Annotated in this window: 58 protein-coding genes and 2 tRNA genes (1 of these 60 only partly in view); 45 read left to right on the forward strand and 15 right to left on the reverse strand. The window is 67.9% G+C overall.

Annotated features, from left to right (window positions below; translation table 11 throughout):
• Both ACIQ1T_RS03325 and flgF read right to left on the reverse strand, forming a co-directional pair.
• A partial coding sequence (locus ACIQ1T_RS03325) for a flagellar basal body protein (RefSeq protein ID WP_395943454.1) occupies positions 1-131 on the reverse strand: 131 nt, incomplete at its 3' end.
• A 14-nt stretch (positions 132-145) separates the two neighbouring features.
• Positions 146-886 carry a flagellar basal-body rod protein FlgF gene (gene flgF / locus ACIQ1T_RS03330; protein ID WP_395943114.1) on the reverse strand — a complete coding sequence of 247 codons (741 nt, stop codon included), beginning with the start codon at positions 884-886 and terminating at the stop codon, positions 146-148.
• Positions 887-1063: 177 nt separating this feature from the next.
• Here flgF and ACIQ1T_RS03335 point away from each other — a divergent pair, with 177 nt between their 5' ends.
• From ACIQ1T_RS03335 to ACIQ1T_RS03370, 8 genes are all read left to right on the forward strand, one after another.
• Positions 1064-1738 (forward strand): flagellar basal body-associated FliL family protein, encoded by a 675-nt coding sequence (locus tag ACIQ1T_RS03335; protein ID WP_395943115.1) that lies wholly within the window; start codon positions 1064-1066, stop codon positions 1736-1738.
• 2 nt (positions 1739-1740) lie between these two features.
• Positions 1741-2781, forward strand: a complete 1041-nt coding sequence (fliM, locus tag ACIQ1T_RS03340) for a flagellar motor switch protein FliM (protein WP_395943116.1) — start codon at positions 1741-1743, stop codon at positions 2779-2781.
• Entirely contained in the window at positions 2781-3356 is a 576-nt protein-coding gene (locus ACIQ1T_RS03345; RefSeq protein ID WP_395943117.1) for a DUF6468 domain-containing protein, read from the forward strand. Before fliM ends, ACIQ1T_RS03345 begins: the two co-directional genes overlap by 1 nt.
• 17 nt (positions 3357-3373) lie before the next feature.
• Positions 3374-4255: a MotE family protein gene (locus ACIQ1T_RS03350; protein WP_395943118.1), complete on the forward strand. Its 882-nt coding sequence runs from the start codon at positions 3374-3376 to the stop codon at positions 4253-4255.
• Positions 4256-4556: 301 nt separating this feature from the next.
• On the forward strand, positions 4557-4796 hold the full coding sequence (locus ACIQ1T_RS03355) for a DUF3297 family protein (protein ID WP_304936870.1): 240 nt from the start codon (positions 4557-4559) through the stop codon (positions 4794-4796).
• 43 nt (positions 4797-4839) lie between these two features.
• Positions 4840-6288, forward strand: a complete 1449-nt coding sequence (locus tag ACIQ1T_RS03360; protein WP_395943119.1) for a M20/M25/M40 family metallo-hydrolase — start codon at positions 4840-4842, stop codon at positions 6286-6288.
• A gap of 48 nt (positions 6289-6336) precedes the next feature.
• Positions 6337-6423, forward strand: a tRNA-Leu gene (locus ACIQ1T_RS03365).
• 61 nt (positions 6424-6484) lie between these two features.
• Positions 6485-6700: a hypothetical protein gene (locus tag ACIQ1T_RS03370; RefSeq protein WP_395943120.1), complete on the forward strand. Its 216-nt coding sequence runs from the start codon at positions 6485-6487 to the stop codon at positions 6698-6700.
• A gap of 55 nt (positions 6701-6755) precedes the next feature.
• Here ACIQ1T_RS03370 and ACIQ1T_RS03375 read toward each other — a convergent pair whose 3' ends face one another.
• From ACIQ1T_RS03375 to ACIQ1T_RS03395, 5 genes are all read right to left on the reverse strand, one after another.
• Positions 6756-8462 (reverse strand): M56 family metallopeptidase, encoded by a 1707-nt coding sequence (locus ACIQ1T_RS03375; RefSeq protein WP_395943121.1) that lies wholly within the window; start codon positions 8460-8462, stop codon positions 6756-6758.
• Positions 8459-8833: a BlaI/MecI/CopY family transcriptional regulator gene (locus tag ACIQ1T_RS03380; RefSeq protein WP_395943122.1), complete on the reverse strand. Its 375-nt coding sequence runs from the start codon at positions 8831-8833 to the stop codon at positions 8459-8461. Before ACIQ1T_RS03380 ends, ACIQ1T_RS03375 begins: the two co-directional genes overlap by 4 nt.
• A 133-nt stretch (positions 8834-8966) precedes the next feature.
• Positions 8967-9788, reverse strand: a complete 822-nt coding sequence (locus tag ACIQ1T_RS03385) for a hypothetical protein (RefSeq protein WP_395943123.1) — start codon at positions 9786-9788, stop codon at positions 8967-8969.
• A 122-nt stretch (positions 9789-9910) separates the two neighbouring features.
• On the reverse strand, positions 9911-10948 hold the full coding sequence (locus ACIQ1T_RS03390) for an oxidoreductase (RefSeq protein ID WP_395943124.1): 1038 nt from the start codon (positions 10946-10948) through the stop codon (positions 9911-9913).
• Between the two features lie 7 nt (positions 10949-10955).
• Positions 10956-12380 (reverse strand): short-chain fatty acyl-CoA regulator family protein, encoded by a 1425-nt coding sequence (locus tag ACIQ1T_RS03395; protein ID WP_395943125.1) that lies wholly within the window; start codon positions 12378-12380, stop codon positions 10956-10958.
• Between the two features lie 128 nt (positions 12381-12508).
• On the opposite strand from ACIQ1T_RS03395, the gene ACIQ1T_RS03400 reads away from it, so the two are divergent.
• The 10 genes from ACIQ1T_RS03400 (at position 12509) to tdh (ending at position 24815) form a co-directional block, all read left to right on the forward strand.
• Complete coding sequence (locus tag ACIQ1T_RS03400; RefSeq protein ID WP_395943126.1) at positions 12509-14044, forward strand: acyl-CoA carboxylase subunit beta; 1536 nt, start codon at positions 12509-12511, stop codon at positions 14042-14044.
• A complete protein-coding gene (locus ACIQ1T_RS03405) occupies positions 14044-14442 on the forward strand; it encodes a hypothetical protein (RefSeq protein ID WP_395943127.1) in 399 nt (132 codons plus the stop codon). Before ACIQ1T_RS03400 ends, ACIQ1T_RS03405 begins: the two co-directional genes overlap by 1 nt.
• Position 14443: 1 nt before the next feature.
• Entirely contained in the window at positions 14444-15223 is a 780-nt protein-coding gene (locus ACIQ1T_RS03410; RefSeq protein WP_395943128.1) for a hypothetical protein, read from the forward strand.
• Positions 15224-15230: 7 nt separating this feature from the next.
• Positions 15231-17225 (forward strand): acetyl-CoA carboxylase biotin carboxylase subunit, encoded by a 1995-nt coding sequence (locus ACIQ1T_RS03415; protein ID WP_395943129.1) that lies wholly within the window; start codon positions 15231-15233, stop codon positions 17223-17225.
• A 166-nt stretch (positions 17226-17391) separates the two neighbouring features.
• Positions 17392-18771 (forward strand): methylmalonyl-CoA mutase family protein, encoded by a 1380-nt coding sequence (locus ACIQ1T_RS03420; protein ID WP_395943130.1) that lies wholly within the window; start codon positions 17392-17394, stop codon positions 18769-18771.
• Positions 18768-20927 (forward strand): methylmalonyl-CoA mutase, encoded by a 2160-nt coding sequence (scpA, locus tag ACIQ1T_RS03425; RefSeq protein ID WP_395943131.1) that lies wholly within the window; start codon positions 18768-18770, stop codon positions 20925-20927. The genes ACIQ1T_RS03420 and scpA overlap by 4 nt, the downstream gene beginning before the upstream one ends.
• Positions 20924-21346: a methylmalonyl-CoA epimerase gene (gene mce / locus ACIQ1T_RS03430; protein ID WP_395943132.1), complete on the forward strand. Its 423-nt coding sequence runs from the start codon at positions 20924-20926 to the stop codon at positions 21344-21346. The genes scpA and mce overlap by 4 nt, the downstream gene beginning before the upstream one ends.
• A gap of 76 nt (positions 21347-21422) precedes the next feature.
• Positions 21423-22340 carry a DUF4232 domain-containing protein gene (locus ACIQ1T_RS03435; RefSeq protein ID WP_395943133.1) on the forward strand — a complete coding sequence of 306 codons (918 nt, stop codon included), beginning with the start codon at positions 21423-21425 and terminating at the stop codon, positions 22338-22340.
• Between the two features lie 69 nt (positions 22341-22409).
• Complete coding sequence (locus ACIQ1T_RS03440; RefSeq protein WP_395943134.1) at positions 22410-23600, forward strand: glycine C-acetyltransferase; 1191 nt, start codon at positions 22410-22412, stop codon at positions 23598-23600.
• Between the two features lie 174 nt (positions 23601-23774).
• Entirely contained in the window at positions 23775-24815 is a 1041-nt protein-coding gene (gene tdh / locus ACIQ1T_RS03445; protein ID WP_395943455.1) for an L-threonine 3-dehydrogenase, read from the forward strand.
• Between the two features lie 178 nt (positions 24816-24993).
• Here tdh and ACIQ1T_RS03450 read toward each other — a convergent pair whose 3' ends face one another.
• Positions 24994-26274: a lytic murein transglycosylase gene (locus ACIQ1T_RS03450; RefSeq protein WP_395943135.1), complete on the reverse strand. Its 1281-nt coding sequence runs from the start codon at positions 26272-26274 to the stop codon at positions 24994-24996.
• 182 nt (positions 26275-26456) lie between these two features.
• On the opposite strand from ACIQ1T_RS03450, the gene ACIQ1T_RS03455 reads away from it, so the two are divergent.
• The 4 genes from ACIQ1T_RS03455 (at position 26457) to ACIQ1T_RS03470 (ending at position 27771) form a co-directional block, all read left to right on the forward strand.
• Positions 26457-26533: transfer RNA gene (locus tag ACIQ1T_RS03455), tRNA-Ala, on the forward strand.
• Positions 26534-26737: 204 nt separating this feature from the next.
• Complete coding sequence (ykgO, locus tag ACIQ1T_RS03460) at positions 26738-26863, forward strand: type B 50S ribosomal protein L36 (RefSeq protein ID WP_008263184.1); 126 nt, start codon at positions 26738-26740, stop codon at positions 26861-26863.
• 197 nt (positions 26864-27060) lie between these two features.
• Positions 27061-27336: a DUF2312 domain-containing protein gene (locus tag ACIQ1T_RS03465; RefSeq protein ID WP_248118868.1), complete on the forward strand. Its 276-nt coding sequence runs from the start codon at positions 27061-27063 to the stop codon at positions 27334-27336.
• 90 nt (positions 27337-27426) lie between these two features.
• A complete protein-coding gene (locus ACIQ1T_RS03470; protein ID WP_395943136.1) occupies positions 27427-27771 on the forward strand; it encodes a hypothetical protein in 345 nt (114 codons plus the stop codon).
• Positions 27772-27930: 159 nt separating this feature from the next.
• Here ACIQ1T_RS03470 and ACIQ1T_RS03475 read toward each other — a convergent pair whose 3' ends face one another.
• A complete protein-coding gene (locus tag ACIQ1T_RS03475) occupies positions 27931-29391 on the reverse strand; it encodes a sigma-54-dependent transcriptional regulator (protein WP_395943137.1) in 1461 nt (486 codons plus the stop codon).
• Positions 29392-29553: 162 nt separating this feature from the next.
• Between ACIQ1T_RS03475 and ACIQ1T_RS03480 the strand changes: the two genes are divergently transcribed.
• The 12 genes from ACIQ1T_RS03480 to ACIQ1T_RS03535 all read left to right on the forward strand — a co-directional run bounded on the left by ACIQ1T_RS03480 (position 29554) and on the right by ACIQ1T_RS03535 (position 38454).
• Positions 29554-31350, forward strand: a complete 1797-nt coding sequence (locus ACIQ1T_RS03480) for a M3 family oligoendopeptidase (protein WP_395943138.1) — start codon at positions 29554-29556, stop codon at positions 31348-31350.
• Between the two features lie 135 nt (positions 31351-31485).
• A complete protein-coding gene (locus ACIQ1T_RS03485) occupies positions 31486-31752 on the forward strand; it encodes an aa3-type cytochrome c oxidase subunit IV (RefSeq protein WP_395943139.1) in 267 nt (88 codons plus the stop codon).
• 88 nt (positions 31753-31840) lie between these two features.
• Positions 31841-32974 (forward strand): Re/Si-specific NAD(P)(+) transhydrogenase subunit alpha, encoded by a 1134-nt coding sequence (locus ACIQ1T_RS03490; RefSeq protein WP_395943140.1) that lies wholly within the window; start codon positions 31841-31843, stop codon positions 32972-32974.
• Entirely contained in the window at positions 32971-33396 is a 426-nt protein-coding gene (locus tag ACIQ1T_RS03495; RefSeq protein ID WP_395943141.1) for a hypothetical protein, read from the forward strand. The genes ACIQ1T_RS03490 and ACIQ1T_RS03495 overlap by 4 nt, the downstream gene beginning before the upstream one ends.
• 2 nt (positions 33397-33398) lie before the next feature.
• Positions 33399-33722, forward strand: coding sequence for an NAD(P) transhydrogenase subunit alpha (locus ACIQ1T_RS03500; RefSeq protein ID WP_395943142.1), 324 nt, complete (start codon positions 33399-33401; stop codon positions 33720-33722).
• A 23-nt stretch (positions 33723-33745) separates the two neighbouring features.
• Positions 33746-34024 carry a hypothetical protein gene (locus tag ACIQ1T_RS03505; RefSeq protein ID WP_395943143.1) on the forward strand — a complete coding sequence of 93 codons (279 nt, stop codon included), beginning with the start codon at positions 33746-33748 and terminating at the stop codon, positions 34022-34024.
• Complete coding sequence (locus ACIQ1T_RS03510; protein ID WP_205681400.1) at positions 34021-34287, forward strand: hypothetical protein; 267 nt, start codon at positions 34021-34023, stop codon at positions 34285-34287. Before ACIQ1T_RS03505 ends, ACIQ1T_RS03510 begins: the two co-directional genes overlap by 4 nt.
• A 13-nt stretch (positions 34288-34300) precedes the next feature.
• The gene (locus ACIQ1T_RS03515; protein WP_395943144.1) at positions 34301-35719 is read left to right on the forward strand and encodes an NAD(P)(+) transhydrogenase (Re/Si-specific) subunit beta; all 1419 of its coding nucleotides are present in this window, start codon (positions 34301-34303) and stop codon (positions 35717-35719) included.
• A complete protein-coding gene (locus ACIQ1T_RS03520; protein ID WP_395943145.1) occupies positions 35716-36453 on the forward strand; it encodes a hypothetical protein in 738 nt (245 codons plus the stop codon). Before ACIQ1T_RS03515 ends, ACIQ1T_RS03520 begins: the two co-directional genes overlap by 4 nt.
• Positions 36450-36881 carry a cupin domain-containing protein gene (locus ACIQ1T_RS03525; RefSeq protein ID WP_395943146.1) on the forward strand — a complete coding sequence of 144 codons (432 nt, stop codon included), beginning with the start codon at positions 36450-36452 and terminating at the stop codon, positions 36879-36881. Before ACIQ1T_RS03520 ends, ACIQ1T_RS03525 begins: the two co-directional genes overlap by 4 nt.
• 2 nt (positions 36882-36883) lie before the next feature.
• Entirely contained in the window at positions 36884-37306 is a 423-nt protein-coding gene (locus ACIQ1T_RS03530; RefSeq protein WP_395943147.1) for a DUF1801 domain-containing protein, read from the forward strand.
• Between the two features lie 20 nt (positions 37307-37326).
• Positions 37327-38454 (forward strand): acyltransferase family protein, encoded by a 1128-nt coding sequence (locus tag ACIQ1T_RS03535; protein WP_395943148.1) that lies wholly within the window; start codon positions 37327-37329, stop codon positions 38452-38454.
• Between the two features lie 89 nt (positions 38455-38543).
• Here ACIQ1T_RS03535 and ACIQ1T_RS03540 read toward each other — a convergent pair whose 3' ends face one another.
• Positions 38544-38771: a hypothetical protein gene (locus ACIQ1T_RS03540; protein WP_395943149.1), complete on the reverse strand. Its 228-nt coding sequence runs from the start codon at positions 38769-38771 to the stop codon at positions 38544-38546.
• Between the two features lie 91 nt (positions 38772-38862).
• On the opposite strand from ACIQ1T_RS03540, the gene ACIQ1T_RS03545 reads away from it, so the two are divergent.
• The 3 genes from ACIQ1T_RS03545 (at position 38863) to ACIQ1T_RS03555 (ending at position 42296) form a co-directional block, all read left to right on the forward strand.
• A complete protein-coding gene (locus tag ACIQ1T_RS03545) occupies positions 38863-39852 on the forward strand; it encodes a helix-turn-helix transcriptional regulator (RefSeq protein WP_395943150.1) in 990 nt (329 codons plus the stop codon).
• Positions 39853-39932: 80 nt separating this feature from the next.
• A complete protein-coding gene (locus ACIQ1T_RS03550; RefSeq protein ID WP_395943151.1) occupies positions 39933-41390 on the forward strand; it encodes a hypothetical protein in 1458 nt (485 codons plus the stop codon).
• A 75-nt stretch (positions 41391-41465) separates the two neighbouring features.
• Complete coding sequence (locus ACIQ1T_RS03555) at positions 41466-42296, forward strand: hypothetical protein (protein ID WP_395943152.1); 831 nt, start codon at positions 41466-41468, stop codon at positions 42294-42296.
• An 11-nt stretch (positions 42297-42307) separates the two neighbouring features.
• Here the strand turns inward: ACIQ1T_RS03555 and ACIQ1T_RS03560 are convergent, their stop codons facing one another.
• From ACIQ1T_RS03560 to ACIQ1T_RS03570, 3 genes are read right to left on the reverse strand one after another with little or no spacing between them, the layout of a single operon-like run.
• The gene (locus tag ACIQ1T_RS03560) at positions 42308-42580 is read right to left on the reverse strand and encodes a type II toxin-antitoxin system RelE/ParE family toxin (RefSeq protein ID WP_395943153.1); all 273 of its coding nucleotides are present in this window, start codon (positions 42578-42580) and stop codon (positions 42308-42310) included.
• Complete coding sequence (locus ACIQ1T_RS03565; protein WP_395943154.1) at positions 42577-42930, reverse strand: hypothetical protein; 354 nt, start codon at positions 42928-42930, stop codon at positions 42577-42579. The genes ACIQ1T_RS03560 and ACIQ1T_RS03565 overlap by 4 nt, the downstream gene beginning before the upstream one ends.
• 36 nt (positions 42931-42966) lie before the next feature.
• Positions 42967-44397 carry a short-chain fatty acyl-CoA regulator family protein gene (locus tag ACIQ1T_RS03570; protein WP_395943155.1) on the reverse strand — a complete coding sequence of 477 codons (1431 nt, stop codon included), beginning with the start codon at positions 44395-44397 and terminating at the stop codon, positions 42967-42969.
• Between the two features lie 155 nt (positions 44398-44552).
• Between ACIQ1T_RS03570 and aceA the strand changes: the two genes are divergently transcribed.
• Together aceA and ACIQ1T_RS03580 are read left to right on the forward strand one after the other, a co-directional pair.
• The gene (aceA, locus tag ACIQ1T_RS03575; protein WP_395943156.1) at positions 44553-45833 is read left to right on the forward strand and encodes an isocitrate lyase; all 1281 of its coding nucleotides are present in this window, start codon (positions 44553-44555) and stop codon (positions 45831-45833) included.
• A gap of 20 nt (positions 45834-45853) precedes the next feature.
• Entirely contained in the window at positions 45854-46063 is a 210-nt protein-coding gene (locus ACIQ1T_RS03580) for a hypothetical protein (protein ID WP_291536419.1), read from the forward strand.
• A 67-nt stretch (positions 46064-46130) separates the two neighbouring features.
• Here the strand turns inward: ACIQ1T_RS03580 and ACIQ1T_RS03585 are convergent, their stop codons facing one another.
• Both ACIQ1T_RS03585 and ACIQ1T_RS03590 read right to left on the reverse strand, forming a co-directional pair.
• Positions 46131-47288 (reverse strand): hypothetical protein, encoded by a 1158-nt coding sequence (locus ACIQ1T_RS03585; RefSeq protein WP_395943157.1) that lies wholly within the window; start codon positions 47286-47288, stop codon positions 46131-46133.
• An 82-nt stretch (positions 47289-47370) separates the two neighbouring features.
• Positions 47371-48306: a ribose-phosphate pyrophosphokinase gene (locus ACIQ1T_RS03590; RefSeq protein WP_395943158.1), complete on the reverse strand. Its 936-nt coding sequence runs from the start codon at positions 48304-48306 to the stop codon at positions 47371-47373.
• A 193-nt stretch (positions 48307-48499) separates the two neighbouring features.
• Here ACIQ1T_RS03590 and ACIQ1T_RS03595 point away from each other — a divergent pair, with 193 nt between their 5' ends.
• The 6 genes from ACIQ1T_RS03595 to ACIQ1T_RS03620 form a co-directional block, all read left to right on the forward strand.
• Entirely contained in the window at positions 48500-49354 is an 855-nt protein-coding gene (locus ACIQ1T_RS03595) for an outer membrane protein assembly factor BamD (RefSeq protein ID WP_395943159.1), read from the forward strand.
• Between the two features lie 99 nt (positions 49355-49453).
• Positions 49454-51151: a DNA repair protein RecN gene (recN, locus tag ACIQ1T_RS03600; protein ID WP_395943160.1), complete on the forward strand. Its 1698-nt coding sequence runs from the start codon at positions 49454-49456 to the stop codon at positions 51149-51151.
• A gap of 100 nt (positions 51152-51251) precedes the next feature.
• Positions 51252-51590 (forward strand): hypothetical protein, encoded by a 339-nt coding sequence (locus ACIQ1T_RS03605; protein ID WP_395943161.1) that lies wholly within the window; start codon positions 51252-51254, stop codon positions 51588-51590.
• 641 nt (positions 51591-52231) lie between these two features.
• Entirely contained in the window at positions 52232-53437 is a 1206-nt protein-coding gene (locus ACIQ1T_RS03610; protein WP_395943162.1) for a saccharopine dehydrogenase C-terminal domain-containing protein, read from the forward strand.
• Positions 53438-53465: 28 nt separating this feature from the next.
• The gene (locus ACIQ1T_RS03615) at positions 53466-54638 is read left to right on the forward strand and encodes a carboxynorspermidine decarboxylase (protein ID WP_395943163.1); all 1173 of its coding nucleotides are present in this window, start codon (positions 53466-53468) and stop codon (positions 54636-54638) included.
• Positions 54639-54732: 94 nt separating this feature from the next.
• Positions 54733-54837, forward strand: partial view of an ATP-binding protein gene (locus ACIQ1T_RS03620; protein WP_395943164.1) — the 5' end (the start) only. 2301 nt of this gene lie beyond the right edge of the window; the window shows 105 of its 2406 coding nt (coding positions 1-105); it begins with the start codon at positions 54733-54735; the stop codon falls past the right edge of the window.

The raw sequence follows: 54837 nt of genomic DNA on the forward strand, positions 1-54837 counted from the left end.
AGCAGGTCCTGGAACTCGGCGCGCTGCTTCTTGAAGCCCACCGTGTTCATGTTGGCGATGTTGTTGGAGATGACCTCCACGTTCAGCTGTTGGGCGGCCATGCCCGAGGCTGCGGTTCTGAGCGCGCGCATTGTCCGGCTCTCCCTTAAGCGGCCTTGCCGAGGCGCTCGACGGCGCGACGGCTGAGGTCGGTAGTGTTCTCGATCATCCGCGTGACGCTTTCGTAGGCGCGGTTGATCTCGACGAGGTTGGTGATCTCGACCAGCGAGTTGACGTTGGAGGCTTCCAGCGAACCCTGATGGATCTGGGCGTCCGTCGCCTGGATCGGCTGGGCGTTCGAGGTGTTGCGATAAAGGCCGTCGCCGCCTTTCTCGAGCACGCCCAGGGCGTCGAAGCGCACGACCGACATCTGGCCGACGATCTGGCCGTCCTGGGTGATGGTGCCGTCCGCGCCCACGGTCGGAGGGCCCAGTTCGGGGTTCAGCACGATCTCGGCGCCGCCGCCGAGCACGGCCTGGCCCTGTTTGGTCGTCAGCCGGCCTTCGGGATCCATGGTGAAGGCGCCGTCGCGGGTATAGGCCTCGCCGTTGGCGCCGTCGCGAACGGTGAAGAAGGCGCCCTCGCCGGCGATGGCGAAGTCCAGGGTGCGGCCCGTCTGCGACATGGAGCCCTGGCCGAAATCGCGACCGACGCCGTTGTCCAGCACGAAGCTGGCCGAGGGGCGAATGGCGTCGTTGCGCGCACGCTCGCCGATCTCCGTGCCGACCATCAGCTGTTCGACCTTGAAGCCGGTCGTGTTGGCGTTGGCGATGTTGTTGGCCACGATGTCGAGCTCGCGGCGCAGCGTCATCTGACGGGACAATCCGATATAGGCGGCGTTTTCCACGAGGGCATGCTCCTTCGCTTCGACCCTCGCAACGGTCGTGCCAACAGGGTTAACCCAGGCGGAATGCGGGTTTGAGCCGGTTCAAGCTTGGCGGCGCCCGGCAAAAACTGCCGTTTGTAAACGTCGCGTTAACCAAACCCGGCCGATCTTCCCCATGAGATTCTTCGGGGCGCGCGTATGTTCAAGTTTGGCAAGAAGAAGGGCGAGGCGAACGCCGACGCCAATCTGCCCGCCGTGCAGGAAGGCGAGGGCGTCGAGGGCGAAGAGGGCGCGCCGAAGAAAAAGAAGCTGCCGATCCTGTTCATCATAGCGCCTGTCGCCATTGTGGTGCTGGGCGGCGGCGGGGCCGCGGCCTTCTTCATGTTGAAGCCCAAGCCCGCCGAGGCCCATGGAGAGGAGGCGGCCGCCGCCGGCCATGGCGAGGAGAAGGCCGACGCCAAGGGCGGTCATGGCGAGGCTAAGAAGGCCGAGGGCGGCGGGCACGGCGCGCCTGCGGACGGCGCCGAGGCCGATCCGGCGCTGGGCAAGATTGCTGAAGGCCCCGACGGCGTCACCTTCTACACCCTGCCGGACATGGTGATGAATATTCAGTCGCCCGACGGTCGGCCGACCTTCCTGAAGCTGAAACTGACGCTGGAGATGCACGACGCCGAGGTGGCGACGCACCTGCAGTCCGAAATGCCGCGCCTCCAGGACATGTTCACCGGCTTCGTGCGCGAACTGCGTCCCGAGGATCTCAGCGGCTCGGCCGGCACCTATCAGTTGCGCGCCGAGCTGCTGCGTCGGATCAACATGATCGCCGCCCCCGGCAAGGTCGACGCCGTGCTGATCGAAGAAATGCTGGTGCAGTAGGCATGACCGACGTTTCGTCTGATCCCTTCGGCGGCCTCGGCGATCCCACGGACGCCCTGTCCGAACGCGTCCTGAACCAGGATGAGATCGACAGCCTGCTGGGCTTCGATCTGGGCGACGACGACGGCTCCGAAAAATCCGGCATCCGGGCCATCATCAACTCGGCGCTCGTCTCGTACGAACGCCTGCCGATGCTGGAGATCGTGTTCGACCGCCTGGTGCGGCTGATGACGACGAGCTTGCGGAACTTCACCTCGGACAACGTCGAGGTGTCGCTGGACAATATCTCGTCGATCCGGTTCGGCGACTATCTGAACTCCATCCCCCTGCCGGCCATCCTGGCGGTGTTCCGGGCCGAGGAGCTGGACAACTACGGCCTGCTGACGGTCGATTCCAACCTGATCTATTCGATCGTCGACGTGCTGCTGGGCGGCCGTCGCGGCACGGCGGCCCTGCGCATCGAAGGCCGGCCCTACACCACCATCGAGCGGGTTCTGGTGCAGCGGATGGTCGAGGTGGTGCTGAACGACGCCCGTCAGGCGTTCGAGCCCCTGACGCCTGTCCACTTCAATCTGGATCGTCTGGAGACCAATCCTCGCTTCGCCGCCATCGCGCGTCCGGCCAATGCGGCCATCCTGATCAAGCTGCGGATTGACATGGAGGATCGCGGCGGCCGGATCGAGCTGCTGCTGCCCTATGCGACGCTGGAGCCGATCCGCAAGATGCTGCTGCAACAGTTCATGGGCGAGAAGTTCGGCCGCGACAACATCTGGGAAGGCCACTTGGCCACCGAAATCTGGACGACGGAGACCGAGGTTAGGGCCGTGCTGGACGAGCAGATGATGCCCCTATCCACCGTGTTGAACCTGAAGGTCGGCGACACGATGATGCTGAACGCCACGCCGGATTCGGAAGTCTCGATCCGCGCCGGCGCCATTCCCCTGACCACCGGCCGCATGGGCCGCAAGGGGCAGCATATCGCAGTCCGCATCGAAGGTCCGGTGAACCCGGAAATCGCATCCCGCATAAGAGGACCCCGCTGATGGCCGGCATGATCATGGACGGGGTTCTGATGCTGCTGCTGGTCGCGGCGGTCGGTTACGGCGTCAAGCTGGAACGCAAGCTGGCGGCCTTTCGCGCCGGCCAGGTGGCCTTCGCGCAGGCGGTGACCGAACTGAACGCCGCCGCAGGTCGCGCCGAGACGGCGCTGGCGACCCTGCGCGCCTCCGGTCAGGAAACGGACCTGCTGCACGACCGGATCATCAAGGCCCGCGAGGTGAAGCAGCAGCTCGAGGTGCTGATCGCCCGCGCGCCCGCCGCTCCGACGCGCGTTCGCGAGGAAGAGCCTGCGCCGCGCATGGAGGCCGCGCGCCCGGTCGCCACGCCCGCCGCCCTGGTGAACGACGACGACGAACGCGCCCGTCGCATGGCGGCCCTGGCCGAGCGCATTCAGGGCATGGCCGCTCCCACGACCCCGCAGCGCGCGGCTCCGACCGGGCGCGATAATGTCGCCGCCATCGTCCAGGCCCTGACCGCCGTGGGCTCCGCTAACCAAACTGCAAAACAAAGCCTCAACGCCGCGCGTCGTAATCTCGACGACGATCTGTTCGCCGCCTGAGTTCGGAACCCCAGTCCATGGCCCGCATCCCCCGCCTTCTGCCCCTGATCGCCGTCGCCATCGGCGGGGTGGTCGCCGTGCGCGCCGTCGGCGTCGCCCCGGGCCTGTTCGAGGGCGCCAAGGCCTGGGCCGAGGAGGCCGCACCCGCCGCCGCAGGCGCGCCGCCCAAGCCGGCCCCTGCCGGCACCTGCGCCCTGTCGCCGGAACAGCTGGCCCAACAGGCGGGCATCTCGCCGGCCGAGCTGAAGATCATTCAGTCGCTGTCGGCGCGCCGCACCGAACTGGACGCGCGGGACCAGGACTTCGCCACCACCTTGCCGCTGATGGTCGCCGCCGAACAGAAGCTGGACGCCAAGGTCCAGGCGCTGGAAGCGCTGAAGACCGAGATGAAACAGATGCTGGGTCAGGTCGACGAGCGCGAAAAGGCCGAAATCGACCGTCTGGTCCAGGTCTATTCCGCCATGCGGCCCAAGGAGGCCGCGCCGGTCATGGCCTCGCTGGAGGATCGGGTGCGCCTGCCCGTCGCGGCCGCCATGCGTCCTCGCACCTTGGCCGCCGTCATGGCCCAGATGACGCCGCCCCAGGCCAAGGAACTGACCGAGAAGCTGGCCGCCCGTTTCCAGGCGCAGCAGATGGCCGCTCGCGCCGCGGCTGCGGAGGCCGCCGCGCCGCCGCCCGCCGCGACCCCGGCGGTCCAGCCGGCCGCGACGCCCGGAACCGTAACGCCCGTCGCCGCTCCGGCCGCCCAGGCGTCGCGTCCTGCGGCGCGCCAGCCGGCCCGTCGCCCCGCCGCCCGCCCCGCCACGCGACCCGCCGCCTCGACGCCGGCCGCCGCCGGTCCTCAGGCCTATCAGCCCTCCGGCGCCGCCAACGCCCAGCCGCGCCAGACGGTGCAGTGATCCGATCCGGATTCATGCGTATTCGGATGATCTCGACAAGCTAACCATTCGGTCGGATTATCCTCGCACGCTCCTTCAGAGAGCGATTGCATCGAGGACGACGCGCCATGATCGGCGAGGTTTTGTATATCGCCCACCGCTTCCGGCGGGCCCTGCTGCTCGCCGCGCCGACGCTGGCGGCCGGCTGGATCGCGCTGGTCGCACATCATCACCACCTGTTCTGATCGGCGGTTTCGGTTGGCATCAGCCCCGGTCGCGGCTATCACCGCGCCTTCCCGATATTCGAGCCCGCCGAACGATCATGTCCGACACGCCTCCCGACCGCCTTTCCGTCGATCCGTCTAGCCCCTTCCATGACGCGGACGTGCTGCAACGCGGCGTCGGCATCCGCTTCAAGGGCGAGGAAAAGACCAACGTCGAGGAATATTGCGTCTCCGAGGGCTGGGTGCGTCTGGCCCTGGGCAACCGGGTCGACCGCAAGGGCAAGGCCCTGACGGTCAAGCTGCAGGGCGTTGTCGAACCCTATTTCCAGAACGGCTGAGGTTTTCTAGGGTCCGGCTCTTCCCCGAGTCTGGAGCCTGCCGATGCCCCTTCGCCTGTTGACCGTCAGCGCGCTCGCGCTTGGGCTCGTCGCTGCCGCTTCCCAGGTCCAGGCCCAGGACGCCGTGACGGTGGACCGGGCCATCGCCGTCCGCGACGCCGCGCTGAGGTCGAACATCGCCCTGGACTATGTCACCCAGCTGACGACCCGTTTCGGGGCGCGTCCGGCGGGGTCCAAGTCGGAACAGGACGCAGCCGCCTGGGCCGCCGACTATCTGCGCGCCAACGGCTTCCAGAACGTCCGCATCGAACAGTTCCCGCTGGTCGGCTGGGAGCGAGGCGAAGGCTCCGCGGCCATCGTCGGCCGCAACGCACAGACCCTGGTCGCCGCCGCCCTGGGCCATTCGCCGGCGACGCCGCGCGGCGGGGTCGAGGCGGACGTGATCCGTTTCTCCAGCCTGGAGGATCTGCAGGCCGCGTCCGACACCGCCGTTCGCGGCAAGATCGTCTATGTCGATCTGGGGCAGATGCACGCCATGCAGGACGGCTCGGGCTATGGTCCCCAGACCCGCGTGCGCGGCGCCGGCCCAGGCGTGGCGGCGACCAAGGGGGCGTCGGCCTTCGTCATGCGTTCGGTCGGATCGGACGAGGACCGGATGCCCCACACCGGCACCACCCGCTATGTCGACGGCAAGCCGACCATTCCGTCCTTCGCCCTGGCCGCGCCTGACGCCGATCAGGTCAGCCGTCTGATCGCCATGGGCGAGCCTGTTCGACTGAAACTGACCTCGACCGCCCATACCTACGAGACCCACAGCCAGAACGTCATCGGCGACCTGCCCGGCGCGACCCGGCCGGACGAGGTGATCGTGCTGGGTTCGCACATGGACAGCTGGGACCTGGGCACGGGCGCCATCGACGACGGGGCGGGCGGCGCCATTACGGTCGCGGCGGCCAAGGCCATCGCCGACAGCGGGCGCCGTCCGGCCCGGACCATCCGCGTCATCTTCTATGGTTCCGAGGAAGTGTCCCAGCCGACGCCCCAGACCGGCAACGGCGGCGGGGTCTACGCCCGCAATCAGGGGGCGGCGCTGGAGAAACACATCATCGCGGGCGAGAGCGATTTCGGCGCCGACCGGGTCTATGCGCTGCGCCTGCCGGCGGGCGCCCAAGGCTCCGCCTTCCAGAAGGCGGCGACGCGGGTTCTGTATCCGATCGGCGTCCTGGCCTCGAACGCGGTCGAGACCGAGGGCGGCGTCGATGTCGGCCCGATGGGGCCGCTGGGCGTGCCCTTCTTCGGCCTGGCCCAGGACGGAACCCGCTATTTCGACCTGCACCACACGGCCAATGACACCCTGGACAAGATCGACCCGGCGCAGCTGAGCCAGAACGTCGCCGCCTGGGCCGGTCTGGTCTGGTTGATCGCCGATTCCGACGTCGATTTCCGCGCCATGCGGCCGGCGAACGCGCCTGTGGCGACCTCGGGCCATTAGGCCGCTTGGAGGCGCGGTCCGGTTCTGTCTATAGAGCCGGACCGGTTCGCGGGCGTGGCGAAACTGGTAGACGCAGCAGACTTAAAATCTGCCGGGCGAAAGCCCTTGCCGGTTCGATCCCGGCCGCCCGCACCAAACTGTTGAGAACCGGACGTCGCGCATCGACTCTGTCGACGAACCGCCTTCTACCGGGCTCATGAAACAGCTGACGTCGACCGAGTGGGCCCGCATGCGGGACCGGATCATCACTCTCAGCCTGCCGGATCGCGGGCCCGTCGTCCGGGGACAGTGGGTCGCCTGGCTGACCGCGCGACCGGGACAGGGCTGGTTCTACCCCATGGCCGACAACATCCATTTCGGCGCCCAGGCCGACGCCGACGCCTTCCGGCACTGGATGATGGCCACGGCCTGAGTGAAAGACCCGCCCCCGTCGGGGGCGGGTGACGCCGGCTTGAAGCCGAAGCCGGTCAGGTCGGGTTGCGAGCCTCGCGCGCCAGGCGGTCGGCCTGGCGTTCCAGATCGTCGGCGCGGATCGGGAGATCCCGGCTGAGGGCGATCAGTTCGGCGTCCGTGACGGTGTTTCCGCGTGCACGGTTCTCGGCGATCTGGCGAGCGCGATAGGCGGGATCGCGCAGGCGCGTCGCTTCGGCGCGCATGTCGTCGGCGCCCTTGCGCAGGCCCTCGGCGCCGCGGCCCATGTCGAGGCGGGCCTGTACCCTTTGGCGGCCCGCCTGTTCCCGCGTCCGTTCGGCCGCCTGTCGAACCTGCTGCGCATGCACTCTGACGGCCTCCGCCGAGATGCGGGCCTGAGCGCCCGCATTCCGGGCGATCTCGGCCTGTTGACGCGCCTCATCGGCCTGTTGGCGCGCTTCATCGGCTTGACGGCGGGATTCGGCGGCCTGGGCGCGGGAGGTTTCAGCTCGGGCGCGCGCGTCTTCCGCCTGGGCGCGGGCCATCATGGCGACGCGCTCCTCTTCCGGCGTGGCGGTCCGGACGTAGACGTGGCTCGAACTGTAGGTCGGGGGGGCAGGCGGAGCAGGCGGAGCAGGCGGAGCAGGCGGAGCGGGAGGGGCAGGCGGCGCGGGCGGCGCGGGCGGTGCGGGCGGTGCGGGGATCTCGGCGCTCGACCAGGGAGCGGGCGGTTCCGGCGGTGTGGGCGGCAGGGGGGCTTCGGGCGGGGCCGGCGGTGCGACGGGCGCCTCCCAGCCCTGCCGGCTCAGTTCGAGGGCGGCCAGGGGCGTGGCGACGGCGGCGAGGGCGGCCACGGTCAGGGCGACGGTCAGTGGGCGACGGCGGGACGGAACGTTCGACATGATGCAGGCGATCCTTGTCTTCAGGGTGTGGGCGTCGGCGGCCATGGGGCTGGCGGCGCACGGGATGAAACGAGGGGCGGGATGGGCGGCCAGGCGGACCAGGGTGCGGGCGTAGACTTGGCGATCCACTGTGGTCAGGGCTGCGGCGTCGGCCGCCTCCTCGGATCGGGCGACCAGTTCGATATGCAGGCGCCAGACCAGCGGATTGAACCAGAACAGGGCCAGGCTGATCCGCGACAGGATCAGGAAGACCCAGTCCTTGCGCCGCAGATGGGCCAGTTCGTGGGCGAGGATGGCGGGCGCGGCCTGGCGCTCGACCAGGCTGGCCGGATCGACCAGGATGACGCCGGGCGTCGCGCCCCAGCTGAGCGGGCCGGACAGGTGATCGCTGGCGACCAGGCGAGGGCGATCGCCGGACGTCTGGGTCTCCAGCGCGGTCAGCCAGACGGGGCATTTCACGGCGCGGCCAGCGCGGGTCCAGCGAGCCAGGGTGTGCAGCCCCAGCAGCAGCCGACCGGCGACGGCGGCGCTCCCGACCAGCCAGACGGTTCCGATGACCAGGACGGCCGTGGGCCAGGGCAGGGCGCCCGAGACCTCGACCCCGGCGATGGGGCCGACCTCGCCCTGCCACATCGGCAAGGCCGGTGACGTGGGCAGGGGGGCGGCGGCGGGCAGAAGCGCCAGTTTCAGCGACGGTAGGATCGCCATCACCACCGGCAGGGCCAGCAGCAGGACGGTCACGCCGCGCAGGATGTCGACCCGGTCGACCGGCCGCTGGGCCAGCAGGCGCGAACAGACCAGGCCGGCGCCGGCGATCAGGCTGGACTTGACCAGCAGGGACAGCAACAGGGCCCAGCTCACGACTTGCGCTCCACGGCGTCGTCGATGGCGCGCTCCAGGGCGGCGGCCTCGTCCGGCGTCAGGGTCTGGCCCAGCCCCAGCAGGGCTGTGGCGGCGCTGGCGGCCGATCCGGCGAAGAAGGTGTCGATCATCCGCTGCAGGGCGCCGGCGGCGACCGTCTCGGTGCGCTGGACCGGGCTGTAGACATAGCCGTCCGGACCCGAGGCCCGTTCGACCAGGCCCTTGGCGTCGAGCCGCGACAGCAGGGTGCGGACGGCGGAATCGCTGAGCGGGTCGGACAGGGCGTTGCGCACGGCGGCCGCCGTGCCGGCTTCGAGCCGACACAGGGTCTCGAAGACCTCGCGCTCTCGGCGGGGCAGGGACTCGATCACGCGCTTCTCCGTTTCATGTCCGCTACATTTGTAGCGTTACATGCGTAGCGGATTGCGTCGGGATTGAGGCGAGCGGATGAACTCGCGGTTAGGCGAGGCGGCAGCTTGGCGTCCGCCGGCTCGCCCGCTCAGCTCAAAGGATCGTCACTGTGGCGGGATCACAGAAGTAATAGCCGCAGAAGTTGATATAGGGCCGCCGGTCGCAGGTTTCGGGATTTCTGATGGGGTTTCCCGCGCCGTCTAGGTTCGTGGCGGGGGTCGATCCGGGCTTGTGGGACCAATAGTCGTTGGCGTCCTTGCGGTACCAGTGGAAATCTTCATTCGGCCAGATGACCAGACAGATGATTTGGCCGACGTCCGGATTCCTATCAGGATCGGGCGTCGGCGCCTGGCCGTCCCGTACCGAGGCGGCTCCCACATTATCGCAGCTGAACTGCGTGTACATCTGGCCGCTGCCGCGACCCGGCTGGGCGAAGGAGTTGGTGATCAGGTCGTTGGCGTAGTTGTAGCAATTGTTGTTGCGCATGATGAACGGGTCGTCGTTCCAACGTCCCGGGTCGTAATGAGGGGCGGCTAGGGCGTTTGGAGCCGGTGGGTTCTGAAAACCGTCCAGAGCCTGCAGAACCACTTCCCTCGCTGCGTCGGACACAGCCGATCCGGCGCTGTCCAGCAGGAAACGTTCAACGGAATGGTCGGGCATTGTGACAAGACTGTCGTCCTGGCGCGTCAACTGCCGATTGTAGATGAAGGCGCGTGTCGGCAGGAGGCCTTTGCTGGCGGTCTCGATGGTAAATCCGCGAAAACCCAGTGCGCTCGGCGGACCCGAGGGTTCAATGCCGAAGGCGTCGCCGGGTCGCAATAGGGCGTCGTTCAGCGCCTGCGCCTGTTCGACGGTCAGGGTCCACTTAGGGTCGGGTCGGCCGGAGTAGATGTGGAGCGTTACGGTGACGGACATGAAATCCTCCTGATTGCACGCATAACGTGTTATCTTGGGCTCAATAAATCAACCTGAAGTTGCTCTTAAGTATGTTTTTCTTTCAAGGGGCGAAGCCTGTGGGGCGTTAGACCGGGCGATGCCTACAGAACGATTTCTCGCCCCTCGGCCGCGCTGCGCAGGCCGGCGTCCAGGATCCGCATGACGGTCAGGGCCTGGTCGGCGGGGACGGGCGGCGGACCCTCGCCCAGAACGGCGTCGCGCACGGCGGCGTAGAAGGCGGGATAGTCGCCGCGTTCGGGCGTCGGCGTGGTGCGGACGGTCTCGCCGTCGATCAGTTGGCTCAGGACGCCGGGCGACGGGTCCAGACCCCAGTCGGGGTCGCCGGGGCGCAGGCCGGCCTTGGACTGGCCCTCCTGGGCGTCCAGCCCGTGTTTGACGAAACTGCCGCCCGTGCCGTGGACGACGTAGCGCAGGCCGGATTCGGCGGCGAGATGGCCCATGTTCAGGATCACCCGCAGCCGGTCGTAACGCAGCAGGACGTGGGCGTAGTCGATGGCCGTCGCCCCTACGCGCTGGGCCTGCAGATCGGCATAGACGCCCAGAGGCGCGCCGAACAGTTGCACCGCCTGATCGACCAGATGGGGGCCAAGGTCGGCCCAGACGCCGCCGTCTCTCTTGTCCTTCCAGCGGTCGGTGACGGCGGGGCGGAAGCGGTCGTAATGGCTTTCGAACACGGCGACCTGGCCCAGTTCGCCCTCGGCGATCAGGCGGCGCAAGGTCAGGAAGTCGGCGTCCCAGCGGCGGTTCTGGAAGACGCTGAACACGCCCGGCGCCTCGGCCGCCACGGCGGCGACGGCCTCGGCCTGCTCGAGGGTGACGGCGAAGGGTTTGTCGACGACCACCGACTTGCCGGCCTTCAGGGCGGCGATCGCCTGTTCGGCGTGCAGGGCGTCGGGCGTGGCCACGACGATCAGGCCGATGTCGGCGCGGGCCAGGGCGGCGTCCAGATCGGGCAGGACTTCCACGTCGGGCAGGTCGGCGTGGACCGCCTCGGGCCGGGACGAGACGACGGCGCGCAGGGTCAGGCCAGGCGTGGCCCGGATCAGGGGGGCGTGGAAGGTCTGTCCCGCCAGGCCGTAGCCCAGGACGGCGACGCCGATCGGATCGTGTGAGGTCATGCCCCGATCAATAGCGGTCCGGCCCCGGTCCATCCAGCACATAGGGCACGACGCCGCGCTCGTTCTCTGGCACCCGCAGGGCGCGGCCCAGGGGCGGGAAGGCGCGCTGGGTGCAGTCGGTGCGCTCGCAGATGCGGCAACTGACGCCGATCCGGGTCGCGGGGCCGTTCAGGTCCAGACCGGCGGCATAGACCAGGGACCCGGCGTGTTCGACCTCGCAGCCCAGGGACAGGGCGTAGCGGCGATCCTCGGCGAGGTAGGAGCCGCTGGGCTTGGACACGCTGCGGGCGATGGAGATGTAGCGGGATCCGTCCGGCATCTCGGCCAGCTGCACCCCGATCCGGTCGGGCGTGGCGAAGGCTTCGTGCACGTTCCACAGGGGGCAGGCGCCGCCGAACCGGGCGAACTGGAAGCGGGTGGCGCTGTGCCGCTTGGTGATGTTGCCGGCCATGTCGACGCGGGCGAAATAGAAGGGCACGCCGCGCCAGCCGGGGCGCTGCAGGTTCGACAGCCGGTGGCAGACCTGTTCGAAACTGACCTGGAACCGGGTGCGCAGCCGGTCGATGTCGTGCTTCTCCTCGCGCGCCGCCTCCAGGAAGGCGCGATAGGGCAGCAGCAGGGCGCCGGCGGCGTAGTTGGCCAGGCCGACGCGGGCCACGTCGCGCGCCGCCTCGGTGCGGAAGGCGGCCTGGTCCAGCTCGGTCTCGATCAGGTCGCGGAAGGACAGCAGGGCCAGCTGGTGCGCCAGCTGGAAGGACCGGGTCGCGCCGGGCCGCCAGGCGTCCAGCGTCAGGACGCGGCTGACGGGATCATAGCGACGCAGGGCCTCCTGACCCGCCACATTGACCACTCGGACGCCGTGGATCCGGGCCAGGGCCGTCTCCAGCGCCCGTTCGATCTGGCCCTCGTTGGGCAGGGTCGCGGCCAGGGCCTCGGCCGCCGTGTCCAGGCTGTCGATATAGTTGTCGCGGTAGTGGAAGAAGTCGCGGACCTCCTCATAGGGCAGCAGGGCGACGCTGGCGCCCAGTTCGTCGCGGCCCAGGGTTTCGTCCAGCGCCTTCACCCGCTCGTCCATCTGACGGAAGGCCTGATGCAGGGCCAGGAACTGCCGCGCCAGTTTCGGCGCATTGACCACGGCCTGTTTCAGCTCGGCGGCGGTGGGCGGTTCCGCCTGTCCGGCGATGTCCGTGGTGGCTTCGCGCAGGTCGGCCAGCAGCCGGGCGTCGCCCTCCAGATCGAACAGGCTGGCGTCGACGTGGAAGGCGCGGGTCAGGGCGATCAGCACCCGCGCCGTCGCCGGCCGCTGGTTGGTCTCCAGCTGCGACAGATAGGAGGGCGACAGGCCCAGCCGTTCGGCGCAGGCTTCCAGCGTCCAGCCGCGCGCCTCGCGCAGCTTCCTCAGCTTGGCGCCCAGAAAAAGCTTCTCAGCCATTCGCAACTTCGCAGATCAAGCCGTCGTCCTTTGCAAACCCCCGCAGCTCCACATCTTTTGCGAAGTTGCGTTTGCATACTTGCGATGAAGCGGTCACCCATAGCCCACGAACCGGAGGTCGAACAGGAATGACGCAGGCCATTCTCGAAGAACTGGAGCGCCGCCGCGCCGCCGCCAAGCTGGGCGGAGGCGAGACGCGTATCGCCGCCCAGCACGCCAAGGGCAAGCTGACGGCGCGCGAACGCATCGACGTGCTGCTGGACGAGGGCTCCTTCGAGGAGACCGATATGTTCGTGGAGCACCGCAGCCACGACTTCGGCATGCAACATCAACGCGTGCCGGGCGACGGGGTGGTGACCGGGCGCGGCACGATCGGCGGGCGGCTGGTCTATGTCTTCTCCAAGGACTTCACCGTCTTCGGCGGCTCGCTGTCGGGGGCGCACGCGGCAAAGATCGTCAAGCTGCAGAAGATGGCCCTGACGACGGGGGCGCCGATCATCGGCCTGTTCGACGCGGGCGGGGCGCGGATCCAGGAAGGGGTCGAGAGCCTGGCCGGCTACGCCGACATCTTCCTGCAGAACACCCTGGCCAGCGGCGTCATTCCCCAGATCAGCGTGATCATGGGGCCGTGCGCGGGCGGCGACGTCTATTCGCCGGCCATCACCGACTTCATCTTCATGGTGAAGGACACCTCCTACATGTATGTGACCGGCCCCGACGTGGTGAAGACGGTCACCAACGAGGTCGTCAGCCACGAGGACCTGGGCGGCGCCCGCGTCCACGCCGGAAAGTCGGGCGTGGCGGACGGGGCGTTCGACAATGATCTGGAGGCCCTGTCCGAGGTGCGCCGCCTGATCGGCTTCCTGCCCCTGTCGAACCGCGAAAAACCGCCGGTGCGCGAGAGCTATGACGAGCCGGAGCGGGACGAGGCCTCGCTGGACACCCTGGTCCCCGCCAATCCGAACCAGCCCTATGACATGAAGGAACTGATCCTGAAGACGGTGGACGAGGCCGACTTCTTCGAGATCGGCGCCGACTTCGCCAAGAACATCGTCACCGGCTTCGGGCGTCTGGACGGCCAGCCGGTCGGGATCGTCGCCAACCAGCCCCAGGTGCTGGCGGGGGTGCTGGACATCGATTCAAGCCGCAAGGCCGCGCGGTTCGTCCGCTTCTGCGACGCCTTCGGCATTCCCATCGTCACCTTCGTCGACGTGCCGGGCTTCATGCCGGGGACGAAGCAGGAGTACGGCGCCCTGATCAAGCACGGGGCCAAGCTGCTGTTCGCCTATGCCGAGGCGACGGTGCCGAAACTGACCGTCATCACGCGCAAGGCCTATGGCGGCGCCTATGACGTGATGAGCTCGAAACACCTGCGCGGCGACGTCAACTACGCCTGGCCCTCGGCCGAGATCGCCGTCATGGGCGCCAAGGGGGCGGTCGAGATCATCTTCCGCAAGGAGGCCGGCGACCCCGCAGCCCTGGCCGCGCGCGAGGCCGAATACAAGGACCGTTTCGCCAACCCCTTCGTGGCGGCGGGCCTGGGCTATATCGACGACGTCATCATGCCCCACGGCACGCGACGGCGGCTGGTGAAGGCGTTGCGGACGCTGAAGGGCAAGGTCCAGGAGAACCCCTGGAAGAAGCACGACAATATTCCGCTGTGATGAGAACGCTCGGAGATATCGATCCGGCTGCGATCTATTGCTCGCGAAATGAGGACAGCGAACGGCTGATCCGAATGGACGCGGCACGTCCCGAGGAATGGTCCGATCGAGATGTCGACCTCACGATATGGCGCGCCACGACGACCATCATGTCGGAAAAAATAGTTCCTCGGATACTGCCCGAGTTTTTGAGGCGCGTGATCCGTGAGCCTTACGCTGGCTGGATGACCAGTGGCGATGTAGTGCGCCAGAAGTTGGAGGCGTCGCATTTCCAGACGTGGGTCGAATCCGACCGTGAGGCCGTTCTGGCGCTTTTGCCTGCCTATATAATCACCCAAGACACCGACGCCAAAAGCCTAGCCGGTTGGCTGGAAGATTTCAGCCTGAAGGACGCCTGACATGATTAGAGCGCAGACTTCAAAGCGCATAGGGTCGATCGTCGCTGCGGTGTGTGGGGGCGTCATCATCGTGATGGGCGGAACAGCAAATGCCTGTTCAGTCATGACCTTTGCAGACAATGGGCGCTATGTCGGCGGGGACCTGACCACCCAGATTGCCGCCAAGGCCGAGTCCATCCAAATCGTGAGGGTGGCTGCCAGACACCTCGTCAACCGGACCTATTCGGAGGGCTCCTGGTATCTCAACTATGGAGACTTGAAGGTGCCTTCGGACTATCCCGAGTACACCGACGAGTTCGTGTTCAAGCTTGAGCCGGTTGAAACGCTGAAGGTTGGCCGACCTCTGCCCGATTATCTCCAGGCTGGAGACCTTAGAGTCAGGGGGTATAGCCCGGCGGCGCTTCCAGTGGAGATTCAGCCAACAAGTTGGGCGACGATCAACGCCTTGCCGGATTGGTTGCCTGATCGCCCCGGCGATCAAGGGTTTGCCTTCATCGCTGCTTCCGACACTGCGGGTTTGGGCGGAGGAGAGTGCGCCAGGCCGTATATTCTTGAAGTCGGCCAAACCTTGCTGGCGTTCCGGAATTCGAATGGGACCCTCTATCCGGCCAGCGGCGGGTTTCCGCTTCAAATCGACGTAGAGTTCCGCACCCAGAACCGGGCTCGGGAACGTTTTTCCCTGAATATGCAGTCCCTCGTCCCCATCAATGATCCTGAAGACGCCTTTGTGGCGCGCCTACGTCAGGCGCTCGCATCACGGCCGAACTCAACGCGAAACTGAGCCTTTCATGTTCTCCAAAATCCTCATCGCCAATCGCGGCGAGATCGCGGTTCGGATCATCAAGACCTGCCGCCGCATGGGCATCAAGACCGTGCAGGTCTATTCGGAGGCCGACGCCGGGTCGCTGGCGGTCGAGATGGCCGACGAGGCGGTGCTGATCGGGCCGGCGCCGGCAGCCCAGTCCTATCTGCTGGCGGACAGGATCGTCGAGGCGGTGCGCCAGACGGGGGCCGAGGCCGTGCATCCGGGCTTCGGCTTCCTGAGCGAGAACGCCGGCTTCGCCCGGCGGCTGCGCGACGAGGGCATCGCCTTTATCGGCCCAAATCCCGAGGCCATCGAGGCCATGGGTGACAAGATCAGCTCCAAGAAGCTGGCGGCCGAGGCGGGAGTCTCGACCGTGCCGGGCCATATGGGGCTGATCGAGACGCCGGAGGAGGCGGTCACCATCGCCCGCGAGATCGGCTATCCGGTCATGATCAAGGCGAGCGCCGGCGGCGGCGGCAAGGGCATCCGCGTCGCCCATTCGGACGCCGACATGGCCGAGGGGTTCGCGGCGGTGAAGGCCGAGGCGCTGAACGCCTTCGGCGACGACCGGGTCTTCCTAGAGAAGTTCATCGTTGATCCGCGCCACATCGAGATCCAGGTGCTGGGCGACAAGCACGGCCATGTCGTCCACCTGTTCGAGCGCGAATGCTCGATCCAGCGCCGCAACCAGAAGGTCATCGAGGAGGCGCCGTCCCCCCTGCTGGACGAGACGACCCGAGCGGCCATGGGGGCGCAGGCCGTCGCCCTGGCCCAGGCGGTCAACTATGACAGCGCCGGCACGGTCGAGTTCGTGGCGGGGCAGGACAAGAGCTTCTACTTCCTGGAGATGAACACCCGGCTGCAGGTCGAGCATCCGGTGACGGAGCTGATCACCGGCGTCGATCTGGTCGAACAGATGATCCGCTCGGCCTGGGGCGAGACCCTGGCCTTCGAACAGAAGGATCTGAAGATCGACGGCTGGGCCATCGAGAGCCGCATCTACGCCGAGGATCCCTATCGCGGCTTCCTACCCTCGATCGGCCGACTGGTTCGCTACGAACAGCCGGAGGAGGGGGAGCAGAACGGCTACGTCGTGCGCAACGATTCCGGCGTTCGCGAGGGCGACGAGATCAGCATGTTCTACGACCCGATGATCGCCAAACTGTGCGCCTGGGGCGAGACGCGGGCGGCGGCGGTCGAGGGCATGGCCCGGGCGCTGGAGGACACCCACCTGTCGGGCCTGGGGCACAATGTGCCCTTCCTGGCGGCGGTGATGGATCAGGACCGGTTCAAGTCGGGCGAGCTGTCGACCTCCTATATCAAGGACGAGTTCCCGGACGGCTTCCACGGTCTGCGGCCGACGCAGCAGCAGGAGCGGATCCTGATCGCCACGGCCATGGCCATGCACGAGGTCATCGCCGAACAGGACGGCGACCCGTCCGACCGCACCGACTGGATCGTCATGATCGCCCAAGGCCCTGGAGCGGGCACGCCGCACGGGGTCGAGCTGTCCTATGACGCGGACGAGGAGATGATCCTGACCCTGACGGGCGGGGGCGACATCCGTCTGTCGGAGATCGACTGGCGGCCCGGCCTGGCCCAGTTCCGGGCCGAACTGGACGACGAACCCTTCACCGCCGAGGTGAAGCGCACCGCCGACGGCTTCGACATCCGTCATCGCGCGGCCAGGGTGCGGGTGCGGGTGCTGCGTCCGCACGTCGCCGAACTGTATGCGCGCCTGCCGGAGAAGGTCGCGCCGGATACGTCGAAACTGGTGCTGTCGCCGATGCCGGGTCTGGTGGTGTCGATCCCGGTGGTCGTGGGCCAGGAGGTCAAGACCGGCGAGACCGTCGCCGTCATCGAGGCCATGAAGATGCAGAACATCCTGAAGGCCGAACGCGACGGGGTGGTGAAGGCGGTCGGGGCCAAGGACGGGGATCCGGTGGCGGCGGATGACGTGCTGGTGGAGTTCGGGTGATGCTCGCGTTGAAGAGCCCCTCCGTCTCTCCGCTTCGCTCCGAGCCACCTCCCTATTGCATGGGGAGGAGACGAGCGTCGGACGCCTCTCCTCCCTGCGAAGCGGGGAGGGGGACCGCGAAGCGGTGGAGGGGTTCTTCACGTCGCATTGGCGAGGGAAGCGCCGCATGACCTTCCCAACCCCCACCCCCCTCGAATGGCGCGAGTCCGCCCAGAAGGCGCTGAAGGACCGGCCGATCGAGTCCCTGATGCATCTGGACGCGGACCAACTGGTCACTCGGCCCCTCTACGCGGGTGCGACCGGGGTGCAGCCGATCTTCGCCCCGCGTCCGTCCGATTCCGAAGGGCGGGCCTGGGATCTGCGAACCCTGGTCGAGGGGGATCAGGCCGAGGCGGTCAATGCGGCGGTGTTGACCGATCTGGAGAACGGCGCGGCCTCGGTCCTGCTGAAGGGGGCCGTGCTGGGCGACGCCGGGTCACTGGGCCGGGCGCTGGAAGGGGTGGCGCTGGAGCTGGCCCCGGTCGCCCTGGACGCGGGGATCGACGGTCCGGCGGCGGCGGATCATCTGGCGGTCGTCGCCAAGGGCGCGCCGCGCGCCCAGCTGCGCTTCCACATGGACCCGGTCTCGGCCTTCGCCGAGGCGGGCGGATCGCCTCGCCCGGTCGAGGATCACCTGAAACTGGCGGCCGAGACGGCGGCGCGCCATGCGGGCGCCTATCCCGAGGCGCGCTTCTTCCTGGCCAGCGGGCGCGTGGCGCACGAGGCGGGCGGATCGGCGGCGCAGGAACTGGCCTTCGCCGCCGCCAGCGCGGTGGCCCATGCGAAGGCGGCGGTCGAGGCCGGACTGTCGGTCGAGGCGGCCCTGCGCGGGACTGTGGTCGGCCTGTCGGTCGATGCGGAATACTTCGACAGCCTGGCCAAGGTCCGGGCCATGCGGCTGATCTGGGCCAGCCTGACCCGGGCGTTCGGCGTCGAGGTTCCGGCGGTGATCGAGGCGCGGTCGTCGCGGCGGATGCTGTCGGCTCGCGATCCCTGGCCCAATCTGCTGCGGCTGACGGCGGCGGGCTTCGCCGGGGCCGTGGGCGGGGCGGATGTGGTGGTGCTGGACGGATTCACCCGCGCCGCAGGCGTACCCGACGCCTTCGCGAGGCGGCAGGCGAGGAACACCCAGCTGGTGCTGATGGAGGAGGCCAATCTGGGCCGGGTCGACGATCCGGCGGCCGGGTCCTGGTATCTGGACGCCCGCACCCGTGATCTGGCCGAGGCCGGCTGGGCCGAGTTCCAGATGATCGAGGCCGAGGGCGGTCTGGTCGAGGCCCTGAAGGGCTCGGTCATCCAGCCCCGCATCGCCCGCGCCCGCGCAGTTCGGGAAGCGGCGCTGAAGAACGGCGCGACCCAGATCATCGGCGTGACCAAATATGTCGATGCGGATGTGCGTTCGGCGCCGGTCGAGGCGGCCGATAGGGCCGCTGCGCCGGTCGAGACGGTCTGCGAACCCCTGACCCCGATCCGGTTCGCCGCAGCCTTCGAGGAGGCGGGCCAATGAGCTTCCCCGACTTCACCCGCATCCAGCTGAGCCTCGACGCGACGGGGCAGGGGCCGGCGCGCGATCCCTGGCTGACGCCCGAGGGACTGACGGTCGAGACCGCCTATGGGGCCGAGGGACTGGACGAACTGGATCACCAGCACGGCCTGCCGGGCTTCGCCCCCTTCCTGCGCGGTCCCTATCCGACCATGTATGCGGGCAATCCGTGGACCATCCGGCAATACGCCGGCTTCTCGACCGCCGAGGAGTCCAACGCCTTCTATCGCCGCAATCTGGCGGCCGGTCAGAAGGGCCTGTCGATCGCCTTCGATCTGGCGACGCACCGGGGCTATGACAGCGACCACCCGCGGGTGAAGGGCGACGTCGGCATGGCGGGCGTGGCCATCGACAGCATCTACGACATGCGGACCCTGTTCGACGGGATCCCGCTGGACCAGATGTCGGTGTCGATGACGATGAACGGGGCGGTTCTGCCGATCCTGGCCCTCTATGTCGTCGCGGCCGAGGAGCAGGGCGTGCCCCACGCCAAACTGACCGGGACCATCCAGAACGACATCCTCAAGGAGTTCATGGTCCGCAACACCTATATCTATCCGCCCGAGCCCTCGATGCGGATCATCGCGGACATCTTCGCCTGGACGGCGGCCGAGGCGCCCAAGTTCAACTCGATCTCGATCAGCGGCTATCACATGCAGGAGGCGGGGGCCTCGGCGGATATCGAGCTGGCCTACACCCTGTCGGACGGGATCGAATATCTGCGCGCGGGCGTCGCGGCGGGGATGCCCATCGACCGGTTCGCGCCGCGCCTGAGCTTCTTCTGGGCTATCGGCATGAACTATTTCATGGAGGTGGCCAAGATGCGGGCCGGCCGCCTGTTGTGGGCCGAGGCGGTGCGGAAGGAGGGCGGGGTCGATCCCAAGTCCCTGTCCCTGCGCGCCCACTGTCAGACCTCGGGCTGGAGCCTGGCGGCGCAGGACGTGTTCAACAACGTGCCCCGCACCATGGTCGAGGCCATGGCGGCGGCGGGCGGGCAGACGCAGTCGCTGCACACCAACGCTCTGGACGAGGCCCTGGCCCTGCCGACCGACTTCTCGGCCCGGATCGCGCGCAACACCCAGATCCTGCTGCAACAGGAGACGGGCCTGACCAAGGTGATCGACCCCTGGGGCGGCAGCTTCTACGTCGAGCGTCTGACCCACGAACTGGCGGAACGCGCCCGCGCCCATATGGCCGAGGTCGAGGCCCTGGGCGGCATGGCCAAGGCCATCGAGGCCGGAATTCCAAAGCTGCGGATCGAGGAATCGGCGGCCAAGACCCAGGCGCGGATCGACACCGGTCAGCAGACGGTGGTCGGGGTGAACAAATATCTGAACCCCGTCGTCGACGATATTCCGATGCTGAAGGTCGACAATGCGGCCGTGCTGGCGGCCCAGATCGACAAGCTGAAGCGCTTGCGGGCCGAGCGAGACCAGGCGGCGACCGATGCGGCGCTGCAGGCCCTGACCGACGGGGCGCGGGGCGACGCCAATCTGCTGGAACTGGCGGTCCGGGCCGCCCGCGCCAAGGCGACGGTGGGCGAGATCTCCGACGCGCTGGAGGCCGCCTTCGGCCGTCACGTCGCCACGGTCCAGACCGTGTCGGGCGTCTATGCGAAGGAGGCGGGGGCCGATCCCCGCTTCGCCCGCGCCCGCGACATGGTGGCGACCTTCGTCGAGAACGACGGCGGCCCGCCGCGCATCCTGATCGCCAAGCTGGGGCAGGACGGGCACGACCGGGGCCAGAAGGTGGTGGCCACCGGCTACGGCGATCTGGGTTTCGACGTCACGGCGGGCAGTCTGTTCCAGACCCCGGCCGAGGCGGCCAAGGATGCGGTGGAGAAGGGCGTCCATGCGGTGGGCGCCAGTTCGCTGGCCGCCGGGCATCTGACCCTGGTTCCCGAGCTGAAGGCCGAGCTGGAGAAGCTGGGCCGGCCCGACATCATGATCGTGGTCGGGGGCGTCATCCCGCCGTCCGACGTCCAGCCCCTGCTCGATATGGGGGCGGCGGCCGTCTATCCGCCGGGCTCGGCCATCGCCGACACGGCGGTCGACCTGATCGAGAAGCTGAACCAGCGGCTGGGTTACGCCCAGCCCGTGTTCAAGAAGGACAAGCCATGATCGGCGCCCTGAACCACGTCGGCGTCGCCACGCCCTCCATCGCCGAGTCGATCAAACTGTATCGCGACGTGCTGGGGGCGACGAAGATCGGCGCGCCGTTCGACCTTCCGGCCCAGGGGGTGAAGGTCTGTTTCGTCGATACGCCGACGGCCCAGATCGAACTGATCGAACCCTATGACGAGACCAGCCCCATCGTCGGCTTCCTGGCCAAGAACCCCAAGGGCGGTCAGCACCACGTCTGTTTCGAGGTCGCCGACATCCACGCCGCCGTCGCCGAGATGCGGGCCAAGGGGGTGACCATTCTGGGCACGGGCGAACCGCGCATCGGCGCTCACGGCACGCCGGTCGTCTTTCTGCATCCGAAGGCGATGGGCGGGGTGCTGATCGAACTGATGGAGACGCCCCAAGAGGCGCACTAGGCGCGATCCCTGATCGGCCAAGCGGAGCCTTTCGCGACCTGCGCCGTTAAGCCCGGCGAACGGGAGAGACTTAACCATGATGCGTCGCCTTACCGCTTATGTCGCCATCGCCGCCCTGGTCGGCGTCGCCGCCTGCCAGCAGGCTGAACCCGAACAGCCGGTCGCCCCGGTCGAGCCCCAGGCCGCGCCGGCCCCGACCGCCCCGGGCGTCGGCTACGCCTGCGAGAGCGGGGCGACGGTCGAGGCGGCCTATCCCGACAGTTCGACAGCCCAGCTGACCTACAAGGGCCAGAGCTACACCCTGCGCACCGCTCAGGCCGCCAGCGGCGCCCGCTATGTCGGGTCCGGCGTCGAATGGTGGACGGCGAACCGCGACGGGCAGGAGAGCGCGACCCTGAGCCGTCTGGGGCCGAACGAGGACGTCGGCGTCGCCGTGCTGGAGCGGTGCTCGCGTCCGGCCTCCGCCCCGATGTCTGGCATGACCCCCGGTCCCCAGCCCATGCCGGGTCAGACGCCCACGCCCGCGCCGGGCGGCGTCCTGCCCGCCTCCATGCCCTGCAAGGGCCCGCAGCTGAAACTGGCGGCCGAGGGCGGCGACGCCGGGGCGGGCAACCGCATCCGCAACTTCAGCCTCCAGAACGTGGGAACCCAGGCCTGCAGCCTGACCGGTTATCCGGGCGTGACCCTGCTGGACGGGCAGGGGCGGCCCCTGACCGCGATCCGCGCCGACCAGAGCCCCGGCAGCTATTTCCGTCAGGGCCAGGCCCCGACGCCGGTCAATGTCGCGCCCCAGGCCAAGGCCTATTTCGAGGTGGCCTGGACCGTGGTGCCGGACGAGACCATGCAGAAATCCTGCCCCAGCGCGGCGACCCTGCGCGCCACCGCCCCCGGAGACACGGCGACGATCAGCCTGCCGTTCGCCTTCGAACCCTGCGGCGGCAAGGTTCGTGTCAGCCCCATTCGCGCCGAGGCCGATCCCCAGGCCGCGACCTGACAGAAGTGTGGCGGACGGACGTCGGAAGGCGGCTGGAAACGGATCGGTTTTCGGCGTAGGTCGCGCCTCATGACCCATTCGTTCTACGACCGCGTCTCCGCTGAACTGTCCGACATCGACGCCCAGGGCCTGACCAAGCCCGAGCGCGTCATCGCTTCCCGCCAGGGGCCGGTGATCCAGGTGGCGGGGCGCGAGGTGCTGAACTTCTGCGCCAACAACTATCTGGGCCTGGCCGGCGACGAGCGCGTCACCCAGGCCGGCATGGCCGCGCAAGCCAAGTGGGGCGCGGGCACGGCCTCGGTCCGCTTCATCTGCGGCACGATGGAGATCCACAAGGAGCTGGAAGGGGCCATCGCCGCCTATCTGGGCTTCGAGGACGCCATCCTGTTCGCCGCCGCCTTCGACGCCAACGGCGGGATCTTCGAGCCCCTGTTCGGCGAGAACGACGCCATCGTCTCCGACAGCCTGAACCACGCCTCGATCATCGACGGGGTGCGGCTGTGCAAGGCCAAGCGGTATCGGTTCGCCAATTCGGACATGGACGAGCTGGAAACCCGGCTGAAGGAGGCCCGCGAGGCCGGCGCCCGCGACATCATCATCGCTACCGACGGCGCCTTCTCGATGGACGGCTATATCGCCCGGCTGAAGGACATCCGCGCCCTGGCCGACAAGTACGACGCCCTGATCATGGTCGACGACTGCCACGCCACCGGCTTCCTGGGTCCGCAGGGGCGGGGCTCCTTCGCCTATCACGGCATCGAGGTGGACTTCGTCACCGGCACCTTCGGCAAGGCCCTGGGCGGCGCCATGGGCGGCTTCATCTGCGCCAGGAAGGCCGTGGTCGATCTGCTGAAACAGCGGGCGCGGCCCTATCTGTTCTCCAACGCCCTGTCGCCGGCCGTCTGCGGCTCGTCGCTGGAGGCGATCCGCATCGCCCAGGGCGAGGAGGGCGACCGCCTGCGCACCCGCCTGTCCGCCAACGCCCATCGCTATCGCGGGGCCATGGCCGACGCCGGCTTCACCCTGCTGGACGGCGAGCATCCGATCATCCCGGTCATGCTGGGCGACGCCAAACTGGCCCAGGACTTCGCGGCCCGGTCGCTGGAGCTGGGCGTCTATGTGATCGGCTTCAGCTTCCCGGTCGTGCCGCGCGGCCAGGCCCGCATCCGCACCCAGATGTCGGCGGCCCATACGTTCGAACAGATCGACCGCACGGTCGCGGCCTTTACGACGGCGGGCAAGGAACTGGGCGTCATCTAGCCCCCTTCTTCCGTCACCCTCGGGCTTGTCCCGAGGGCCCATCGTTCCGTCGCGCGATGGTCGAGTTCAGCGACGGGAGAATGACCGGCGAGGATCGTGGGGATCCCAGCCGTAGGCCCTCGGGACAAGCCCGAGGGTGACGACTTTTGCAGGAGCGCCGTCATGGCCGAAACGATGAAAGCCCTGGCCAAGACCGGGCCGGTGCAGGGGCTGGAGCTGATCGACGCACCGATCCCCGAGGCGGGGCCGGAGGATGTGCTGATCCGCGTGCATCGCACCGCCGTCTGCGGCACCGACATCCACATCTGGAACTGGGACGAGTGGTCCCAGAAGAACGTCCCGACCCCGATGATCACCGGCCACGAGTTCGCCGGCGAGATCGTCGCCGTCGGCAAGGACGTGGATCGTCCGCTGAAGATCGGTCAGCGCGTCTCGGCCGAGGGCCATGTCATCGACCTGAATTCGGAAGCGGCCCGCGCCGGGCACTTCCACCTGGACCCGCACACGCGCGGCATCGGCGTGAACCGCCAGGGCGCCTTCGCCGAGTTCGTCGTGGCCCCGGCCTTCAACGTGATCGAACTGCCCGACGACGTGCCCTATGAGATCGGCTCGATCCTGGATCCGTTCGGCAATGCGGTCCACACGGCGCAGCAGTTCGACCTGCTGGGCGAGGACGTGCTGGTCACCGGCGCCGGTCCGATCGGCATGATGGCCGCCGCCGTGGCCCGTCATGCGGGCGCGCGCACCGTGGTCCTGACCGACATCAACGACTTCCGGCTGGAGCTGGCCCAGAAGGTCGCGCCGGGCGTCCGCACCGTGAACACCACCAAGGAAGACATCCACGACGTCATGAAGGAGCTGGGCCTGAAGGTCGGGTTCGACGTGGCGCTGGAAATGTCGGGCTCGCCCATCGCCTTCAAGCAATGCGTCGACACCCTGATCATGGGCGGCGGCATGGCCATGCTGGGGATCCCCGGCAAGCCGATGGAGACCGACTGGGGCGCCATCATCCTGAAGGCCCTGACCATCAAGGGCGTCTATGGCCGCGAGATGTTCACCACCTGGCGCAAGATGCTGGGCCTGCTAAAGGCGGGACTGGACCTGCAGCCGCTGATCACCCACCAGCTGGCCTACGACCAGTACCGCGAGGGCTTCGAAGCCATGCGATCGGGTCAGTCGGGCAAGGTGGTGCTGGACTGGACCAGGGGGAGCTGAGGCTTTCGCACAAAAACACCCTCTCCCGTCTGGCGAGGGCTTGAGCACCTGAGAGCGTAGCGATCAGTCTTGTGCGAAAGGGTGAGGGTCACGGTGGTGCGAACTGGCCCACCGGCGGACCCTCATCGGGCCCTTTGGGCCACCTTCTCCCAAAGGGAGAAGGGCGTATTTCTTTTCTTCAGTTCGCCCGGCGAATCAATTCGTCGGCCAGGGCGGCGGTCAGATAGCCGTCGGCGATCCGGCCGTTGGCGATTTGCCAGCGGCGCAGGGCCATGCGGGTGTTGGTGCCGATCACCCCGTCCACGCCCTTGGTGTCGTAGCCCATCCGCGTCAGGGCGCTCTGGGCGCCGACGCGCTGGTCGCGCGACATGGAGGCGTCGTTGGGCCAGGCCTTGGTCAGGGCCGGCTTGCCCATGATCCCGTCCGCCGTCAGGCCGATGGCCAGGGCGTAGCTGACCGAGTTGTTGTAGCGCCGGATCACATAATGGTTCGGCAGGGCCAGGAAGGCCGGGCCGTTCGCGCCCTGGGGCAGCAGGATGGTGGCCTCTTCCAGGGCCTCGGCCCCGTTCGGCGTGCCGCCCTGGGCCAGGCGCACGCCCTTGGCCGCCCAGGTGGACCAGTTGTGCTTGGGCCCCTCGGCCTCGGCGTAGTCGAAGCCGGAGGGCAGGACGACCTCGTAGCCCCAGCCCTGACCACGCTTCCACCCGGCCTGGGCCAGCAGATTGGCGGCGGAGGCCAGGGCGTCGGCGTCGTCGCCCCAGATGTCGACCTTGCCGTCGCCGTCCTGATCGACGCCCAGGCGCAGATAATTGTCCGGCATGAACTGGGTCTGGCCCATGGCCCCGGCCCAACTGCCCTTCAGACCTTCGCGGGCGCGGCGGCCGTCGACGACGATGTCCAGCGCATCCTTCAACTGCCCCTCGGCCCAGTCGCGGCGGCGGCCGTCATAGGCCAGGGTCGCCAGCGAGCGGATGACGTCATAGTTGCCCTGGACCTGACCGAAGGCGCTTTCCTGAGCCCAGACGCCGACCAGGATCTCGCTGGGCACGCCGAAGCGCTGGACCACCGACCACGGCACGCGGTCGATCCGTTGCTTGGCCTGGGCGATTCGCACCGGGGTCACCGCGTTCTGGACATAGGCGCCGGCGGGCTTGGAGAATTCGGGCTGATTACGGTCCAGACGGACCACGCTGGCGTCGGGCGTCAGGCCGGCCAGTTCGCGCTCATAGTCCGCGCGGCGGGCGCCGCCCTTGCGGGCCAGAAAACCCTGTTTCCACCCTTCGAAGCCCTGCTGGTCATAGGCGGCCAGGGGCGGGGTCTGGGGCGTGGGCGTCGGGGCGTCGGCCTGGGGCGCGCTCGGCGCAGGCGGAAGCGTCGGCATGGGGACGGGTGGTTCGGGCAGCATGGGCGCACAGGCGGCCACACTGCCGATCAGGAGAAGGCGAAAGGAAAAGCGCATGAGATTCAGACTAAAGCCCCCGGTGTCAGAGGTGAAATGACATCCGCGCGAATGAGTTTCACCGCCCAAGAAGCGCCTGTCACGCGAAAGCGTTGCCTTTGGATTCGTCGGTTATCGTCATTAACCCCGATTTTCGTCGACGCCTTAACATCCTGCGGCGTAATAACGCACCGTCCTCTGACGGCCTGATGGCGGAGTGGCGACGCGGCGGGCGTGCAACCCCGCAAACCCTCCGTTCGACTCGGAGGTCAGGCCTCCATCTCTTTTTTGCGTGCTACCGCCCTTCGGGCTACTTGAGCACGAGGTGTGCGAGTGGCTGCCTGGAGCAGGCGCAGCCTGGGTTTTGTGCGGTTTCGGCCTGTAGCGGGTTGACGTTTCGAACCCCTCTCTCTATACGACCGCCTCCGCCGCGATCCGCTCGGGTCTGCGGCTTTCTTATTGGTTTCTCTCAGGACGTCCGACCATGAAGGTCCGTAGCTCGCTCAAGTCCCTGAAGACCCGCCACCGCGACTGCAAGGTCGTGCGTCGCAAGGGCGTCGTCTTCGTCATCAACAAGACCGACCCGCGCTTCAAGGCGAAGCAGGGCTAAGCTGCGTTCGCAGCGCGCCGCCTCGGCGGCGTGCGCACGCAAGTCCGCGCTCAAGTAGCCCGAAGGGCGGTAGCGCAGGAACAAAGTCCTGACGATCCACAGGCTGCGGATTCTGTCCGCGGCCTTTTTCGTGTTCGCGGTTGAGTCGCGGCGGCCGGCATGGTTAGCGTCCGCGGCTGATTTCTGGAGTATTCCCCATGGCTGACGACGCCTCGTTCGACGGTGGTCCCGACGTTCTCACCTCGACGGCCCAGGGCCGTCTGCGCACCATCATCGAGCGCCTGGAGCGCCTCGAGGAGGACAAGCAGGCCGTCATGACCGACATGAAGGAGGTCTTCGCCGAGGCCAAGGGCGAGGGCTACGACGTCAAGATCCTGCGCAAGGTCATCCGCATCCGCAAGCAGGACAAGGCCAAGCGCCAGGAAGAGGACGCCATCCTGGACCTCTACATGTCCGCTCTCGGCGAGATCTGAGGAGAGTAGCGGCTGAAGCGCACGCCGATCGAGTCTTCGAAAGGCGGGCTGTCGCGCTCAAGCAGCCCGAAGGGCGATAGCGCGTCAAAGATGCGCTCAAGCAGCCCGAAGGGCGGTAGCGCCCCTAAAAAACAGCTGCTGAGCCCTTGGGATCAGCAGCGCAAGGCCGCCCAGCGGTCTGCGCTCAATGCTCTCAAACGCGCCCGCCGCTCGGCAGAGAAGGCGGGCGTTTCGCTGTCCGAATGGGAGGGCGAGTTCCTGGACTCGGTCAGCGACAGGGTGAAGACACACGGCCGGGCCTTCGCCGATCCCGAAAAGGGCGCCCCCGGTCAGGCCCTGTCGGCCATGCAGGGCCGCAAGCTGAAGGAGATCACCGCCAAGGCGAAGGGCGAGGAACCGAAGCGACGGTGGGGGCGGAAGAAGGCGGACGACTGACGTCTCCTCCCCACGCAGTGGGGAGGGGGACCGCGAAGCGGTGGAGGGGTTCTCGAAGCCCCACGGACGCCCGTTCTTCGCGCGTGAAGAACCCCTCCGTCACGGCGCGAAGGCGCGCCGCGCCACCTCCCCACTGCGTGGGGAGGAGACAGGGCTAGGTCACCCCGCTTCCTTCAGCTGCCCTTCCAGCCCCTGTTCGCGGACCTTGCGGTACAGGGTCGAGCGGCCGATGCCGAGGCGGCGGGCGATCTCGCTCATGTGGCCGGCATAGACCTCGATGGCGTGCTGGATCAGGTCGCGCTCGATGTCGTCCAGGGTCCGCAGATGGCCGCGGTCGTCCAGGATGCGGATCGGCTGTTCCGGCAGGGGCGGCAGTTCGGCGTAGGAGGGCAGATTGGCGGCGGCCGGGGTTTCAGGTGCGGCCGAGACGTCCGGCATCGGGGCGGCGACGCCCGAGATGGCGGGGAAGTCGTGCGGCTGCAGGAAGGGGGCGTCGGCCAGGACGATGGCGCGGAAGACGGCGTTCTCGAGCTGGCGCACATTGCCGGGCCAGTCGAAACCCTGCAGCAGGGCCAGGGTCTCGGGCGCGCAGCCGGCGATCCGCTTGCCTTCCTCGGCGTTGAAGCGGGCGATGAAATGCTCGACCAGGGGCGGGATGTCCTCGCGCCGGTCGCGCAGGGACGGGGCCTCGATCGGGAAGACGTTCAGCCGATAGAACAGGTCCTCGCGGAAGGCGCCGTCGCGCACCTGTTGCGCCGGATCGCGGTTGGTGGCCGAGACGATGCGGACGTCGATCTTGACCGGACGCTTGCCGCCGACCGGGTCGATCTCGCCCTCCTGAAGGGCGCGCAGCAGCTTGACCTGCATGTCCAGCGGCAGTTCGCCGATCTCGTCCAGGAACAGGGTGCCGCCGTCCGCCTCGCGGAACTTGCCCAGGGTCTTGTCGACGGCGCCGGTGAAGGCGCCCTTCTCGTGCCCGAACAGGATGGATTCGATCAGATTGGCGGGCAGGGCGCCGCAGTTCACCGCCACGAAGGGCTTGCCGGCCCGGTCGCTGGCGCCGTGCAGGGCGCGGGCGATGACCTCCTTGCCGACGCCGCTTTCGCCGGTGATCAGGACCGGGATCGACGACCTGGCGGCGCGGGCCCCCAGGGCCTTGACCATCTTCATCGGATTGCTGTCGCCGACGATGTCGTCGAAACTGGTGCGGCCCTGGGCGCGCTTGGTCAGGCGGCCGACCTCGGCGGTCAGACGCGTCATCTGCAGGGCGTTGCGCACACCGACCAGCAGGCGTTCCGGCCCGACCGGCTTGACGAAGAAGTCCTGGGCCCCGGCCTGCATGGCCTTGACCACGGTGTCGATGCCGCCGTTGGCGGTCAGGACGATGACCGGTTCGGTGACGCCGGCGGTGCGCAGTTCGGCCAAACACTCCAGGCCCGACATTTCGGGCATGACCATGTCCAGCAGCACCAGGTCGGCCCGGCCGCCCCTGGTCATCCGGTCGATGGCCTCGCCGCCGCTGGCTGCATGGACGACAGCGTGACCGTCCCGTTCCAGCACGGCCTGGATCAGGCGACGCTGTGTGGGATCGTCGTCGACGACCAGAATGGTCTTGGCCATGGAAGCCCCTCGTCCATTTGGCCACCGCCGTTCGCGAATGACCCGTTTCGGCACGATTTCTAGGGCGTCGAGGTGAAAATCGGGTGAGGGGTCGTGGTGAGCGCGGCGTTAACCGCAGCGACGAGGTTGCGGCCGTCGCTCGGCGCGCCCAAAACAACCCCCATGAACGCCCCCTTCAAGACGCCTGACGCCCAAGCCCCCCTGTGGGACCTGACCGACCTCTACGCCTCGCGCGACGACGCCAAGGTCGCCGCCGATCTGGACCGGGCCCGCGCCCTGGTCGACGAGATGAACGGCCTGCAAGGACAACTGGTCGCCCAGGCCGCCGATCCGGCCGCCCTGGGCGCGGCGCTGGATCGGGCCATTCATCTGTACGAACAGGCGTCGGACGTGCTGGGGGCTCTTGGGGCCTACGCCTTCCTGTCGGCTTCGACCGCGCGGGACGATGCGGGCGCGCAAGGGTTCGAGGCGGACGTGCGCGAGAAGATCACCGCCATCGCCACCCCCACCGTCTGGCTGACGCTGGAGATCAACCAGATCGACGACGCCGCGCTGGAGGCCGCCCTGTCGGCCCATGAAGGCGCGGCGCGCTGGCGGCCCTGGCTGCGCCGGGTGCGGGCCATGAAGCCGCACGAACTGTCGGCCGAGCTGGAGACCTTCATCGCCGAACGCGGCCCGATTACGGCCCAGTGGCCCCGGCTGTTCGACGAGCAGCTGGCCGCCCTGCGCGCCAAGGCGGGGAACGAGAGCCTGACCCTGGCCGAGGCCCTGAACCGTCTGTCCGACGCCAAGCCGGCGCGGCGCAAGGCGGCGGCCGAGGGCCTGTCCGACGCCCTGGCGGCCCGCGCCCCGACCCTGGCCCTGGTGCTGAACACGGTCGCCGCCGACAAGGCGATGGAGGACCGCTGGCGCGGCTTCAAACGCCCGGCCGACAGCCGCCATCTGGGCAATGAGGTGGACGGCGAGGCGGTCGACGCCATGGCCGAAGCTGTCGCGGAGGCCTATCCGCGCCTGTCGCACCGCTATTACGCCCTGAAGGCCAAGGCCATGGGCAAGACCCGTCTGGACCACTGGGACCGCAACGCCCCGATCGAGACCACGGCCCCGCGCGCCTATACCTGGCTGCAGGGGCGCGACATCGTGCTGGACAGTTTCTCGGACCTGGGCGGCGACTTCGCCGAACGGGCCGGGGGCTTCTTCGACAAGCCGTGGATCGACGGCCGGGCGCGGGCGGGCAAACAGTCGGGCGCCTATGCCCACCCGGTCACCGCCGACCGCCACCCCTATGTCTTCCTGAACTGGATGGGCGAGCGGCGCGACGTCCTGACCCTGGCCCATGAACTGGGCCACGGGGTGCACCAGACCCTGGCGGCCGATCAGGGCACGCTTCTGGCCGACACCCCCCTGACCCTGGCCGAAACGGCCTCGATCTTCGCCGAGGGCCTGACCTTCGATCGTCTGCTGGCCACGGCGCCGAAGCGCGAGCAGCGCGGCCTGCTGGCGGGCCGGATCGAGGACGGGCTGAATACGGTGGTCCGTCAAATCGCCTTCCACCGGTTCGAGACCCGGTTCCACGACGAGCGTCAGAAGGGCGAGGTCTCGCAGCAGCGGATCAACGAACTCTGGATGACCGAGATGGGCGCCTCGCTGGGGCCGGCGGTGACGCTGAACCCCGGCTACGAACACTGGTGGAGCTATGTCAGCCACTTCGTCCACTCGCCCTTCTACGTCTATGCCTACGCCTTCGGGGATCTGCTGGTGGCGGCCCTGATGGAGGCGCGGCGGGCCGATCCGACCGGGTTCACGCCCCTGTATCGCGACCTGCTGGCCGGCGGCGGGGCCCGGACCTATGTCGAGGCGCTGAAGCCCTTCGGCCTGAACCCGCGCGACCCGGCCTTCTGGAGCGTGGGCTGCAAGCGGCTGGAACGGCTGGTGGACCAGTTCGAGGCCCTGGGTTGAGCTCCGCCCCTCTCACCCTCCCGTCATCCTAGGCGCAAGGCCTAGGATGACGTCCAAAGAGGGCGCGCGCGCCGGGCTGGCGCGGAGACGAACCCGCGTTATAGTCGGCCCAATAATAAGATCAGGGAGCTCCAGATGGCCGACGCCCACAACCCCGCCACCGCCGAGGCCGACGCCGATGCGCGCGCCTATGTCCGGGGCGAGATGCAGATCAACGAACAGGCCTCGACCTTCAGACTGTTCATCGATCTGGCCAAATGGGGCTCGCTGGCCGTGGCCTGCCTGCTGCTGTTCCTGACGCTCTGGTTCCATCCGGGCGGCAGTTTCGTCGTCGCGGCGGGCGCGACCGTGGTGCTGGCCGCCGTCGGCGTCTTCGCCCTGAAGGCCAAGCCGGCCCACTGACGCCGGTCCTGCGGGGCGGTTCGCCGCTTTGACGCCTCGCGCGGAACCGGCCTAGGCTGCCTGTCCAAACCAGATCGAGGGGATTCGCTTGGCTGTCGCAATCGCCGTCACCCGGGAACGTCGCGAAGGCGAGACGCGCTGCGCCGTCACGCCCGAGACGGTGAAGAAGCTGATCGCCCTGGGCGCGACCGTCTCGGTCGAGGCGGGGACCGGCCTGGGCTCCTCCATTCCCGACGCCGACTACGCCGCCGCCGGGGCGACGGTGAAGCCCGACACCCGCGCCGTACTGGACGGCGCCGACATCGTGCTGAAGGTGCGCGGCCCCACGGCCCAGGAGATCACGGCCCTGAAGCCCGGCGCGGTGGTGATCGCCATGCTGGACGCCTGGCGCGAGAAGGATACGGTCGAGGCCCTGCGCGGCGCCAACGCCACCGCCTTCGCCATGGAGTTCGTGCCCCGGATCACTCGCGCCCAGGTGATGGACGTCCTGTCGTCCCAGGCCAATCTGGCCGGCTATCGGGCGGTGATCGAGGCGGCCTACGCCTATGGCAAGGGCTTCCCGATGATGATGACGGCGGCCGGCACGGTCGCGGCCGCGAAGTGCTTCGTCATGGGCGTCGGCGTCGCCGGGCTGCAGGCCATCGCCACGGCGCGGCGGCTGGGGGCCGTGGTCACCGCCACCGACGTCCGCCCCGCCACTAAGGAACAGGTCGAGAGCCTGGGCGCCAAATTCCTGGCCGTCGAGGACGAGGAGTTCCTGAACGCCCAGACCGCCGGGGGCTACGCCAAGCCCATGTCGGCCGAATACCAGGCGAAACAGGCCGAACTGACCGCGTCCCATATCGTCAAACAGGATGTGGTCATCACCACCGCCCTGATCCCCGGCCGCGCCGCGCCTGTGCTGCTGACGGCCGCCCATGTGGCCTCGATGAAGCCGGGCTCGGTCATCGTCGACCTGGCGGTCGAGGCGGGCGGCAATGTCGAGGGCTCGAAGCTGAACGAGGCGGTCGTGACCCCGAACGGCGTCACCATCGTCGGCTGGGCCAATCTGCCCGGCCGTATCGCCGCCGACGCCAGCGCCCTCTACGCCCGCAATCTGACGGCCTTCGTCGGAATGATGGTCAAGGACGGGGTTCTGGCGGTCGATCTGGAGGACGAGATCCTGAAGGCGGCCGTGGTCACCGACGGCGGGGCCGTGGTGCATGAGGGAGTGAGGGGATGAAGCTCTCTCGATGGATCGGCGGGGGCGTCACGGTTCTGCTCCTCGCCATGTCGGCGCACAGTTTCTGGCAGCGATGGTCGAGCTTCAGAAGCGAACAGCCGGACGCGTCCGCGTGGGTTTTCGTCCGCGAGGAAAGCATACTGTGGGTGGCCTTCGTCGCCATAGGTGTGGGGTTGATGCTGGTGGTCGCGCTGAATGACAATTTTGATCGCATGACCAAGCCTCATTTGACCAAGGTCTTGCCCTTCCTGCTCGGGGGGCTGAGCCTTGCCATTATCGGGAGCGCGATATTGATCTGGGTCGGATCGGCGTGGGCGCCTTTGTCTATAGCCATCGGCATCGGCCTGGCGGTCTATAGCGCCAAGGCTGCGGGGCTGGAGGCCAAACCCCGATCCGACAATCTGCCTCGCGTGGAGGGCTGAACATGGAACACGTCGATCCCACCGTCTTCCGCCTGGCCATCTTCGTCCTGGCCATTTTCGTCGGCTATTATGTCGTCTGGAGCGTGACCCCGGCCCTGCACACGCCGCTGATGGCCGTGACCAACGCCATTTCCAGCGTCATCATCGTCGGCGGCCTGATCGCCGCGGCGGCCGTGTCGGGCGAGGCGGCCGGTCCCGGCGCCTGGGTGGCCAAGGGGGCGGGCGTCGCGGCCGTGACCCTGGCCAGCGTCAACATCTTCGGCGGCTTCATGGTCACCCGGCGGATGCTGGCCATGTACAAGAAGAAGGAACGGCCGGCGAAATGATTGGGTCGTTCAGCGATATATCCATGGCTATAGGCGCCGCCTTGATTGGGACGGTGGTGTTGCTTGTTTTTCTTCGGAGCCATCTGAATTCTCGACTGCGAGGGCGGGTCGAATCCGTGCTCGCAGTCGTCGTTCTGGTGGGGCTCGCTTGGGGCGTCGGGCACAGCATCCTGCAGCATGATTGGGCCAAATTGACGGTTTTCCTGGTTATTGCGCTCTGCACCGGCTGGGGCGTCTTTCGCGCCCAAAGACGCAACAAGATGCTGACGCGCGACCGCGACCGCCTTCGGTCCGCGAAATGACTGACGCCGCGCAGATCGCCATTACCGGATCCTGGGTCGCCACCGGCATAGGCTTCGGCCTGTGGCTGTACGGCTGGTTCGGGACCAAGATCCCGATCAAGCGCCAGCGGCTGCACGACTGCGGCATCGCCCTGGTCTTCTCGGCCATTCTGGTCCGGGTCGTGACCCAGGACCGGCCGCTGGGCGTGTTCGAATGGGCCCTGTTCTTCATCGGCCCCCTGTTCATCGCCGCCGCCCTGTGGCGGCTGGCCCGCACGTCTTGAGGGGAGGGGCGCGATGAACGCATCCTTGGCCGCTCTGGCCTATCTGGTTTCCGGCGTCCTGTTCATCCTGTCCCTGCGCGGCCTGTCCAGCCCAGAGACCAGCCGACAGGGAAACACCTTCGGCATGATCGGCATGGCCCTGGCCATCGGGGTGACCCTGCTGACCCTGGGGACCACAGGCGCGCTGGACGGCCTGACCCTGGCCCTGATCGCGGGCGGGGTCATCGTCGGCGGCGGGGGCGGGGCGCTGATCGCCCGCAAGGTCGCCATGACCGACATGCCCCAGCTGGTCGCCGCCTTCCACAGCCTGGTCGGGATGTCCGCCTGTCTGGTCGCGGTCGGCGCCGTCTATGCCCCGGTCGCCTTCGGCATCTCGGACGGGGCGGGCGGGATCAAGGTCCAGTCGGTGATCGAGCTGAGCCTGGGCGTCGCCATCGGGGCCATCACCTTCACGGGCTCGGTCATCGCCTTCGCCAAGCTGAACGGCAATATGAGCGGCGCGCCGATCATCCTGCCCGCCCGGCACCTGATCAATGTGGGCCTGGCCCTGGTGCTGGTGCTGCTGATCGGCATCATGGTCGGGTCGGGCGGTCAGGCGACCTGGGCCTTCTGGGGCGTCTTCCTGATCAGCCTGGTGCTGGGCGCGACCCTGATCATCCCCATCGGCGGCGCCGACATGCCGGTGGTGGTGTCGATGCTGAACTCCTATTCCGGCTGGGCGGCGGCGGCCCTGGGCTTCACGCTCGAGAACATCGCCCTGATCATCACCGGCGCCCTGGTCGGCAGTTCGGGGGCCATCCTCAGCTACATCATGTGCAAGGGCATGAACCGCAGCTTCGTCTCGGTCATCCTGGGCGGGTTCGGCGGCGGGGATGCGGCGGCCGGTCCGGGCGGCGCCAAGGAGACGCGCCCGGTCAAACAGGGCTCGGCCGAGGACGCGGCCTTCATCATGAAGAACGCCTCCAAGGTCATCATCGTGCCCGGCTACGGCATGGCCGTGGCCCAGGCCCAGCACGCCCTGCGTGAAATGGCCGACAAGCTGAAGGAGGAGGGCGTCGAGGTGAAATACGCCATCCACCCCGTCGCCGGCCGGATGCCGGGCCATATGAACGTCCTGCTTGCGGAAGCGAATGTCCCCTATGACGAGGTGTTCGAGCTGGAGGACATCAACGCCGAGTTCGCCACCGCCGACGTGGCCTTCGTCATCGGCGCCAACGACGTGACCAATCCGGCGGCCAAGACCGACCCGACCAGCGCCATCTACGGCATGCCGATCCTGGACGTGGAGAAGGCGGGAACCGTGCTGTTCATCAAGCGCGGCATGGGCTCGGGCTATGCCGGGGTCGAGAACGAGCTGTTCTTCCGCGACAACACCATGATGCTGTTCGCCGACGCCAAGAAGATGGTCGAGGGGATCGTGAAGGGGCTGTGAGTATCGTCGGGTGGAATGACGAGGGGCGGCCGCGTCGCGCCTTAGCGGTGTTGGGGTTGTTCGGCATTGGCTTCTTCCTGTTCTGCCTGTTCGGCGGATTTCGGCTGATCGCCTCGGCCTGGGTGTCCGGGCGAGAGCCCGAGCTGGTCTGGTGGCCGCTGTTCGGCCTCGCGTCGATGGCGAGCCTTGGGAGCGCCATGCTCGGCGGGTGCCTGCTGGTGCTGTTGTTTCAGCGCTTCAAGGCTTCTGCGTCGCTTGTCATTGGGGTGCTGGCTGCGGTCATCGCCGTCTGTCTGGTGTGCGTCGGCTGGGACTCGCTGCATCGCGTCGAGGTCCGGCCCGGTCAGATCGTCGTCCATGATCCCAAGGGAGCAGGCGGCGCCTATGGGCCGACCGATTTCGCCGCCCTTGAGGTCGGTTGCCTGCGCGGCGGACGGAACAAGGCGGAGCCCATCATGAGACTCGTCTTCGACGATGGAGCCGAGGTCGATCTGGCCGACATGTCCGCCATCGGCTGGAATGGCCCGCCTCGGATGCGTTGGCTGGAGGCGGCGGAGAGCATCGGCGATGCGGCGAGGCGCATCGGCGGGTGGCGGTTCGCACGGGGCGTCGACGGTCAGCCTCTTTTTGATCCGGGCTGCCTGTCCGACTTCGCCGCGCGGTTCCCGGCGGAGGACCAAGTGCGGGTCGTCCGGTTGTTTGCGACCTGGACCGGTCCGACAGAAATATCATGACGACCGCCGCCGACATCATCCGCCTGCTCGACCTCCAGCCCCACCCCGAAGGCGGTCATTATCGCGAGACCTTCCGCGATCCGCGTCTGGTTGACGGGCGCTCGGTCGGGACGGCCATCTATTTCCTGCTGGCGGCGGGCGAGCGGTCGCATTGGCACAGGGTGGATGCGGCGGAGATCTGGCATTTCCACGCCGGGGCGCCGCTGGCGCTGGAGATCGAGGGGCAGGGAACAGTGATCCTGGGCGTCGATCTGGCGGCGGGGCAGAGGCCGCAGGCGGTGGTCCCGACCGGCGCCTGGCAGGCGGCGCGCAGTCTGGGGGCCAAGACCTTGGGGGACTGGACCCTGGTCGGCTGCACCGTGGCGCCGGGCTTTGAATTTGCCGGTTTCGAGCTGGCGCCGGATGATGGGCCGCCTCAGGAGGGGTGATCATGGCCAAGGAAGCCAAGACCCGACCGACCGACGCCTCGGTCGACGACTTCATCGCCGCCGTCGAGGAACCGCGCCGCCGGGCCGACGCCGGGGCCGTGCGCGATCTGATGGCCGAGGTTACGGGCGAACCGGCGGTGATGTGGGGATCGTCCATCGTCGGCTTCGGGAACACCCATGCCCATAGCCATGGCGGGGCCGGCGACTGGCCCCTGATCGGCTTCTCGCCGCGCAAGGCCAATCTGGTTCTCTATGTCGGCGGGGGCTTTCCGGAACGGGAGGAACTGGTGGCCCGGCTGGGGAAGGTGAAGACCGGCGTGGGCTGCATCTACGTCAACCGGCTGGACCAGTTGGACGGGGCGGTGCTGCGCGACCTGTGCGACCGATCGGTGCGCGCCGCAAGAGACCGCTATCCCGGCCGATAAGTTGGCGCTATGGGCTGGCGATGATCCCTAGGTCGACTCGGTTCGAGGTTCTGGACGCCCTGCGCGGGCTGTGCGCCCTGCTGGTGGTCTTCTTCCACCTGCCGGTGTCCAGCCATTTCCACGCCCTGCCGCTGACCCGGCACGGCTATCTGTTCGTGGACTTCTTCTTCGTCCTGTCGGGCTTCGTCATCGCCCATGCCTATCGCGAGCGGATCGGCTCGCTGGGGGATGCGGGGCGGTTTCTGATCCGGCGGGTGGGGCGGGTCTGGCCGCTGCACGTCGTGATCCTGGCGGCCTTCGTGGCGATAGAGCTGTGCCGGCTGTGGTTCCGGTTCGACAGCGTGCCGCCCTTCAGCCGCGACCATGCGCCCGAGTATCTGATCACCAATCTGTTCCTGGTCCAGGCCTTCAACATCCACCCCTATCTGACGTGGAACGGACCGGCGTGGAGCATCAGCGTCGAGATGGGCTGCTATGTCCTGTTCGCCGTCATGCTGCTGGCCGCGCCCCGGCGTTTCACGCCCGTGGCCGTGGCGCTGGCGGTTGTCGGGGCGCTGATCGTGCTGAATTTTGCGCCGCGGTTCATGAACACCACCTTCAACTTCGGCTTCCCCCGGGCCGCCTACGGCTTCCTGCTGGGGTGTCTGGTGCAGCGGATCTGGAGCGCGGCGCCGGATCCGGGGGCGGGGCTGGTGCGGTGGCTGGAGCCGCTCAGCCTGATCGCCGCCGTGGCCTATGTCTCCCTGGCGCGTGGGCCGTGGACGGTGCTGGCGCCCCTGATCTTCGCCGTCTGCATCTGGGTCTTCGCGTCCGAGGCCGGGCGGGTGTCGCGCGGCCTGTCGGCCCGGCCGCTGCTGAAGCTGGGGCACTGGTCCTATTCGATCTACATGACCCATATGCTGGTCATCACCCTGATGCTGATCGTCGCCCGCAAGCTGGACATCATGCCGGGCGGACGGCGGATCGACTTCGGCTCGGTCTGGCTGAACGACCTGTTCGCCTTGGCGGTGATCGGCCTGATCGTCGGCCTGTCGGCCCTGACCTATCGCTGGATCGAGACGCCGGGCCGCGACTGGGTCAACGCCTGGCTGAAACGCCGCGACGCCCGGTCGATCAAGAAGCCCAGGCTGGCGGTCGAGACGGTCTGAAGACGAAGCCGGCGGCGAAATAAAAAAGAGTGCACTTTAGTGCAGATTCTTGCGACCGAATCGCAATCATCGCCGCCGACCTTGCGGGTTCAGGCCGCCATCCGCCATTCGGCCGCAGCCTCGGCATAGTCGGCGCGGGCCTCGTCCCACAGGGCGTCCTCGTCGGAATAGCGGGCGCTGGCGGCGGCCGAGATGACGTCGACCACCTGTTCCTCCAGGCGATCCCAGATCACGGCCAGGTCCGAGGCTTCGTCGTCGCACGGGACGATGATGTAGCGGCTGGCGTTGACGGCTTGAGCGGGTTGGAAACGAGCCATGTGACGATCTCCTGAAGCGATGGCCTCTTGTCGATGTTGAGGTTATGCCCCAGTGATACGTCAGAAACGGACGTAGCATTCGAGGGTGGCGGTGAGACACGACAAGGCGGCCCTGGTGATCGACCTGGCGCGGCGCATGGCCGCCAGCGCCGAAGGCCTGACCATCGACGAGATGGCGCGGGACATGCGCGTCGGCCGCCGCACCGCCGAACGGATGCGCGACGCAGTGATGATGCTGTTCCCCCAGGTGGACGAGGTGTCGGATCCGCCGTCGAAACGCTGGCGCATCCGGGGCGGTCTGTCGGCCTTCGAACAGGCGCCGACGGCGACCGAGATGCTGGAACTGACCAAGGCCGCCTCCGGCCTGCGCGCGGCGGGCGAGCCGGCGCGCGCCGCGGCGCTGGAGGGTCTGGAGCGCAAGCTGAAGGCCGCGATGCGGTCCACGACCCTGAACCGGATGGCGCCGGACCTGGAGGCCCTGGTCCGGGCCGAGACCATCGCCGTCCAGGCCGGGCCGCGCCCATCGGCGGACGAGAGGATGCTGACCGCCATTCGCGGGGCGGTGCTGGCGCAGCAGCCGCTGGGCTTCACCTATTCCCGGCCGGGGGCCGAGCCGCGCCGCCGCAGCGTGGCCCCCTGCGGCGTCATGTTCGGCCGCGCCAACTATCTGGTCGCCGCCGACCGCGAGACGGGGCGGATCCAGACCTTTCGCCTGGACCGGATGAGCAGCGTGGAGCCGCAGGAGGGCGTGGCGCTTCCGCCCGCCGACTTCGACCTGGCCGTCTTCGCCAGCCAGTCCTTCGGCATCTATCAGGACGAGATCGAGGACGTGGTCCTGCGGATCGTGCCCGAGGGGGCGGCCGAGGCCAAAGGCTGGCGCTGGCATCCGACCCAGTCGTTCGAGGACCAGCCGGACGGGGCCGTGATCGTGCGGTTCCGGGCTTCGGGGATGCGGGAACTGGCCTGGCACCTGTTCTCGTGGGGCGAGCAGGCGGTCATTCTGGCGCCCGAACGTCTGAAGGCGACCATGGCGGGGGAACTGGCGGCGGCCGGCCGGGCCCTCGAACGGGCCACAGACTGACGAAACCGTAACTGACCGACGGCGTTGTGAACGGCTAGGCTTGTCGCCCGCCGCCTGACCGTTCCTCCGGAGACTTCGCTTTGCGCGTCCAAGCCTTGACCTGTTCCGCCCCGACCCTGGGCGTCCTGGCCTCGGTCATCGCCCTGAGCGGCGCCTGCGCGTCGGCCGGGCCGGTCTCACCGGCCGCCGGTCCCGCGCCGGTCCGGCTGGAGGCCGCGCGTCCGTCGGTCCTGGTCCAACGCGACGGCGACAACTGGACGGCCGACTTCACCCTGGATCGCGACGCGCCGGTCTGGGCCTTCATCCGGTCCGAGGTGGTCGAGGGGACGCGCCGGCCGTGGCGACTGGAACAGTGGCGGGTGACGACGCCCGGCGTGGTTCTGGACCGGATCAACGACCACGACGTCCTTCGCGCGACGGACGGCGGGCCCGTGCCGCGCCGGGTCCGCATCGCCCTGCACCCGCGATCCGTCGATCTGGAGGCCGGATACGGCAGCCTGGCCTTCACCACCGGCGCGGTCGCCCTGCCCAGCATGCAGTTCGATCTGTTCCCGACCACGCTGGACCGGGTGCGCCGGCTGCCCGGCGACCTGAACGGCGTCGACCTGGGCGCCGAGACCCCCCGCGTCGTCTGGCGGGATCGGGCCGGACCCGTCCTGCTGGACGGCGGGCGGGTGACCGAAGCGGTGACCCAGGACCGCACCGCCTATGTCCTGTTCGGCCAGGTCGAGACGCTGGAGGCGTCGGACATGGTGGTGATGATGGACCCGGCCCTGCCCAGTTGGATCGGACGGCAGGTCGGCAGTTTCGCGCCCCAGGTCGGGGCCTATTACGCCCGGCGTCTTGGTCCCGGCCAGACCGATCATCCGACGGTGATGATCAGTTGGCGCGGTCCGACCGAACGTATGACCAGCATGGGCGGCAGCGTCGTCCCCGGCGTCATCGTCATGAGTTTCGAAGGGTCGGGCGTGGTCAATCCGACGCCGGAGATGCTGTCGGTGTCACGCTGGTTCATCGGCCACGAGAGCGCGCATTTCTGGCTGGGCCAGTCGGTCCGGTACGAGTTCGCCCGCGACATGTGGATCACCGAGGGCGGGGCTGATCTCATGGCGGTGCGGGCCCTGCAGACCATCGACCCGGCCTATGACGCGCGCGGCGAACTGCAGAAGGAGATCGACGACTGCGTCTCCCTGTCGACCGGCCGGGCCGTGGTCACGGCGTCCGAACGCGGCGAACATCGGGCCTATTACGCCTGTGGCGCCGTCTTCGCCATGGCGGCCGAGGCGGCGCAGAAACAGAGGACCGGCGGCGACTGGTTCGATTTTCTGAAACCCCTGCTGCGCCAGCCGGACGGGGTGTTGAGCCGCGAGGAATGGCTGACGGCCCTGACGCGGGTGTCGCGTGATCCGTCGCTGCGCGGCGATGTGGAGCGGTTGCTGGACCGGGGCGCGGACGATCCGTCGGCGGTCATCGCCCGCCTGTTCCAGCGCACCGGCGTCGCCTTCCGGATGGAGGGCGGCCGCGTCGTCCTGACCTGATCGAGGTTTGACGCGGATCAAGGCGGGGAGGGCGCGAAGGGCGCACTCAGGCTCCGGCAAGAAGGAGCAGACGCCATGACCTATGCAAGCCTGATGGTCTATGTCGACGACGAGGCCGACAATGTCGCGCGGATCGGGTTCGCGCGCGATCTGGCCGCCATCCATGACGCGACCCTGATCGGAATGGCCGTCAGCGAGCCGGAGCCGCCGCTGGTCGACGCCTATGTGGCCGGCGGCATGGCCGGCGAGATCCTGGCCCTGCGCCGGGACCAGGCGGACGGCGAACTGTCGGCCGCAAAGGCGCGGTTCATGGCGGCGATGAAGGATACCGGCATCCGCCATGAGTGGCGGGCCGAGACCGGCTATCCGGCGTCCTGTGTCGCCCGCCATGCGCGGGCCGCGGACCTGATCCTGGTCGGGCGGGACGCGGGACGCTCGCCTTATCGGGCGCCGGATGCGGGCGATCTGATCATGAATGTGGGGCGGCCGGTGCTGATCGCTCCGCCGCGCGCCCTGGCCGCTCCGGTGGACGGCGTCGCCCTGGTGGCGTGGAAGGAGGGGCGCGAGGCCCAGCGCGCCGTCGCCGCGGCCCTGCCGTTGCTGCGTCAGGCGCGCGAGGTCCAGGTGGTCGAAATCTGCGCCTCGGCCGATGTGGCCGCGGCCGCGGCGCGCACCGCCGATGTCGCCGAATGGCTGAACCGTCATGGTGTCGCCGCCGAAAGCGAGGCTCGCCCGCGCGACGAACGTCCGGCCGGGGACCGCATCCTGGCCTGCGTCGAACAGACCGGCGCCAATCTGGTCGTCGCCGGCGCCTGGGGCCACAGCCGGATGCGCGAATGGGTTCTGGGCGGCGTGACCCAGGCCCTGCTGAACCGCAGCCAGTCCTGGCTGATGCTGAGCCACTGAAGGGGCGGGGCTCAGCGTTCCTCGCGGGCGTGGAAGATGCGGGCGATCACGACGGCGTCCGCATCGACCCGGTACTGGATCACATAGCCGCTGTCGCCGAAGGGGACATAGAGTTCGCGCAAACCGTCCCTGGCGAGCCCGATGCGAGGCGAATGAGCGAGCTGTGCCGCCGCCTGGATGATCGTCTGGGTCGCGCGTCGGGCGGCGTTGGGATTGACCTCTCTGAGAAAACCTATGACCCGACGTCGGTCGTGAACCGCGTCAGGAGATAGTTTCAGCTTCAAGGCCGGGTCTTGAGCATGTCTTCGAGCTCTCTCTCGAAGCCCTCGGCCCATTCCTCGAATTCGATGAACTCGCCCGTGCGGTCGTATTCGGCGAGACGACGTTCAGCCTCGGCGGTGTCATAGGGCTTGGTCGGCGGCCAGGGGGCGGCCCCCCCGTCCGCGACGAAAGGCGTGTCGCCTTCCCGAACCCCCAATTCGCGAGAGACGCCCTTTCCAGCCTCTCCCGCCAAAACCCGCTCCAGGATCGCGACCGCGTAATCATGCGGGGTCATGCCGGCCGCGCGCGCGGCGGCCTTGAGCCGTTCGAGCGTCTCGTCGGTCAGGTTCAGCGTCAGGACGTGGTCGGCCATGGCTGAAGACTGTCACAACTTTTGGTGGTTGGGAACTCAGGCGGCGGCGAAGGGATAGGGGCTGACGGACTTGGACCAGTCGTCGACGGCCAGGGGCCGATCGACGGGGGCGGCGGCGCGTTCGGCGCAGGGGTGGCGGTGGCACAGGCGGCAGGCGGGACCGATGGGGGTGACCTCGGGGTTCTGCAGGTCGATGCCGTGAGCATAGGCGAGGCGGGGGGCGTGGCGCAGCTCGCAGCCCAGGCCGACGGCCAGGTCGTGGGCCTCGCCGTGACCGTCCTGGCCCTGGCGTTCGACGGTGCGGGCGAAGGTGAACCAGCGACCGCCGTCCGGAGTCTCGATGATCTGGGTGACGATCCGGCCGGGGGTGCGGAAGGCGGAATGCAGCCGCCAGCGCGGGCAGGCGCCGCCGAAACGCGAAAAGGGAAAGGCCCCGGCGGCATAGCGTTTGGAGATATTGCCGGCCTGATCGACCCGCATCAGGAAGAAGGGCACGCCCCGCGCCGTGGGCCGCGACAGGGTGGTCAGCCGGTGAGCGGCCTGTTCGTAGCTGACGCCGAACCGGGCCTGGAGCCGCGCCAGATCGTAGCCGGTCTCCTCCGCCGTGCGCTGGAAGGCGGCGTAGGGCATCAGGATCGCCGCAGCGAGGGTGTTGGTCAGGGCCACCTTAAGCAGGGCGCGGGTTGCGGCGTCGGGGGCGTTCGAGGTCTCCGCCATCTGGTGCAGGGCCTGACCGTGCTCGACCAGAGCCAGCTGATAGGCGACGGCGAAGGCGCGCGAGGACGGGCCCAGGGTCTCGGACAGCAGCAGGCGGCGGCGGTGCAGGTCGTAGCGGCGGGTCCATTCGACCATGACCTCGGCCGGCAGGGTGCGGACGCCCAGATCGTGTTTCGCCGCCAGCCGGTGGCGGGCGGCGGGCTCGAAGCCGTCGGCGTGGGCGGGCGCCTCGGCGGCCAGGGCCTCGGACAGGGCCTCGCCCATCTGGTCCAGTTCGGGGAAGTGGTTGCCGCGTGACTGGATATATTCGCGCACCCATTCGGCCGGGCTGGTCTCGATCGGGCTCTCGCCGGTCTCGGCTGACGCCCGCGCCCGGGCGCGGGCGTCGTCGAAGGCGCGGTAGAGGCGCAGGAAGGCGTCGGCGACGCCCGGCGCCTCGTCCAGCAACTGGATCAGTTCGTGACGCGGGGCGGACAGGCCCTTGAACAGGGGGTCGGCCAGAACCTCGGTCAGCCGCGCCTCGTCCGCCTCTCCGCCCTGGTTCAGGGCGCGCAGATCGACGTCATAGGTGTCGGCCAGACGCAGCAGAAGCTGGGCCGAGACCGGCCGCTGGTTGCGCTCTATGTGGTTGAGATAGCTGGGGGAAACGTCCAGATCGGCCGCCATGGCCGTCTGGGTCAGGCCCAGGTCGCGCCGCAGGCGCTTGAGTCGGGCGCCCAGGAACAGCTTGCGATCGGCGGCGGCGTTCATCGTTGCAGAGTGTCACAATATGACTGATCTGGCAAAGTCATATTATGACAAGATGACTTGGTTGTCGCGGTTCTGGCTGTGTCGATTTTGACTGTAGCGTGTTCTTGTCCCTGAGACGGCGGCTGCGGCCGCGCCATCAGAAACCGAGTTCGACCATGACCAATTTCAACGATCTGGTGCCATCGCCCGCCGGCCGTTTCGACGGCATCGAGCGCCCCTATACGCCGGAGGATGTCCTGCGCCTGCGCGGCTCTGTGCCGGTGACCCATACCCTGGCCGAGCGCGGCGCCAATCGCCTGTGGCAGTTGCTGCACGACGAGCCCTTCATCAACGCCCTGGGCGCCGTCACAGGAAATCAGGCCATGCAGATGGTCCGGGCGGGGCTGAAGGCCATCTATCTGTCGGGCTGGCAGGTGGCGGCCGACGCCAATACGGCCGGCGCCATGTATCCCGACCAGTCCCTGTATCCGGCCAACGCCGCGCCGGAACTGTGCCGTCGCATCAACCGCACCCTGCAGCGCGCCGACCAGATCGAGCACGCCGAGGGCGGCGCCAAGCGCGACTGGTTCGTTCCGATTGTCGCCGACGCTGAAGCCGGCTTCGGCGGTCCGCTGAACAGCTTCGAGATCATGAAGGCCTTCATCGAGGCGGGCGCCGCCGGCGTCCACTTCGAGGACCAGCTGGCGTCGGAGAAGAAGTGCGGCCACCTGGGCGGCAAGGTTCTGATCCCGACCCAGGCGCATGAACGGAACCTGGTCGCGGCGCGTCTGGCGGCCGACGTCATGGGCACGCCGACCATCACGGTCGCCCGGACCGACGCCGAGAGCGCCCAGCTGATCACCTCGGACATCGACGAGCGGGACCAGCCCTTCATCGACCGGGAAAACCGCACGCCCGAGGGCTTCTTCCGCCTGAAGGAGGGCACGGGTCTGGACCACTGCATCGCGCGCGGCCTGTCCTACGCCAATATCGCCGACCTGCTGTGGTGGGAGACCAGCCACCCGGACCTGGACGATGCGAAGAAGTTCGCCGAGGCCGTGCAGAAGAAGCATCCGGGCAAGCTGATGGCCTACAACTGCTCGCCGTCCTTCAACTGGAAGGCCAAGCTGGACGACGCCACCATCGCCAAGTTCCAGCGCGAGCTGGGGGCCATGGGCTACAAGTTCCAGTTCGTGACCCTGGCCGGCTTCCACGCCCTGAACAACTCGATGTTCGAGCTGGCGGACGGGTATCGCGATCGCGGCATGGCGGCCTATTCCGAGCTGCAGCAGCGCGAGTTCGCCAACGAATCCATCGGCTACACCGCCACCCGCCACCAGAGGGAAGTCGGCACCGGCTATTTCGACCAGGTCGCCACGGTCATCTCCAACGGCACGTCATCGACGACGGCGCTGAAGGACTCGACCGAGACCGCCCAGTTCACCCACGCGGCTTAACCAGGAAAGGAACCGCACAAATGGAACCTCTGACCCGAACCGAAGCCATCATCGACTTCTGCCTGGCGCCCCTGGCGCTCGACACCGGCACCGAGGCCGAACGCGAGGTGCGCCGCCGCATGACCCATGTGTTGCGGACCTATCAGGCCAAGATCGCCAATCCGGTGTCGGTGGACTTCTCGTCCATGCCGTCCCAGGTGATCAACGAGGCGGCTCACGGCTACGAATAGGCCGTCGTCTCAATGAAAAGGCCCGCTCCGATCGCTCGGGGCGGGCCTTGTTTCGTTCGGCGCCGGATCAGCGTGACGACGGCGAGGCCGTATTCAGCGACACTGTGGGGGAAACCGGGCTCTGGGCGGGGCTTTGGGTCGGGGCGGGGACCGGCGTCGGCGTCAGGGTGACCTGGACCGGCGTCTGGGCGGGCGGAGGCGGCGTGCCGGTCTCTTCCGGATCGCCGACGGTGATGGTGGTGATCGACGTCGCCTGGGTCGCGCAGCTGGCCAGGTCGCGGGCGACGTGGCGGCCCAGGCAGAACATGTCCTCGTAGCTGGGGCGCGAGGCCGCCAGGCACTGGAACAGCATCAGCTTGGACATGTTCAGGCAGAATTCGTTGTTCGGCTCGATCGACAGGGCGTCGGTATTGGCGCGGGCCTCGTCGCCGGCCGAACCCAGGGCCGCCAGGGCGGCGATGGCCAGGGAGCGGGTGACGGCGGGGGTATAGGGGGGCGATTTGCGCGACGGCGTGACGGCCAGTCCCGTGCCGCTGTTGGCGGCGGCGAACAATTGCGCGGACTCGTCGGCGGAGGGCAGCATGGTCGCCGCTGACAGGGTCTTGGCGCTTTCCAGGCGGACTTCGCGGTTCTGGATATGGGCGACGGCCCAGCGACGGCGCGGGTCGTTGCGGGCCTGGACGGTATAGGCGTCCTGTTCGACCGCCTCGGCGATGGCGCGCATGGCCAGGGCGTCCTTGCCGATCGTGTCGGAGATCAGACCGGCGGCGGCGTCGGCGCCGGGCAGGGTGGCGGCATAGGCCGGATCGGCGACGATCTGGGCGACCATCTGCTGGCGCTGGACCGGATCGATCGCGAACTGGCGCACGCCCGCCACGAACTCGGGCGACTGCAGGGCGATGATCGAGCCATAGGCGATCAGGCCGCGCGACAACTGGGCCGGGTCATAGGCCGCGCCCTTGCGGATGGCGGCCTGGATGGATTCCGCGTCGGCGAAGCCGCCCGGCTGGATCGTCTGGGCTTCACGCAGGAAGGCGACATAGATGGACGCCGCCTCGGCCACGCCCTGGTTCAGGGAAATGGGCGGGGGTTGGCGCGCCGCGAGTTCGGCCAGGCGCTGAGCTTCCAGCTCGGCCTTGGACGGTCCGGTTTCGCAACTGGCCAGTATGACGGCGGCGACGAGAGCGACGGCGGAGACGCCGCGGCGCAGGGGGGCCGATTTCATGGGAACATCCTCACGGCGGTTACGCGCGCAAAAGCGCCGGTACTTGGGCGCTTATAACGTGGGGAAAGTGGTTTTCCGAAGGTTAATCGAACAGCTTGGAAACGGATTCCTCGTTGGCGATCCGACGGATAGCCTCGCCGATCAGCGGAGCCACGGAAACCGCACGGATTTTCGAGCAGTTCAAAACTTCGTGGGGCTGTTCGATGGAGTCGGTGATGACCAGCTCCTTCAGCGGGCCGTCGGTGATCCGCTTGACCGCCGGGCCCGACAGGACGCCGTGGCTGATGTAGGCCGAGACCTCGGTCGCGCCCTGATCGATCAAGGCCTTGGCCGCATTGACCAGGGTGCCGCCCGAATCGACGATGTCGTCGAACAGGATGCAGCGACGGCCTTCGACGTCGCCGATGATGTTCATGACCTCGCTCTCGCCGGCCTTGGGCCGGCGCTTGTCGACGATGGCCAGGTCGGCGTTCAGGCGGCTGGCCAGCGAGCGGGCGCGCACCACGCCGCCGACGTCGGGCGAGACGATCATCAGGTCGTCGCCGCGCGTGTAGTTCTCGCGGATGTCCTGGGCCAGGACCGGGGTGGCGACCAGATTGTCGGTGGGAATGTCGAAGAAGCCCTGGATCTGGCCGGCGTGCAGATCCATCGTCAGCACGCGGTCCGCGCCGGCGCGGGTGATCAGATTGGCCACCAGCTTGGCCGAGATCGGCGTGCGGCCGCCGGTCTTACGGTCCTGACGGGCGTAGCCGAAATAGGGCATGACGGCCGTGATCCGCTTGGCGGAGGCGCGCACCAGCGCGTCCGTCATGATCAGCAGTTCCATCAGGTTGTCGTTGGCGGGATAGCTGGTCGACTGCAGGATGAAGACGTCCTCGCCGCGGACGTTCTCCTCGATCACGGCGAAGACCTCGTTGTCGGCGAACCGCTTGACCTGGGCCTTGGTCAGGGGGGCGTCCAGGTGGTCGGCGATCGCCTGAGAGAGGGCCCGGTTGGAGTTGCCTGAGAGCAGCTTCATCGGCTGGTCATCCTTTCGCCGTCATCCGACCCCCATGAACGGCCGTCGGTTGGCGCGCTCTTTACCAGCGGTGCCGGGCAGGGCAAGTCGTGTGCGGAGAGATTTCGTCGGCATGGCGCGGCCCGGTCGTGGGTGCTAGAGATCGCCGCGTTCGTTTCTGGAGGCTTGGCTGCAGCCAATTCTCCGCTCGTCTATGGGGTCGTCCTTGTCCGTTTCCAAGTTCCGTTCCGGCCTGGTGCTGATGGCTGCGGCGGCCGCCGCGCTGACGATTTCAGGCTGCGCCGGCAACTCGCGCCCGAAGCTGGCCTATGAAGAACGGCCGGTCGAGGCCCTCTACAACACCGGTTATGACCGGTTGCAGCAACGTCGCTGGGCCGACGCCGTCGACTATTTCCAGGAAGTGGAACGTCAGCACCCCTATTCCGACTGGGCGCGTCGTTCGATCCTGATGCAGGTCTACGCCTATTATGAGAACAACAACTATGCGGAGGCGGTCGCCGCCGCCGACCGGTTCATCGCCCTGTTCCCGGGCAATCCCTCGGCCGCCTACGCCTTCTACATGAAGGCGGTCTGCAACTTCGAACAGATCACCGACGTGGGCCGCGACCAGGGCTACGCCAACGCCGCCCTGGCGGGACTGAAGGACGTGGCGCGCCGCTATCCGGGCACGCCCTACGCCAGCGACGCCGCCGTCAAGATCGACATGGTCAACGACCAGCTGGCCGGCAAGGAAATGAACATCGGCCGCTATTACCAGCGCGCCAACCAGCCGCTGGCCGCCCTGAACCGCTACAAGGCCGTCATCGCCAACCCCGAGTTCCAGCGCACCTCGCACACGCCGGAAGCCCTGTACCGTCTGGTCGAGGTCAATCTGCAACTGGGCCTCAAGGAAGAGGCGACCCGCAATGGCGCCGTCCTGGGCTTCAACTTCCCCGGCAGCCCCTGGTATTCCGAGGCCTACGCCCTGCTGACCGAAAACGGCCAGACCCCGGACAAGGCTCCCGAGGCGAAGCGCGAATCCTGGCTGCAGCGGATCATCCCGGGCTGACCGTCCGGGAGAGAAGAGGGGGAACACCCTTGTGCATCCCCGCGCATCTCTCGATTCTGTCGGCGTGATCCTGATTCGTTCCACCGGCGACCAACCTGCATGCTGACCGCCCTTTCCATCCGCGACGTCGTCCTGGTCGACGTGCTGGATCTCGACGTCGAGACCGGCCTGACCGTGCTGACCGGCGAGACGGGGGCGGGCAAGTCGATCATCCTGGACGCCCTGGGTCTGGCCCTGGGCGGGCGCGGGGATGCGGGCCTGGTCCGCCACGGCGCCAGACAGGCGGTGGCCACCGCCGTCTTCACCGCCCCCGACGATCCCGACCTGCTGGCCCTGATCGCGGACAAGGGATTCGAGGTCCGGCCGGGCGAGGACCTGATCCTGCGCCGGGTGCTGACCGCCGACGGCCGCAGCAAGGCCTATGTCAACGACCAGCCCGCCGGGGTCACGGCCCTGCGTGAAATCGGCGCCGCCCTGGTCGAGGTGCATGGCCAGCACGAGACCGTGGGCCTGCTGGACTGGCGCAATCACCGGGGCCTGCTGGACGCCTATGGCGGGGTCCAGCCCCAGCTCCAGGCCGTCGCCGCCGCCTCGACCAAGCTGAAGACCGCCGAGGCGAAACTGGCCGAACTCCAGGCCCAGGCCGCCGACGCCGCCGCGCGTCTGGAAGAGATCAGCCTGAACCTGTCCGAACTGGACGCCCTGGATCCCCGCGCCGACGAGGAGACGGAGCTGGCCGGCGAGCGCGCCCTGCTGGGCGCCGCCGAAAAGGCCATCGCCGATCTGGCCGACGCCCGCACCCAGCTGGGCGGCGACAAGCTGAGCCAGAAGCTGGGCGCCGCCCTGCGCGCCGTCGAACATGCGCGCCAGCGGGCCGGGCAGGCGGGGGCCGAGGGCGACCATCCGGTGATCCTGAAACTGTCCGCCGCCGTCGAGGCCATCGACCGCACCATGGTCGAGGCGGCCGAGGCCGTCGCCGCCGTGGACGCCGCCGCCGACGCCTTCGACTATGAGCCTGGCCGTCTGGACAAGGCCGAGGAACGACTGTTCGCCCTGCGGGCCACGGCGCGCAAGCTGAACACCACGGTCGACGCCCTGCCGTCGCTGCGGGTTCGCCTACGCGAACAGCTGCGGCTGATCGAGGACGGGGAAGAGGCCCTGACCAACGCCGGCCGCGACGTGGCCCAGGCCATCGAATCCTATGATCTGGCGGCCGAATTCCTGACCTCGGCGCGCGAGGCGGCCGCCGAGCGCCTGACCGCCGCCGTCATGGGCGAGCTTGGCCCGCTGAAGCTGGAGCGGGCGCGGTTCCGCGTGGCGCTGGAGCCGATCGAGGGCCGGCGCGGTCCCGACGGGCGCGAGACCATCCGTTTCCAGATCGCCACCAACGCCGGCTCCGACTTCGGCCCGCTGGACGCGATTGCGTCGGGCGGCGAACTGGCTCGTTTCGCCCTGGCGATGAAGGCGGCCCTGGCCAGCCGTGAGGACATGCTGCAGCCGGTGATGATCTTCGACGAGGTCGATCAGGGCGTCGGCGGCGCCGTGGCCGAGGCCGTGGGATCGCGCCTGAAACGCCTGTCCACCGGCGCCCAGGTCCTGGTCGTGACCCACAGCCCCCAGGTCGCCGCGCGCGGCCACGCCCACTGGAAGGTGATGAAGGCGGACCGCGACGGCCTGACCACCACGACGGTCGTCGCCCTGGACGACGCGCGCCGTCAGGAAGAGATCGCGCGAATGCTGTCGGGCGCCGAGATCACCGACGAGGCGCGGGCGGCGGCAAGGGCGCTGATCGGGTAGGGGCTGGTTGTCGGGGCGGCGGAGGTCTGGTCTTGGCGTGGGCGGCAAGTTCGCAAATCGACCCATAGCGGACCTCACCGGCTTGGGGCAGAGTTCGTCAATGGCTCTGAATGACTACCAAGGCGAGTATGTTACCGGCGGCACCTTTCTCTACGATGGGCTGGTCCCCAAACGCGTGACCATCATCGCGAAAGACCATGACGCTAGTTACGCGCTTGGCAAAGCCGAGGATTGGTTGGAACCGGGCGAGACAGCCATGCCGGTAGGCCCGGATGGCGTCCTCTATTACCAGCTTGGCGAACTCACCCCACACCAGACGCTGGCCCAAGCGAAGGCATGGATTGATGGAAAGGATTACGGACCAATCGATTGGGACGAGTCAGTGACAAAACCCGGCGATATATCGGCCACAACCGGCCCATGGGGGAAGCGGCGATAGAAGCGATGTCCGCTACCCACCCCTAGCGAAACTTCAGAGTGTCAGCTTGAGGCGACAGAAGAGAGCCGTTGCGCCCCTAATTCTGAAGGCGAACTTCTAGGTTTTCAGCGACATGGCTTGCGCAAACGGCAATCGACCTGGCTTCCTCCGAAACCGTGCCATAATCCCCGCGCGGTCTTTGAAAGCGTGAACCCCCATCCGCTGCAATTGCAATTTGACGGCGCCTATTTCGCACCATTCATACTATTCAGACTCTGTTTTTCAGTCCCGCGTCCCGCGTCTCCTCTCCCGCGCCATCCCCCTCACTCCCGTCATCCTCGGCCTTGTGCCGAGGATCCAGACTCCCGGTGTTTCCGCAGGGTGCGCCGCCGTCGAAACCGGGCGTCTGGATCCTAGGGACAAGCCCTAGGATGACGAAAAGGAGGTGGGGCCTCCTCGGCCCAAACGTCGATTTCGCACTATTCGCACTATTCAGACTCTGTTTTCCCGGCCCCGCGCTATCGAGCGCCTCCGAAACAAAACCCCGAATCCCACAGGAAATCCCCCGGCATTAGCCGTCCTGTCATCATCGTGCTAAGAGCCCCGCCCTTTATACGGGCGGCGCAGTCGCCAGAGCATTTCAGTCTTCAGGAGAAGCACACATGAGCAGGGTGCTGGTCATTGGCGCAGGCGGCGTCAGTTCGGTCGCGGTCCACAAGATGGCGATGAATGCGGACATCTTCTCGCACATCACCCTGGCGAGCCGGACGAAATCGAAATGCGACGCCATCGCCGACTCGGTCAAGTCGCGCTTCGGCGTGACCATCGACACGGCGGCCATCGACGCCGACGACGTCGCCGCCACCACGGCCCTGATCCAGGCGGTCAAGCCGGCCCTGGTCGTCAACCTGGCCCTGCCGTACCAGGACCTGGCCATCATGGACGCCTGCCTGGCCGCCGGCGTGAACTATCTCGACACCGCCAACTACGAGCCGCGCGACGAGGCCAAGTTCGAATACAAGTGGCAGTGGGCCTATCAGGAGCGCTTCAAGGACGCCGGTCTGATGGCGCTGCTGGGCTCGGGCTTCGACCCCGGCGTGACCTCGGTCTTCGCCACCTACACCAAGAAGCACCTGCTGGACTCGATCGAGACCCTCGACATCCTGGACTGCAACGGCGGCGACACGGGCCTGCCCTTCGCCACCAACTTCAACCCCGAGATCAATCTGCGCGAAGTGACCGCCAACTCGCGTCACTGGGAAAACGGCCAGTGGGTCGAGGGCCCGGCCCTGAGCCACAAGCAGAGCTTCGACTTCGAGGGCGTCGGCCCGAAGAACATGTACCTCATGTATCATGAGGAGCTGGAGTCGCTGGCCAAATTCTATCCGGAAATCAAGCGCATCCGCTTCTGGATGACCTTCGGCGATTCCTATCTCAAGCACCTGGAAGTGCTGGAGAACATCGGCATGACCTCGATCGAGCCCATGATGTTCCAGGGCCGCGAGATCATCCCGATCGAGTTCCTGAAGGCCCTGCTGCCCGAGCCGGCCTCGCTGGGTCCGATCACCAAGGGCAAGACCAATATCGGCACCATCGCCACGGGCGCCAAGGACGGCGCGCAGAAGACGGTCTACGTCAAGAACATCTGCGACCACGAGGAAGCCTATGCCGAGACCGGCAACCAGGCCGTCAGCTACACCACCGGCGTCCCCGCCATGATCGGCGCGGCCCTGATGCTGACGGGCCAGTGGAAGGGCGAGGGCGTGTTCAACATTGAACAGCTGAACCCCGATCCCTTTATGGACATGCTGAACAAGCACGGCCTGCCGTGGACCGTCGAGGAGCTCGACGCCCCCCTAGCCTTCTAAATTTGGCCTTCTAAGGAAAAACAGAGCCATGCAGACCCAGGCCGGCGGACCGGGTGAATTCGCCCGTTTCGATCTGAACCGCGTCCCGTCGCCCGCCTTCGTGGTCGACGAGGCGGCGGTGCGCCGTAACCTCTCGGTCCTGAAGGACGTGGGAGAGCGCGGCGACGCCCGGGTGCTGCTGGCCCTGAAGGCCTTTTCCATGTGGTCGCTGGCCGACGTCGTCGGGGAATATCTCGACGGCGTCTGCGCCTCCGGCCTGTGGGAGGCGCGGCTGGCCCGCGAGTTCTACAAGGGCCACCTGACCACCTATTCCCCGGCCTACAAGCCGGCCGACCTGCCCGAGATCCTGCGTCTGTCGGACACGGTCATCTTCAACGCCCCGGACCAGATCGCCCGCTTCGCCGACCTGATCGCCGCCGCGCGGGCGGAGGGTCAGGTCTTCGACATCGGCCTGCGCCTGAACCCGGAGCATTCGGAGGCCGAGGTCGCCAAATACGACCCCTGCCAGCTGGGCTCGCGCCTGGGCTTCCCGGTGTCGCAGCTGAAGCCGGAGCACCTGGAAGGCGTCGACGGCCTGCACATCCACGCCCTGTGCGAACAGGGCTTCGAGCCGCTGGAGCGGATCTGGGCGGCGGTCGAGCCGACCCTGACGCCCCTGCTGAAGCCGCTGAAGTGGATCAATCTGGGCGGCGGCCACCACGTCACCCGCGCCGACTATGATATCGAGGGCCTGACCGCCTTCCTGCGCCGTCTGGGCCAGACCCACGGCCTGACCGTCTATATCGAGCCGGGCGAGGCCATCGCCCTGGACGCCGGGATCCTGGTGGGCGAGGTGCTGGACACCTTCCACAACGGCATGGACATCGCCATCACCGACATTTCGGCGACCTGCCATATGCCGGACGTGATCGAGGCCCCCTATCGCCCGGCCATGCTGCGGGAAGGCGAGGCGGGCGCGACCTTCCGTCTGGGCGGCCCGTCCTGCCTGGCCGGCGACATCATCGGCGACTATGTCTTCGAGACCGCGCCGACGGCGGGAACGCGCATCGCTTTCCTGGATCAGGCCCATTATTCGATGGTGAAGACCAACACCTTCAACGGCGTGCCCCTGCCGGCCATCGCCCTGTGGAACAGCGCCACGGACGAGCTGAAACTGGTGCGCGAATTCGACTATTCCGAGTTCCGCGACCGCCTGTCCTGAGGGAGAGATCAGGAACTCCCCTTACCCCGCGGTAACGCGAAAGTAGGCAAGGGGGGGCGATACGGGCTTCGCAGTATCCGGGGTCCAGTAGTCGATGAACGAAAGCCAGCGTCTCTCCAGCGTTCGTTCGCTGCACGCCGTCGGGGCCGCCCCCGACGCCGCGACTGACGCCGCCGCACGCCTGGCGGCGAGCCTGCTG

Source organism: Brevundimonas sp., from assembly GCF_044336875.1.
Lineage (GTDB): Bacteria > Pseudomonadota > Alphaproteobacteria > Caulobacterales > Caulobacteraceae > Brevundimonas.

Bases quoted from the DNA above. Each gene is read 5' to 3' on its own strand.
- ACIQ1T_RS03335 (WP_395943115.1), top strand. From the start codon at position 1,064: ATGTTCAAGTTTGGCAAGAAGAAGGGCGAGGCGAACGCCGACGCCAAT.
- fliM (WP_395943116.1), top strand. From the start codon at position 1,741: ATGACCGACGTTTCGTCTGATCCCTTCGGCGGCCTCGGCGATCCCACG.
- ACIQ1T_RS03345 (WP_395943117.1), top strand. From the start codon at position 2,781: ATGGCCGGCATGATCATGGACGGGGTTCTGATGCTGCTGCTGGTCGCG.
- ACIQ1T_RS03350 (WP_395943118.1), top strand. From the start codon at position 3,374: ATGGCCCGCATCCCCCGCCTTCTGCCCCTGATCGCCGTCGCCATCGGC.
- ACIQ1T_RS03355 (WP_304936870.1), top strand. From the start codon at position 4,557: ATGTCCGACACGCCTCCCGACCGCCTTTCCGTCGATCCGTCTAGCCCC.
- ACIQ1T_RS03360 (WP_395943119.1), top strand. From the start codon at position 4,840: ATGCCCCTTCGCCTGTTGACCGTCAGCGCGCTCGCGCTTGGGCTCGTC.
- ACIQ1T_RS03370 (WP_395943120.1), top strand. From the start codon at position 6,485: ATGAAACAGCTGACGTCGACCGAGTGGGCCCGCATGCGGGACCGGATC.
- ACIQ1T_RS03385 (WP_395943123.1), bottom strand. From the start codon at position 9,788: ATGTCCGTCACCGTAACGCTCCACATCTACTCCGGCCGACCCGACCCT.
- ACIQ1T_RS03390 (WP_395943124.1), bottom strand. From the start codon at position 10,948: ATGACCTCACACGATCCGATCGGCGTCGCCGTCCTGGGCTACGGCCTG.
- ACIQ1T_RS03395 (WP_395943125.1), bottom strand. From the start codon at position 12,380: ATGGCTGAGAAGCTTTTTCTGGGCGCCAAGCTGAGGAAGCTGCGCGAG.
- ACIQ1T_RS03400 (WP_395943126.1), top strand. From the start codon at position 12,509: ATGACGCAGGCCATTCTCGAAGAACTGGAGCGCCGCCGCGCCGCCGCC.
- ACIQ1T_RS03405 (WP_395943127.1), top strand. From the start codon at position 14,044: ATGAGAACGCTCGGAGATATCGATCCGGCTGCGATCTATTGCTCGCGA.
- ACIQ1T_RS03410 (WP_395943128.1), top strand. From the start codon at position 14,444: ATGATTAGAGCGCAGACTTCAAAGCGCATAGGGTCGATCGTCGCTGCG.
- ACIQ1T_RS03415 (WP_395943129.1), top strand. From the start codon at position 15,231: ATGTTCTCCAAAATCCTCATCGCCAATCGCGGCGAGATCGCGGTTCGG.
- ACIQ1T_RS03420 (WP_395943130.1), top strand. From the start codon at position 17,392: ATGACCTTCCCAACCCCCACCCCCCTCGAATGGCGCGAGTCCGCCCAG.
- scpA (WP_395943131.1), top strand. From the start codon at position 18,768: ATGAGCTTCCCCGACTTCACCCGCATCCAGCTGAGCCTCGACGCGACG.
- mce (WP_395943132.1), top strand. From the start codon at position 20,924: ATGATCGGCGCCCTGAACCACGTCGGCGTCGCCACGCCCTCCATCGCC.
- ACIQ1T_RS03435 (WP_395943133.1), top strand. From the start codon at position 21,423: ATGATGCGTCGCCTTACCGCTTATGTCGCCATCGCCGCCCTGGTCGGC.
- ACIQ1T_RS03440 (WP_395943134.1), top strand. From the start codon at position 22,410: ATGACCCATTCGTTCTACGACCGCGTCTCCGCTGAACTGTCCGACATC.
- tdh (WP_395943455.1), top strand. From the start codon at position 23,775: ATGAAAGCCCTGGCCAAGACCGGGCCGGTGCAGGGGCTGGAGCTGATC.
- ACIQ1T_RS03450 (WP_395943135.1), bottom strand. From the start codon at position 26,274: ATGCGCTTTTCCTTTCGCCTTCTCCTGATCGGCAGTGTGGCCGCCTGT.
- ykgO (WP_008263184.1), top strand. From the start codon at position 26,738: ATGAAGGTCCGTAGCTCGCTCAAGTCCCTGAAGACCCGCCACCGCGAC.
- ACIQ1T_RS03465 (WP_248118868.1), top strand. From the start codon at position 27,061: ATGGCTGACGACGCCTCGTTCGACGGTGGTCCCGACGTTCTCACCTCG.
- ACIQ1T_RS03470 (WP_395943136.1), top strand. From the start codon at position 27,427: ATGCGCTCAAGCAGCCCGAAGGGCGGTAGCGCCCCTAAAAAACAGCTG.
- ACIQ1T_RS03475 (WP_395943137.1), bottom strand. From the start codon at position 29,391: ATGGCCAAGACCATTCTGGTCGTCGACGACGATCCCACACAGCGTCGC.
- ACIQ1T_RS03480 (WP_395943138.1), top strand. From the start codon at position 29,554: ATGAACGCCCCCTTCAAGACGCCTGACGCCCAAGCCCCCCTGTGGGAC.
- ACIQ1T_RS03485 (WP_395943139.1), top strand. From the start codon at position 31,486: ATGGCCGACGCCCACAACCCCGCCACCGCCGAGGCCGACGCCGATGCG.
- ACIQ1T_RS03495 (WP_395943141.1), top strand. From the start codon at position 32,971: ATGAAGCTCTCTCGATGGATCGGCGGGGGCGTCACGGTTCTGCTCCTC.
- ACIQ1T_RS03500 (WP_395943142.1), top strand. From the start codon at position 33,399: ATGGAACACGTCGATCCCACCGTCTTCCGCCTGGCCATCTTCGTCCTG.
- ACIQ1T_RS03505 (WP_395943143.1), top strand. From the start codon at position 33,746: ATGGCTATAGGCGCCGCCTTGATTGGGACGGTGGTGTTGCTTGTTTTT.
- ACIQ1T_RS03510 (WP_205681400.1), top strand. From the start codon at position 34,021: ATGACTGACGCCGCGCAGATCGCCATTACCGGATCCTGGGTCGCCACC.
- ACIQ1T_RS03515 (WP_395943144.1), top strand. From the start codon at position 34,301: ATGAACGCATCCTTGGCCGCTCTGGCCTATCTGGTTTCCGGCGTCCTG.
- ACIQ1T_RS03525 (WP_395943146.1), top strand. From the start codon at position 36,450: ATGACGACCGCCGCCGACATCATCCGCCTGCTCGACCTCCAGCCCCAC.
- ACIQ1T_RS03530 (WP_395943147.1), top strand. From the start codon at position 36,884: ATGGCCAAGGAAGCCAAGACCCGACCGACCGACGCCTCGGTCGACGAC.
- ACIQ1T_RS03535 (WP_395943148.1), top strand. From the start codon at position 37,327: ATGATCCCTAGGTCGACTCGGTTCGAGGTTCTGGACGCCCTGCGCGGG.
- ACIQ1T_RS03540 (WP_395943149.1), bottom strand. From the start codon at position 38,771: ATGGCTCGTTTCCAACCCGCTCAAGCCGTCAACGCCAGCCGCTACATC.
- ACIQ1T_RS03555 (WP_395943152.1), top strand. From the start codon at position 41,466: ATGACCTATGCAAGCCTGATGGTCTATGTCGACGACGAGGCCGACAAT.
- ACIQ1T_RS03565 (WP_395943154.1), bottom strand. From the start codon at position 42,930: ATGGCCGACCACGTCCTGACGCTGAACCTGACCGACGAGACGCTCGAA.
- ACIQ1T_RS03570 (WP_395943155.1), bottom strand. From the start codon at position 44,397: ATGAACGCCGCCGCCGATCGCAAGCTGTTCCTGGGCGCCCGACTCAAG.
- aceA (WP_395943156.1), top strand. From the start codon at position 44,553: ATGACCAATTTCAACGATCTGGTGCCATCGCCCGCCGGCCGTTTCGAC.
- ACIQ1T_RS03580 (WP_291536419.1), top strand. From the start codon at position 45,854: ATGGAACCTCTGACCCGAACCGAAGCCATCATCGACTTCTGCCTGGCG.
- ACIQ1T_RS03585 (WP_395943157.1), bottom strand. From the start codon at position 47,288: ATGAAATCGGCCCCCCTGCGCCGCGGCGTCTCCGCCGTCGCTCTCGTC.
- ACIQ1T_RS03590 (WP_395943158.1), bottom strand. From the start codon at position 48,306: ATGAAGCTGCTCTCAGGCAACTCCAACCGGGCCCTCTCTCAGGCGATC.
- ACIQ1T_RS03595 (WP_395943159.1), top strand. From the start codon at position 48,500: ATGGGGTCGTCCTTGTCCGTTTCCAAGTTCCGTTCCGGCCTGGTGCTG.
- recN (WP_395943160.1), top strand. From the start codon at position 49,454: ATGCTGACCGCCCTTTCCATCCGCGACGTCGTCCTGGTCGACGTGCTG.
- ACIQ1T_RS03605 (WP_395943161.1), top strand. From the start codon at position 51,252: ATGGCTCTGAATGACTACCAAGGCGAGTATGTTACCGGCGGCACCTTT.
- ACIQ1T_RS03610 (WP_395943162.1), top strand. From the start codon at position 52,232: ATGAGCAGGGTGCTGGTCATTGGCGCAGGCGGCGTCAGTTCGGTCGCG.
- ACIQ1T_RS03615 (WP_395943163.1), top strand. From the start codon at position 53,466: ATGCAGACCCAGGCCGGCGGACCGGGTGAATTCGCCCGTTTCGATCTG.